Consider the following 56634-nt stretch of genomic DNA (forward strand, 5'->3'; position numbering starts at 1 on the left):
CATGGTGCGCATGCGTGAAGTGGGCGCGGAAGTCGAGCGGGCCGTGCAGCACAGTGCCCTCGGCCGGCGCCTGGAGCGCGAGGCGGTGATCGTAGCCGTCGTTGAGAATCGCGAGGCGAATGTGCGAGAGCGCGAGGTCGGGCACGTCGCGCGTGGCGTCGTGCCAGCGCAGCGTGCCGCCGCGCAGCACGATGGCCTGCTGGCGCATGAGCCAGGTCGTGAAGGTGGCGTTGCCCGTGTGTGCGGTGGGAACGGGCACGCCCGCCACGGTGAGCGTGCCGTCGTCCTCGCGCGCGATGTGCACGTCGGGCTGCTCGACCACGATGCTCGACAGCAACGGTTCGAGCAGCACGACCGAGCGCCACGACACCGAGGCCGTGGCATGCGGCACGTCGAGCGCGATGTTGCCGTGGCGGTCGCGAATCGTCAGATCAGTGACGTCGATGCCGGGCTGGAAGCCCGACCAGTGCGGAGCGAGCTTGCCGATGCGGAATTCGGCGTGAATCTTCGAGGAGACGAGTTGCTCGATGCGCGGACGGAAGTTGTCCACGTACGGCAGCACGACGTAGCGCAGCCCGAGCAGCAGGACCGAGACGAGGAAATACAGGACGAGCGCGAAGATCGCCAGCACGCGCAGTGTCTGGCGCAGTACCGGGTGATGATGGTGCGGACCCCCCGGCTCAGTAGCCTGGCTGGCATGTCCAGATTGGGGTAGGCCGGCGTGATCGTTTCGCTCGGACATGCTGCGGCGGGTGGGGTATGGTAGCGTTGCGTTCTAACGACGAAATGTATCACAGAGGGCCGCCAGAACGCCCATCCGGGGAAGCCGGGATGGCCGTACGGCGCGTGACACGCATGATTTTTTGCACTGCGGCGCAGGCTATGCCGGACGCATCGGCGAGACGAATCGCGAGAACCGGTAGGTGGTGCATGCGTGGCGCGGGGCGAACCCTCGCGGTCGAACCATCGATATCGGCATCGTCGCATCGACACCGTCATCAACCCAGGCGCGCGCAACGTAACAACGGCGAACAGCGAGCCTTCCCGGCAAGCAGCACTTCATGACCGACATCCCTCTTCTGAGTTCCAGCTATTCCCGCTATGCAGCACGTGCTTACGCCGCGCGCGCCGGCCTGGCCGAGCAGGTCGAGGCACTGGCCGCCGCGCCGCTCTCGCGCGAACGCATCGTCGCGCGGCTAGACGCGTTGAGTGAGCAACTGCTCGCGGCAGCAAACGCCGCACCTGGCGCAGCGCTCAATGACGAGCAGTTGAAGAAGGTCCTGCGCCAGTTGCGCGTGGAAGTGATCTGCGCGGTGATGGAGCGGGATCTCGGCGGCGTGGCTGACGTCGCTGAAGTAACCGGCAGCATGACCGATCTCGCCGAAGTCACGATCCAGCGTGCGCTCGCGTGCGTGAGCGCTGACCTCGAGACGCTCTTCGGCGAGCCGCGCGGCCCGGGCGGCGAGCGCCTCACGCTCGGCGTCGTGGGTATGGGCAAGTTGGGCGGCCGCGAGCTGAACGTTTCGTCTGACATCGACCTGATCTTCGTCTACGAGGACGACGGCGAAACCACGGGCGGCCAGCGTTCGCCCATCGCCACGCAGGACTTCTTCACGCGCGTGGGCAAGCGCCTGATCGCCGCGCTGAGCGATGTGACGGCCGATGGCTTCGTGTTTCGCGTGGACATGCGCCTGCGCCCGAACGGCGACTCCGGGCCGCTCGTGTGCAGCCTCGGCATGCTTGAAGAGTACTTCTACGTGCAGGGCCGCGAGTGGGAGCGCTATGCGTGGATCAAGGGGCGGCTCGTATCCGAAAGCGACAGCGACAGCGCGCTGCGTCTTGCACGCCAGCTCGATTCGCTCGTGAAGCCCTTTGTCTACCGGCGCTATCTGGACTTCGGCGTGATCAGCGCGATCCGCTCGCTGCACGTGCAGATTCGCCAGGAAGCGCAGCGGCGCGCCATGATGCGCCCCGACAAGGCCGACGACATCAAGCTCGGGCGCGGCGGGATTCGCGAGATCGAGTTCAGCGCCCAGGTGTTCCAGCTCATTCGTGGTGGCCAGGATGCGGGTTTTCGCGTGCGCCCGACGCTCGCCGTGCTCGGCTACGCCGCCGCGCGCGGACTGATCGCGCCCGACGTGTGTGGCGAGCTCACGCGCGCCTACAACTTTCTGCGCGACCTGGAGCATCGCCTGCAATACCGCGACGATGCGCAAACGCACGCCATGCCTGTCGATGCCGAGGAGCGCGCCGCGCTCGCGAAGTCGATGGGCTTTGCTGACTACGCCGCGCTGATGACGACGCTCGACGGCCACCGCGACAACGTCGAGCGCCAGTTCGTGCAGATCTTCTCCGACAAGATGGGCGGCGAGGGCGGCTGTGGCGCCTCCGAAGACGGCGCGGCGGCATGGGTCTGGAGCGGTGCGCTCATGGAAGAGGGCGCGGAAGACTCGTTGCTCGAACGTCTCACGGAACTGGGTATCGACGACCCGGCGCCGCTGCTCGCGCGGCTGCGAGGACTCTGGCAGTCGTCGCGCTACGCGGGGCTGCCCGAGAAGAGCCGCGAGCGCTTTGACAGCGTCGCGCAGCGCGCGCTCGAAGCCGCGCGCACGCTCGAGCCGCGCGAGCGCCGCAGCGACACGCTCGCGCGCATGTTCGACCTGCTCGAAGCCGTGATCCGGCGCGGCGCGTACCTCGCGCTGCTCTGCGAATATCCGGATGCGCTCAGCCGCGTGCTCAAGGTGCTGGGCGGCTCTCGCTGGGCGGCGGGCTATCTGATCCGCCATCCGCAACTGCTCGACGAACTGCTCGACGACGAGGCGGTTGCGTCGCCGTTCGACTGGCCCGAGTTCTCGCGTCTATTGCGCGCGCGCCTCGCGGCCGCCGCCGACGTCGAGCAGCAGATGGACCTGCTGCGCCACGCGCACCAGGCCGAGGTGTTCCGCATTCTGCTCAACGACCTGGCCGGGCGGCTCTCGGTGGAGCACGTGAGCGACCGGCTCTCGGAGCTCGCCGACGCCGTGCTCGACGTGACCATCGAGACCGTGTGGAAGCAGTTCGCCAAACGCCATCGCGAGGTGCCGCGCTTCGCGGCGATCGCCTACGGCAAGCTGGGCGGCAAAGAGCTGGGCTACGCGTCGGACCTCGACATCATCTTCCTGTACGAAGACGAGGACGAGCGCGCCTCGGAAATCTACGCGACCTTCGCGCGCCGCCTCATCACCTGGCTTACCACGGCCACCGGCGCGGGCACGCTGTTCGACGTCGATCTGCGCCTGCGGCCGAACGGCGAGTCGGGCCTGCTCGTGACCGACCTCGACGCGTTCCGCCGCTACCAGTTGCGCGAGGGCGACGCGGCGAACACGGCGTGGGTCTGGGAGCACCAGGCACTCACGCGTGCGCGCTTCTCGGCCGGGGACGCGGCGATCGGCAGCGCCTTCGAGGCGATTCGCGTGCAGGTGCTGACCACGCCGCGCGACGCCGCGCCGCTCGCCAAGGAAATCGTGGAGATGCGCCAGCGCGTCGAAGACGGCCACCCGAACCGCACCGAACTCTTCGACCTGAAGCACGACCGCGGCGGCATGGTGGACATCGAGTTTCTCGTGCAGTACTGGGTGCTGCTGCACGCGGCGCAGGACCCCGAACTGATCCGCAACACGGGCAATATCGCGCTGCTGCGCGAGGTGTCGCGCTTCGGGCTGATGAGCGAGGAGGAGGCCGAGACGATAGGTTCGGCGTACCGGCTCTATCGCAAGCTGCAGCACCAGTTGCGGCTCGACGGCATGGAGAAGGCGCGTGTCGATCTGGCGCGTGTGGAGCGCGAGCGCGAGTGTGTGCTGGCGTTGTGGAAGCGCGTGTTTGGGGAGCGCGGGGAGGTTTAGGGCGCGTGCGCCGGGCGTCGATGGCCGGCGTGGCCGATGCGCCTCAGACGTGAGGCGCAGTCTCGCTCACGCCGCCAACATTTCCTTCGCATGCCGTCTGGTCGTCGCGGTAATCTCCAGCCCGCCCAGCATGCGCGCGACTTCTTCCACCCGGCCGCCCTTGTCGAGCGGCGTAACGGCCGAGACCGTGCCGCCGTTGCCGTCGCCGGACTTCGCCACCTGAAAGTGGTGATCGCCGCGTGCAGCGACCTGCGGCAAGTGCGTGACGCACAGCACCTGGCGCGCGCGCCCGAGCTGGTGCAGCAAACGCCCCACCACTTCGGCCACGCCCCCGCCAATGCCCGTATCGACTTCGTCGAAGATGAGGGTGGGCGTGGGGCTCGCCGCGCTCGCGATCACGGCGAGCGCGAGGCTGATGCGCGCGAGTTCGCCGCCCGAGGCGATCTTCGCGAGCGGGCGCAGCGGCACGCCGGCGTGGCCTGCGACGCGGAATTCGATCTGCTCCAGACCATGCGCGCCGCCGATCGGCTCGCCAGTCGAGCTGTTGCCGAGCGCCACGAGCGCGACTTCGAAGCTGCCGCCCGCCATCGACAGTTCCTGCATGCCTTGCGTGACCGCCGCGCCGAGCGCCTTCGCCGCCTTCGCGCGCGCCTTCGAGAGCTGGCGCGCCTGCGCGAGATACGCTTCCTGCGCCTTCTGCTCGGCGGCGCGCAGGCCGTCGAGATCGGCCGCGGCGTCGAGCGCCGCGAGCTGCTGGCGGCGCGACGCGTGTTCCTCGGGCAGCGTCTCAGCCGGCAGACGGAACTTGCGCGCCGTCGAATGCAGTGCGTCGAGGCGCCGTTCCACCTGCGCGAGATGTTGCGGATCGAGATCGAGACGTTGCGCGTAATGCGAGAGCGAGTAGGCCGCTTCCTGGATCTGGATCGCGGCCGGTTCGAGCGCAGCGAGCGCGTCGTTGAGTTCGGCGTCGACTTCGGCGAGAGAGCGCAGCTTCGAGACGATCGAGTTCAACTGCGAGAGCATCGCCTCGTCGGATTCCGATAGCGCCGCGAGCGCGCTTTGCACGCCTTCGATCAGATTGGCCGAGTTCGAAAGCCGCACGTGCTCCGCGTTCACTTCTTCCCATTCGCCCGGCTGCGGCGCGAGCTTGTCGAGTTCGGTCAATTGCCACGCGAGGCGCTCGCGCTCGAGCTGCAACTCGCGGTCGCGCGACATGGCGCTCTGCAGGGCGAGACGCGCGTCGCGTGCCTCGCGCCAGGCGCGCGTGACGGCGGCGGCGAGATCCGTGAGGCCTGCGTGCGTGTCGAACAGTTCGCGCTGCGCGTCGGGGCGCATGAGCAGTTGGTGAGCATGCTGGCCGTGGATGTCCACGAGCATTTCGCCCAGCTCGCGCAGCTGCGCGAGCGTGGCGGGCGTCCCGTTGATGAAGGCGCGTGAGCGCCCCCCGCTGTCCACCACGCGGCGCATCATGACCGTGTGCTCGCCGTCGCCGTTCGTGAGCGCCTGCTCGTCGAGCCAGAGCGCCGCATGCGCGGGCACATCGAACTCGGCGGTGATGTCGGCGCGTGCCTCGCCGGTGCGCACGACGCTCGCGTCGGCGCGCGTGCCGAGCGTGAGGGCGAGGGCATCGATCAGGATCGATTTGCCCGCGCCCGTCTCGCCGGAAAACACGGTGAAGCCGCTATCAAATTCGAGGTCGAGCGCGGCGACGATCACGAAGTCGCGAATCGAGAGATGGCGAAGCATGGCGTCTGGTTCTGCTTTTTTGGGTTGGCATTGATTACCGAGGGACTGCTGGCTGCATGGCAGCGCGCGCGCTTCGCGCGAAGACGCGGGTTTAGTCCTCCGGATCGCCCTGCAGCGAGGGGTGCTCGTTCCAGTGCAGCTTCTTGCGCAGCGTGCGGTAATAGCTGTAGCCGACCGGGTGCAGGAAGGGCACGGTGTGGCGCGAGCGGCGCACCTCGATCACGTCGTTCAGTTCCAGCGCCGTGAACGACTGCATGTCGAAGTTCACGTTGACATCGCGGCCCGCCACGATCTGGATGCTCACCTTGCAGTCGTCGGGCAGCACGATCGGGCGGTTCGAGAGCGCGTGCGGCGCAATCGGCACGAGCACGATGCCTTGCAGCTGCGGATGCAGGATCGGCCCCTGCGACGAGAGCGCGTAGGCGGTCGAGCCCGTGGGCGTCGCGACGATCAAACCGTCGGAGCGCTGGTTGTACATGAAGCGGCCATCCACGTTCACGCGCAGTTCGGCCATGCCCGAAAAGCCGCTACGGTTCACGACCACGTCGTTGAACGCGAGCGCGTGGTAGATCGGGTCGCCGTCGCGCGTGATGCGCGACTCCAGCAGCGAGCGTTCCTCGCGCTCGAACGAGCCCGCGAGCAGTTGCGGCACGACCTCCTGCATCTCGGAGAACGCGATGTCGGTGATGAAGCCGAGCCGCCCGTGGTTGATGCCGATGAGCGGCGTGCGGTAGGGCGCGAGCTGGCGGCCGATACCGAGCATCGTGCCGTCGCCGCCGAGCACGACGGCCACGTCCGCGCGCGCGCCGATTTCGGCAGGCTGCAGCGCGGGATAGCCTTGCGCGCCGATTTCCTCTGCGGTCTGCGCTTCGAACACGACCTCGAAGCCGCGCTTCGAAATGGTCTGAGCGAGCGCCGTCAGCGGCTCGGCGATGCCTGGCGTATTGCTGCGCCCAACGAGCGCAACAGTCTTGAACTGGCTCTGGATCTTCTGGATCTGCATGCCCGCATTACACCATAGTCAGGTCACGAAAAGAACCTGGCGCAAGCCGGGCGCGGCCCGCCAGGCCTTGCGCGCCGCACCCTCCAGCCCGAAGCCGGTGACACGGCGATGACAACGCGCGATGTGCCGGGCGATGTGCTGTGCAACATGCCGGACGACGGCGGCCGATACAGGCTCGCCCCGCGCTGCGGGCGTGGCCGCCGGGCCCGGCCTGGCGCCGCACTCGCGGCCAACACGCCATTAGGCTAAAATTTTGAGTCATGCTAGATCCCCGCGCACAAACCCTCCTCAAGACGCTGATCGAGCGCTACATCGCCGAAGGTCAGCCGGTCGGCTCGCGCACGCTGTCGCGCTATTCCGGCCTGGAGCTGAGCCCGGCGACGATCCGCAACGTCATGTCGGACCTCGAGGAGCTGGGTCTCGTGTCCAGCCCGCATACCTCGGCCGGGCGCGTGCCCACGCCGCGCGGCTATCGCCTGTTCGTCGACACCATGCTCACCGTCGAGCCCAGCTCCGACGACGACGCGCTTACGCGGGCGGTAAAGACCACGCTGCGCCCCGGCGAGCCGCAGAAAGTGGTGGCGGCGGCGGCCAGCGTGCTCTCGAACCTCTCGCAGTTCGCGGGTGTGGTGCTGACGCCCCGGCGCAGCCACGTGTTCAAACAGATCGAATTCATGCGCCTGTCCGACAAGCGCATCCTGCTCATCATCGTGACGCCAGAAGGCGACGTGCAGAACCGCATCATGGCGACGCAGCGCGACTTCACGCCTTCCGAACTCATCGAAGCCTCGAATTACATCAACGCGCACTTCGCAGGCCTGTCGTTCGACGAGGTCCGCCGCCGCCTGCGCGAGGAAATCGACGCGCTGCGCGGCGACATGACGACGCTCATGCACGCGGCCGTGACCGCGAGCACCGAAGAGCCCGAAGGCGGCGACACCTTGCTCATTTCCGGCGAGCGCAACCTGCTCGAAGTGGCCGACCTTTCCTCGGACATGGCGCGCCTGCGCAAGCTCTTCGACGTGTTCGACCAGAAAACCAGCCTCCTGCAGCTGCTTGACGTCTCGAGTCACGCGCAGGGCGTCCAGATTTTCATTGGCGGCGAGTCGCAACTCGTGCCGATCGAGGAAATGAGCGTGGTGACGGCTCCCTACGAGGTGAACGGCAAGATCGTCGGTACGCTCGGCGTGATCGGACCGACGCGCATGGCGTACAACCGGGTGATCCCGATCGTCGACATCACGGCGCGCCTGCTTTCGCTCACACTCAGCCAGAACTGAGCGCCGCATCGGGCGCCGGGCACACCCGCCTTCCAGAAGATCATCCCTGAAAGGCATGCCGCGCGCCATTGGCCGAATGGCCAACGCAGGATGCGCCGGTGCGGCCCGAGTCCGGTTTGGCCCGCCAGGGGCGCCCGCTATAATGCTTGTTTCGTGCAACCGTTGCTGCGCACTCGCGCGGCGTCACTGATCGCCTATGCGTTTCGATCTGGAGCGGCCTTCGCAGTCCGCCGCGGCGCATCGCGTCGCCGTGCTGCTCATCAACCTGGGTACGCCGGACGCGCCCACGCCGCGCGCCGTGCGCCGCTATCTCGCGCAGTTTCTGTCCGATCCGCGCGTGGTCGAGATTCCGGCGCCGATCTGGCAGGTCATCCTGCGCGCGCTGATCCTGCCGTTTCGCGGCCGTTCGTCGGCCAAGAAGTACGCGGCGGTCTGGACGCCCGAGGGCTCGCCGCTGCGCGTGCACACGCAGAAGCAGACCGACGGCCTGCGCCATCTGTTGCAGATCAACGACTACACGGTCCTCGTCGACTACGCGATGCGGTACGGCACGCCCGATATCCCGGCGATGCTGAACCAGCTCAAGCTGGCGGGCGCGGAACGCATCCTGCTCATGCCGATGTACCCGCAGTACTCGGCGTCGACCACGGCCACGGCGTTCGACGCGGCTTTCGTCGCGCTGCGCCGCATGCGCAACCAGCCGGAAATCCGCACGGTTCGCGGCTATCACGACCATCCGGCGTATATCGCGGCGCTCGCGGCCCAGGTGCACCAGTACTGGCACGCGCACGGCAAGCCCAATTTCGCGGCGGGCGACCGGCTCGTGCTGAGTTTTCACGGCGTGCCGAGCCGGACGCTCGATCTGGGCGACCCGTACCACGACCAGTGCCAGCAAACGGCCGCGCTGCTCATGCACGCGCTGGAGCTGACGCCGGTCGAATGCCGGGTGACGTTCCAGTCGCGCTTTGGGCGGGCGCAGTGGCTCCAGCCGTACACGGCGCCCACGCTGCGCGAACTGGGCGCGGGCGGCGTGCGCCGTGCAGACGTGTTCTGCCCCGGTTTTACGGCGGATTGCCTTGAAACCATCGAGGAAATCGGCATGGAAGTGCGCGACGAATTCCTGCACGGCGGCGGTAAGGAGTTTCACCGCATTGCGTGCCTGAATGCCTCGCCGGCGTGGATCGCGGCGCTGGGCGAGATTGTTGCGCAGCACCTGCAGGGCTGGCCCGTGCAGGCCGCGGCGCCGGCTGGCGCAGTCGCCTGATCCAGCGAATTGAGCGTGAACTGAGCGGCGCATCCGGAAAGCTTCTGATGAACTACAAGATTTCGACTGAACCAGGCGCGCGCCTGCGCATCGATAAATGGTTATGGGCGGCGCGCTTCTTCAAGACGCGCTCGCTCGCCTCCGATGCGGTGGGCAAGGGGCGCGTGCGCATTGGCGGCGAGGTCGTGAAGGCGTCGAAGGACGTGCGCGTGGGCGACCTCGTCGAAATCGAGATCGAACACGTGGTGTGGGAAGTGCAGGTGCTGGGGATTTGCGAGTTGCGCGGACCCGCCAGCATCGCGCAGACGCTCTATGCGGAAACCGAAGCCGGGCGCGAGCGGCGCGCGGCGGAGCAGGACCGGCGCCGGCTCTTTCGCGAACCGGCTGCCGTGTTGCAGGGCAGGCCGACCAAGCGCGACCGCCGCACTATCGACAAATTTTCGCGTGAGGGTTGAAGAGCGCTTCCATCGTAGCGTGCACGCCCCCGTATTCCGTCGTGTTTTCGTTCACGGCGCCCGACATGCAGATGGTCGTAGTCCCGGCGATGAGTACCAGCGCGACCACCGATATGGCAAAGGTCAGTTTCACGGTACTCCCCTTGGGATCGCAGCAAAACAGCCAGTTTCGAGGCCCGGATAGCGTTTTTATGTGCGGCGATGCCGCTAAAAAAGGTGCTGTCCGTGGGCCCATTCGGTGCGGTGCCGGCCTCAGGGTAAACGCGCCATGAGCAGCACCTGTTCCTGAGTGTAGGTCAGGGATGTCCCTTACTCAATTTCATTTTTGCGGCGCTGCAGTAATGGTTGTTACGGGCGATTTCGCGGCTTGATTTTCTGTATAAAAAAGCCGCAAGAGCCTCTTGAAACAAGCGATCCGGCACCCATGTGCAGTCGCAATGTACGAAGCCTCTGTCGCGTTGGCGCAACGATGGTCGGCGCAGTAGAGCGGGTCGCGCAGTGGCGCCCGAAGCTTTGTTCCCTTTTTCACTATTCAACGACGTTCAGCGACATGGAAAACACGCAAGAGAACCCGACGAGCCAGAACCCCACGCCCGCGGACGAGGCGTCGCAGGCAGCCCAGCCCCAGGCGGCTGATGCAGCCGGGCAGGCAGCCCAAGGCGGCGTGGACCAGAACGCTGCGGCGCTTGCCGAGGCCGCACTGGCCGAAGCCCAGGCGAAGGTCGCCGAATTGCAGGACGCCTTCGTCCGCGCCAAGGCCGAGACCGAGAACGTGCGCCGCCGCGCGCAGGAAGATGTCGCCAAGGCACACAAGTTCGCGATCGAAAACTTCGCCGAGCATCTGCTGCCGGTGATGGACAGCCTCGAAGCCGCACTCGCCCATAACTCGGACGACCTCGCCAAGGTCAACGAAGGCGTCGAGCTCACGCTCAAGCAGCTGACCGGCGCGCTCGAAAAGGGCAAGGTCCTCGCCATCAACCCCGTGGGCGAGAAGTTCGACCCGCACCGTCACCAGGCCATCTCGATGGTGCCGTCCGAGCAGGACGCGAACACGGTGGTCAGCGTGCTGCAAAAGGGCTATGTGATCGCCGACCGCGTGCTGCGTCCGGCGCTCGTGACTGTTTCGGCACCGAAGTAAGAAAAACGTAAGCAGTGCGGCGGCCTGAAGGAACCAAAAGGAACCAAAAGGGCCCCGCGATTGAAAAAAATGATGGAACGCATAGCCCAAACCCCTTGAAATCGCCGTAACGGCACTTATTTGGGCAGCAGTTCCGTATTGAAGTGGACGCCAGCCGCGCACAAGGGAAAACGCGGCTCGAGCATGTAGTTACCTGCGCAGCGCGAAAGCGGCGTCCGCACAGCGACCAAATTCTGGAGATTTGACAAAAATGGGCAAAATCATTGGTATTGACCTCGGCACCACCAACTCGTGCGTGGCGCTGATGGAAGGCAATCAGGTCAAGGTGATCGAGAACTCGGAAGGCGCCCGTACGACGCCTTCGATCATCGCCTACATGGACGACAACGAAGTGCTGGTCGGTGCACCGGCCAAGCGCCAGTCGGTCACGAACCCGAAGAACACGCTGTACGCAGTCAAGCGCCTGATCGGCCGCCGCTTCGAAGAGAAGGAAGTGCAGAAGGACATCGGCCTGATGCCCTACAAGATCGTCAAGCACGACAACGGCGACGCATGGGTCGAAGCGCACGGCTCGAAGCTCGCGCCTTCGCAGGTTTCGGCTGAAGTGCTGCGCAAGATGAAGAAGACCGCTGAAGACTATCTCGGCGAGCCGGTCACCGAAGCCGTGATCACGGTTCCCGCGTACTTCAACGACAGCCAGCGTCAGGCCACCAAGGACGCAGGCCGCATCGCCGGTCTGGAAGTCAAGCGCATCATCAACGAGCCGACGGCAGCCGCACTCGCGTTCGGTCTGGACAAGGCCGAAAAGGGTGACCGCAAGATCGCCGTGTTCGACCTGGGCGGCGGCACGTTCGACATCTCGATCATCGAAATCGCTGATGTCGACGGCGAAATGCAGTTCGAAGTGCTCTCGACCAACGGCGACACGTTCCTCGGCGGCGAAGACTTCGACCAGCGCATCATCGATTACATCATCGGCGAGTTCAAGAAAGAGCAGGGCGTCGACCTCTCGAAGGACGTGCTCGCGCTCCAACGCCTGAAGGAAGCTGCGGAAAAGGCCAAGATCGAACTGTCGTCGGGCCAGCAGACCGACATCAACCTGCCGTACATCACGGCGGATGCGTCGGGTCCGAAGCACTTGAACCTGAAGTTCACGCGCGCCAAGCTGGAAGCGCTGGTCGAGGAACTGATCGAGCGCACCATCGAGCCGTGCCGCGTCGCGATCAAGGACGCAGGCGTGAAGGTTGGCGACATCGACGACGTGATTCTCGTCGGCGGCCAGACGCGTATGCCGAAGGTGCAGGAGAAGGTGAAGGAGTTCTTCGGCAAGGACCCGCGCCGTGACGTGAACCCGGACGAAGCCGTGGCCGTTGGCGCCGCGATTCAAGGCCAGGTTCTGTCGGGCGACCGCAAGGACGTGCTGCTCCTCGACGTGACCCCGCTCTCGCTCGGTATCGAGACGCTCGGCGGCGTGATGACGAAGATGATCAACAAGAACACCACGATCCCGACCAAGCACGCACAGGTCTACTCGACGGCGGACGACAGCCAGTCGGCCGTGACGATCAAGGTGTTCCAGGGCGAGCGCGAAATGGCAGCGGGCAACAAGCTGCTGGGCGAGTTCAACCTCGAAGGCATTCCGCCCGCACCGCGCGGCGTGCCGCAGATCGAAGTGACCTTCGACATCGACGCGAACGGCATTCTGCACGTGGGCGCGAAGGACAAGGCCACCGGCAAGGAAAACAAGATCACCATCAAGGCGAACTCGGGTCTGTCGGAAGCCGAAATCGAGAAGATGGTGAAGGACGCCGAAGCGAACGCGGAAGAAGATCACCGTCTGCGTGAGCTGGCCGACGCGCGCAACCAGGGCGACGCACTGGTGCACAGCACGAAGAAGGCCGTGGCCGAGTACGGCGACAAGATCGAAGCCAGCGAAAAGGAAACGATCGAAGCCGCACTGAAGGACCTCGAAGAAACGCTGAAGAGCTCGTCGGCCGACAAGGCGACGATCGAGGCGAAGGTCGAGGCGCTGTCGGCAGCGTCGCAGAAGCTCGGCGAAAAGATGTACGCCGACATGCAGGCGCAGCAGGCAGGCGCGGCGGGTGCAGCCGGCGCGGGTGCCGCAGGTGCCGGTGCTGCCGAGCAAGGCGCGCAGAACAACGCCGACGACGTGGTCGACGCCGAGTTCAAGGAAGTCAAGAAGGACTAAGTCGGTTCGTGTGGGTCATGACCGTTCTGTCTGATCAGCGAACGGTCGTGATCCGATGAAAGCGGCTACGAAAGCGGCCGCATCGGTTACGATGCGTGTCAGCATTGCAGCGCCTGGCGAGCCATCCGGCTCTCCGGGCACATTTGTTTTATGGAGGCCGTTCTCTTTCAGGGGCCGCCGCGGCGTGAGAAGCGCCCGTGCGGATGTTCAAAGGAACGGCAAACGGGTCACCAGATCCAGCATTCAAGAGGAGCCGGCGCGCGCCGTGAAGCGCGCGAGGCCGGCGTTGAACCGATATGGCGAAACGGGATTACTACGAGGTTCTGGGCGTCGCGAAGAACGCGAGCGACGACGAAATCAAGAAGGCGTATCGCAAGCTCGCGATGAAGTATCACCCCGACCGCAATCCGGACAACAAGGATGCGGAAGAGCATTTCAAGGAGGCCAAAGAGGCCTACGAAATGCTGTCGGACTCGCAAAAGCGCGCCGCTTACGACCAGTACGGCCACGCCGGCGTCGATCCGAACATGGGCGGCGCGGGCGCGCAGGGCTTCGGCGGTTTCGCGGACGCTTTCGGCGACATCTTCGGCGATATCTTCGGCCAGGCCGCGGGCGGCCGCGGTGGCCAGCGCAGCGGCCCGCAGGTGTATCGCGGCGCGGACCTGCGCTACAGCATGGAAATCACGCTGGAGCAGGCAGCGCACGGCTACGAGACGCAAATCCGCGTACCGGGCTGGAGCGGCTGTGAAGTCTGCCACGGCTCGGGTGCGAAGCCCGGCACGAAGCCCGAAACCTGCCCGACCTGCCATGGTTCGGGTTCGGTGCGCATGTCGCAAGGCTTCTTCAGTATCCAGCAGACCTGCCCGAAGTGCCACGGCACGGGCTCGTACATTCCTGAACCCTGCACGAACTGCCACGGCGCAGGCAAGGTGAAGGAAACCAAGACGCTGGAAGTGAAGATTCCGGCGGGTATCGACGACGGCATGCGCATCCGCTCGGCCGGCAACGGCGAGCCTGGCATCAACGGCGGGCCGTCGGGCGATCTGTACGTCGAGATCCACATCAAGCAGCACGCGGTGTTCGAGCGCGACGGCGACGACCTGCACTGCCAGATGCCGATTCCGTTCACCACGGCGGCGCTCGGCGGCGAGATCGAAGTGCCGACGCTCGCGGGCCGCGCATCGTTCACGGTGCCCGAAGGCACGCAGTCGGGCAAGACGTTCCGCCTGCGCGGCAAGGGCATCAAGGGCCTGCGTTCGAGCATCGCCGGCGATCTGTATGTGCACGTCCAGGTGGAAACGCCGGTCAAGCTCACCGATCACCAGCGCGAGATGCTGCAGCAGTTCGAAAAGTCGCTCGTGGAAGGCGGTTCGCGCCACAGCCCGCAAAGCAAGAGCTGGTTCGACCGCGTGAAGAGCTTCTTCGACTGATGCGCTTTTCCGGCGTCACCATGCAGCAGGTAAGTAGCAGGTAGTGATCGCAATGGCAGTCAATCCTGGCGGCGCGACCTTCGCGCTGCTCGACGACGGCGACTCGACGGCGGCTAGCCGCTCGAGCCGCCTCTATACGGGGTTCGTGCGCGAGCTTGCGTGCCAACGCGCGGCGGATCTCGACGCGGTGTGTGCGCAAGCGAATGCCGAACTGGGCAAGGGACTGCACGCCCTCGTGATCGGCGACTACGAGTTCGGGCGCACGCTCGAATTCGCCAAGCGCGACACGACCTCATCCATCGAAACGCAGCACGGCCACGCCGCGCTGCGTTTTTTATTGTTCGAACGCTGCGAAAAGCTCGCGCGCGAGGAAGCCGATGCGTGGCTCGCGGCGCAAGAGGGCGCTGAAGCGCCTGCGCCGGCAGGCGTGGCGGGCGTGACGATTGGCGTCGATCGCGAGCGCTTCGAGCAGGACATCGCCGCCGTGCAGGATGCCTTGCGCGCGGGCGACTCGTATCAGATCAACTACACCTACCGGCTCGGCTTCGAGGCGTACGGTTCGCCGCTTGCGCTTTACAGGCGCTTGCGCGAGCGTCAGCGCGTGCGTTACGGCGCGCTGATCGCGTTGCCGGGCGACCGCTGGGTGCTCTCGTGCTCGCCGGAGCTGTTCGTGGAGAAGCGCGGCAAAACGTTGCGCGCGAAACCGATGAAGGGCACGGCCGCGCGCAGCGCCGATGCGGAGCAGGACGCCGCCGCCGCGCGTTTTCTCGCGAACGACCCGAAGAACCGCGCCGAAAACGTGATGATCGTCGACTTGCTGCGCAACGACCTCTCGCGCGTCGCGCAAACCGGCTCGGTGCACGTCCCGGCGCTCTTCAGCGTGGAGCCCTACGCTTCCGTCTGGCAGATGACCTCGACCGTGGAAGCGACGCTGCGTGTAGGCACGACATTCGCCGGCGCCATGCGCGCGCTCTTTCCGTGCGGCTCGATCACGGGTGCGCCCAAGCACCGGACGATGGAGCTGATCGAAGCGCTCGAGCATGCGCCGCGCGGGCTTTACACGGGCACGATAGGCTGGCTCGAAGCGCCCTCGGCAGGCGAGGCTTGCGGCGACTTTTGCCTCTCGGTCGTGATCCGCACGTTGACGCTCGACGCGCCGTCCAGGGGCACGGGCGCCACGCGGCGCGGCGAAATGGGCGTCGGTGCGGGCATCGTGCTCGACAGCGTGGCCGCCGACGAATACGAGGAGTGCCGTTTGAAAGCCCGCTTTCTGACCGATGCGGACCCGGGCATCGAATGCTTCGAAACGATGTACGCGACGCGTGCTGGCGGCGTGCGCCACGCGGAGCGCCATCTGGCGCGGCTCGCCGCGAGTGCGGTGTGGCTCGGTTTCCCGTGCGACGTTCAAGCGTTGCGAACGCGCATCGACGAAACCTGCGCCACGTTTGCAGACGATAACGCGCCGTACCGTGTGCGCCTCGCGCTCGGCAAGAGCGGGGCGGCCACCCTCACTAGTGCGCCACTCGCTGCGCTTGCGCACGACACGGTGGGCGTGCTGCTCGCGCCGGATCACGGCTTTGCACCGGTCGAATCCGCCGACGCGCTGTTGCTGCGCAAGACCACGCGCCGCGCCGAATTCGATCGCGCATGGCGCGAGGCCGAAACTCAGGGCGGCTTCGACATGCTGTTCTTCAACGAGCGCGGCGAGCTGACCGAAGGTGGCCGCTCGAACGTCTTCGTGAAGCTCGACGGCAAGTGGTTCACGCCGCCGCTCGCCTCGGGCGTGCTGCCGGGCGTGATGCGCGGCGTGCTGCTCGACGACGAAGCGTTCGGTGCACAGGAGCGTGTGCTCACGCGCGACGACGTGCTCAACGCCGAAGCCTTGATGCTCACGAACGCGCTGCGCGGCGCGGTGCCGGCACGCTTGATTCGATGAAGCTGGCGTAGCACACCACAGGCGCAGCACAAAAACAAAGCGCGCTCCCAACGTAGCGCGCTTTTTTCATTCTGCGAAGCAAAGCCGCCGGATCAGAACACGTGCTCGGGTCCCGGGAACGTGCCTTCCTTCACGGCCTGCACATACGCGCGCACGGCCGATTCGATATCGGGCTGACCCGTCATGAAGTCCTTCACGAAGCGCGGCCGCTTGCCGGGGAAAATGCCGAGCATGTCGTGCAGCACGAGCACCTGGCCCGAGCAGTCCACGCCCGCGCCAATGCCGATGGTCGGAATGCGCAACTGCTTCGTGACTTCCGCGCCGAGCGCCGCGGGCACGGCCTCGATCACAACGAGTTGCGCGCCTGCGTCCTGCAGCGCCAGCGCGTCGCGAATCATCTGCGTGGCGGCCGCATCGCTCTTGCCCTGCACCTTGAAGCCGCCGAACGCATGCACCGATTGCGGCGTGAGGCCGATGTGCGCGCACACGGGCACGGCGCGCTCCACCAGCATCTTCACCGTGGGCGCGAGCCATTCGCCGCCCTCGATCTTCACCATCTGCGCGCCGGCGCGCATGAGCTTCACCGAGTTCGCAAACGCGTCTTCGGGCGTGCCGAAGGTGCCGAACGGCAGATCGGCGATGATCAGCGCCCTGGTTTGCGCGCGCGCCACGCAGGCCGTGTGATAGGCGATGTCGTCGATCGTGACGGGCAGCGTCGTGGTGTGCCCCTGGAGCACGTTGCCGAGCGAGTCGCCGATCAGCACCGTATCGACGCCCGCGCGGTCGCACAGCGCCGAGAAGCTCGCGTCATAGCACGTCAGCATCGCGATGCGTTCGCCTGCATCGCGCATGGCCTGGAGTTTGGGCACGGTGACCGCGCTGCGGCTCGTTTCCTGCAGGTAAGTCATGGGGAAATCCGTTGGGAAAGGGGAAAACGAAGAGGGGCTGCGCCGCTTGATTGCGCCGATGGGGCGCTTATAGCGACGTGCCCTTGACGAAGGATTCCTTGCGGCCGCGCATCGTCTCGATACGTTCGACGACGAGCGCGAGGTCCGCATCGGAATCGGGCAGATCCAGATGCTCCGCGCCGACGGTGAGCACCGGCGCATGATCGTAATGATAGAAAAAATCGTTGTAGCTGTCGCAGAGCGCTCGCAGGAAGGCGCTCGAGATAGGCAGCTCGCGCGGCAATGCGCGCTTCTGGATGCGCGCGTAGAGCGCCTCGGGGCTCGCCTGCAGATAGACGACGAGGTCGGGCGCGGGCGCCGATGACGTAAGACGCGAGGCGAGCGCGCGGTAGAGCGGCAGTTCGTCTTCGGCGAGTGTGAGACGTGCGAACAGATCGTTGCGTTCGGCAAGGAAATTCGTCACGAGCGGCACGCCGGTTTCGCGGCGTGCGGCGACTTCGCGCGAAAGCTGCTCGCGCTGCAAGGCAATATGCAACTGCGCCGCGAGCGCATGCGACGAGGGCGCGCTGTCGCGATACACGCGCTCCAGAAACGGATTCTCGGCGTTCGATTCGAACAGCGTCTGCATCGACCAGCGTTCGGCCAGACGCGTCGCGAGCGTCGTCTTGCCCGCGCCGATCGGCCCTTCGATCACGATGTACTGGAGCGCGGCTGGCCGCGTGGCGCGCGCGCTGACGACGGGCAGGGGTGTCGTGCTCATCGGCAGTTGCCGGAGCCGGAGGGCGGCGTGTCCGGTGCCGGTGCCGCGCCCATGCACTGGCACAATGGCTTGACCTTCTCGATGCGCTGGTCGGCCACGGCGGCGAGGAACGCGCTGGCGGGACCCAGGCCCGGAATCACGAGTTCGGGATCGATCTCGACGAGTGGCACGAGCGCGAACGCGCGGCCCGTCATGCGCGGATGCGGCACGACGAGATCGGTTTCGTCGATGGTGGCGTCGCCATAAAGCAGGATGTCGATGTCGAGCGTGCGGGGCGCGTTGCGAAAGGGGCGCTCCCGGCCGAAATGATGCTCCACGCGCTGGCACAGGCCGAGCAGCGCGTGAACGTCGAGACTCGTCTCGATCTTCACGACGCAGTTGTAATAGTCGTCGCCGCCCGCGTCGATGGGCGCGGTGCGGTACAGACTCGATTTGGCGACGACGGTGAGGGTGTGCTGTTGTGCGAGGCACACCACCGCGTCTTTGAGGGTCTGGCGCGCATCCCCCAGATTCGCGCCAATTCCCAGCCAGGCAACCGTCATGGCTTCACTTCCTGCGACTTTTGTTGCGGTTCGACACGTGTGCGCCGCGGCAAGCCGCGACGCCGCACAGCGTCAGTCCTCGTGCGGACCGGTGTGGCCGTCATAGTCCGCACTGCTGGCTTCATGCACGTCACCGGCTGTGCCGGCTTCCGATACAGCACCTTCGCCCGTTCTGCGGCTCTTCGCGCCGCCGCGACGGCGGCGTTTGCGCGGCGAGCGTTCCTTGCCGCCCTGCGCGAGAAGCGTCTCGCGCTCGGCGTTGTCGCCGGAAATGAAGTCCGTCCACCATTGGCCGACTTCAGCGTCCAGCTCGCCCGATTCGCAGCGCAGCAGGAGGAAATCATACCCCGCTCTAAATCTTTGGTGTTCCAGCAGCTTGATCGCGCCACGGCCACGTTTCTCGAGGCGCAGCTGCAGGCCCCAGATTTCGCGCATATCCGACGAAAAACGACGGTGAATCGCCAGCTTTTCCGTTTGCGCGTCGATGACGTCGTCCATCGCGCGATGCAGCGCCGGCACAGGCAATTCGCCTTCGGCCGTGTATTGCTGCCAGCGTTGCTGCACGTCGTGCCACAGCAGCGTCGCGAACAGGAAGCCCGGGGACACGGGCTTGCCTGCACGCACGCGCGCGTCGGTGTTCGACAGCGCGAGCGTGATGAAGCGCTCGCCTTGCGGCTGTTCGAGCACCACGTCGAGCAGCGGCAGCAGGCCGTGATGCAACCCTTCCTTGCGCAACCACTTGAGGCACTCGAGCGCGTGGCCCGAGAGCAGTAGCTTGAGCATTTCGTCGAAAAGACGCGCGGCCGGTACGTTGTTGATGAGGTCCGCGAGCTTCACGATGGGGTCGCGCGTGTGCTCTTCGATCTCGAAGCCGAGCTTCGCCGCGAAACGCACCACGCGCATCATGCGCACCGGATCTTCGCGATAACGCGTAGCCGGATCGCCGATCATGCGCAGCAGGCGCGCCCGCATGTCGGCCATGCCATTGTGGTAATCCAGCACGGTTTGCGTGGCCGGATCGTAGTACATCGCGTTGATCGTGAAGTCGCGGCGCGTGGCGTCTTCGTGCTGCTCGCCCCAGACGTTGTCGCGCAGCACGCGGCCGCTCGCATCGACGTGGTGCGTCTTGCGGTCGAGCTCGTCGCGGCGCATGCGCTTTGCGGGCGCCGGAGCGGGCGCTTCGGCGTCGGCCGGCGGCGCATCCACGAGCGCGCGGAACGTCGAGACCTCGATGATTTCCTGGCCGAACTGCACGTGCACGATCTGGAAGCGCCGCCCGATGATGCGTGCGCGGCGGAACAGCTTCTGCACCTGGTCGGGCGTGGCGTCGGTAGCGACGTCGAAGTCCTTGGGCGCCACGCCGAGCAGCAGGTCGCGCACGGCGCCGCCCACGATGAACGCCCGGAAGCCTGCTTGCTGCAGGCCTTCGGTCACGCGCACGGCGTTGCGCGAGATGAGCGCGGGATTGATGCCGTGGACGTCGGCGGAAAGGATGACGGGCGTGGCCGGGTCGGACGCGCCTTTGCCGCCGCGCGGCTTCGAGGTCTTCTGCGCGCTGGCCGGCTTGCGGCGCGCGCGGGTGCTGCCGGCGACGGCAGCCGCGCCTTCATGCGAGGCCGTGCCCGGATCGGCGGGGGCTTCGGTGTCTTGCGTCGCTTCGGCGTCGTCCTGGCCGAACAGCTTACGGATGAATTTCTTGATCACTGGGCTTGGAACAAATCGAGAATGCGCCAGCCCGCTTGTTGCGCGTGAGCGCGCAGGGTGTCGTCGGGGTTGGTGGCGATCGGGTCGGTGACTTTTTCGAGCAGCGGAATATCGTTGTGCGAGTCGCTATAGAAGTAGCTGTGCTCGAAGTCCGACCAGCGCTTGCCGAGCGAGGCGAGCCATTGCTCGACGCGCACGATCTTGCCTTCGCGGTAGCTCGGCGTGCCCGTCGGGCGGCCGGTGAAGGCGGATGCCGGATGGCCGTCCACGGTTTCGACTTCGCACGCGATCAGCTTGTCTACGCCGAACACCTCGGCGATGGGCGCCGTGATGAATTCGTTGGTCGCCGTGACCACGCAGCAGAGGTCGCCGGCTTCCTTGTGCTTTTTCACGAGCTCGACCGCGCTCGGCAGGATGGTCGGCTTGATCACTTCGTGCATGTACTGGTCGTGCCATTCCTTGAGTTGCGCGCGCGAATATTTCGCGAGCGGCGTGAGCATGGCGATGAGGTACGCATGGATGTCGAGCTTGCCGGCCTTGTAGTCGGCGTAGAAGCGGTCGTTTTGCTCCGCAAAACGCTCGCCGTCGACAATGCCGAGCTTCACCATGAAGCGGCCCCATTCGTGGTCGCTGTCGGTGGGGATCAGGGTGTGATCGAGGTCAAAAAGTGCAAGGTTAGCCATGGGCGCTCATTTTACTTGAAGCGGGAGACGCCGTTGCCGCCGCCGCCGGGCGGCGTCGGCGCGGCGGGGTCCGCGGGGGATTCGGGGCTTGCAGGCGCGTCGTTCTGGGCGGGCGCTTCGTTTTCTTGCGATTGTGGCTTATCCGAGGTATCCGGCGTATCGGGCGTTGACGGTGTCTGTGCCGGCGTCTCGGCTGGGTTCGCTTCCGGTGCGGCGGTGCCGGCGGGCGGATCGAGGTCGCCGCGCAACTCGCCGGTCATCTCGTTGCTCACGTCGGCTTCGACTTCGCCCTTGAGTTCAGTGCCCAGTTCCTTGTGGACGACGTGACGATATTTGGCCCCCAATTCGCCTTCGACGTTGTCGGTCGGCTTGTCGAAGGGCACGCTCGCCGGCGGGCGCGCCTGCAGGGCCGGCGCTTTCGGCGCCTCGTAGGGCTGGGCGTCGTCGGATTCGGCGGCGGGGGCTTCGGGCTCGCTGGAGAAGAGCGTCGGTGATGTGGACGCTTCGTCGCTTTCAGCGGGCGGCGTTTGGGCCGCCGCGTTGTCGCTGGGCTCGTCTTCGTCCGCGTTGCTCGCGTCGTCGGTTTCTGCCGGCTCTGCGCCGTCGGAAAGCTCCTCGTCCGTCGGCAAAGCGCTCGCTACGCTCACCAGATCGCCCACACCCTTCGCGAGCATCGCGCGCAACAGCGGCAGCGTCACCGCGCGCTTCTGTTCGAGCGAAAAGCGGTCGAGCGCGTCGAGCAAGCCCATGAGGCTCGGCATGTCGCGCCGGAAATGCGTGAGCAGGTAGGCGGGAACGTCGTCGGCGAGCGCAATGCCGCGCTCGCGCGCCGCGAGCTTGAGGATGGCCGCCTTGCCTTCGTCGGAGAGCGGCGCGAGGTGGAACACGAGGCCCCAGCCGAGGCGCGTGCGCAGGTCCTCGCGCACGGCGAGACCCATGGGCGGCGCGTTGCCCGTCGCGACGAGCGCGCAGGCGGGGTACGAACGCACCTCGTTGAACAGGTTGAAGAGCGCAATCTGCTGGGCGCCCGAGAGCGAATCGCAGTCGTCCACTGCGTAGATCGTCACGCGCGGATCGAACGTAAAGGCCGCCAGCGCGCTTTGCGGGCCCAGATAGCGCACGTGGCCCGGCGGCGCTTCGTCGGCGAGTGCGTGCAGCAGATGGCTGCGCCCATTGCCGGGCTCGCCCCAGACATAGAACGTGCGATCGGCGATCGGGCCTGCGATGAGCGCCGCATCCAGACCGCGCAGGCGCGCGACCAGCTCGGCGTTGGCGCCGATATGGAAGTTGTCGAAGGTCGATGGCGGCGGGGTGCCGAGATCGAGCGTTAACTGTCGCTGCACGGTGTGTCTGGACGGAATCGGTTCTAGTAAAGCGTGCTCTCGTGAGAACCGCGGAGATCACTGGGCCGCGGCCGCCGCAGCACGTTGCCGAGGGCGAGCGCGATCCCGGTCCAGATAACGGCCCGACGCTGGTACGGTGCGTAATACGGTGTGTTGTGCGGCAAAACTCGGTTTCCGGTTGTGGGGCGCAGGCGAGGCGCGTTCCAAATCTCGCTCCACCCGCGGCGGCGGGGCGCCGTCAATCGGTTAAAATCGCATTTTACCGACCTTCTGGCGCTTCCCCATGAATCAACCGAAATCCGGCCCCGCTAATCAGGCACAGTCGCAGGACCAAGGCCTCTCCTACGCCGACGCTGGCGTCGACATGGTCGCGGGCGACGCGCTCGTCGATCGCATCAAGCCGTTTGCGAAGAAGACCCTGCGCGAAGGCGTGATGGGCGGCATCGGCGGATTCGGCGCGCTTTTCGAAGTGCCGAAGAGGTACAAGGAGCCCGTGCTCGTTTCGGGCACCGACGGCGTGGGCACCAAGCTGCGCCTCGCGTTTCATCTGAACAAACACGACACGGTCGGCCAGGATCTCGTCGCGATGAGCGTGAACGACATCCTCGTGCAGGGCGCCGAGCCGCTGTTCTTCCTCGACTACTTCGCCTGCGGCAAGCTGGACGTCGACACGGCGGCCACGGTCGTGAAGGGCATCGCGCAAGGCTGCGAGCTGTCGGGCTGTGCGCTGATCGGCGGTGAAACGGCCGAAATGCCGGGCATGTACCCCGACGGCGAATACGATCTCGCCGGCTTCGCGGTGGGCGCGGTCGAAAAGAGCAAGATCATCGACGGCAGCACGATCGCCCCGGGCGACGTAGTGCTGGGCCTCGCTTCGAGCGGCATCCACTCGAACGGCTTCTCGCTCGTTCGCAAGATCATCGAGCGCGCGCAGCCGGACCTCGCCGCCGACTTCGACGGCCGTTCGCTCGCCGACGCTCTGATGGCGCCCACGCGCATCTACGTGAAGCCGCTGCTCAAGCTGATGGAAACCATCACGGTGAAGGGCATGGCGCACATCACCGGCGGCGGTCTCGTCGAAAACATTCCGCGCGTGCTGCGTGAAGGCCTCACGGCCGAACTGAACCACGCGGCATGGCCGCTGCCGCCGCTCTTCTCGTGGCTGCAAAAGCACGGCGGTGTTGCCGATGCGGAAATGCACCGCGTGTTCAACTGCGGTATCGGCATGGCCGTGGTCGTGGCGGCGGATCAAGCCGACGCCGCTGCCTCGCTGCTGGCCGCCGCGGGCGAGCAGGTGTGGAAGATCGGCGTGGTGCGCGAAAGCAAGGAAGGCGAAGCACAGACCGTGGTGGTCTAAGCCTCACGCGTTTCCGCCCAAAAAAATGCCCGCCATTCATGGCGGGCATTTTTGTTTTGAGCGCAGCGGTTTGCGTTACAGCACCGTGCGCACGTGCCAAAGCTCCGGAAACAGCACGACATCGAGCATCTTGCGCAGATACGGCGCGCCACTCGTGCCGCCCGTGCCCTGCTTGAAGCCGATGATGCGCTCGACCGTCGTCACGTGGCGGAAGCGCCATTGACGGAACGCGTCTTCGAGATCGACGAGCTCTTCGGCCATCTCGTACAAGTCCCAGTACTCCGAAGGATTGCGGTACACCTCCAGCCATGCCGCCTCGACCGTCGCGTCGTGTTCGGTCGGCAGGGTCCAGTCGCGGTTCAGGCGCTCGGGCGCGATCGCAAAGCCGCGCCGCGCGAGCAGGCGAATGACTTCGTCGTAGAACGAGGGTGCTTCGAGTGTCGCTTTCACCTGCTCGAAAATCTCGCCCCGATGCTCGTGCGGCTTGAGCATCTGCACGTTCTTGTTGCCGAGCAGGAACTCGATCTGCCGGTATTGATACGACTGGAAGCCTGACGACGCGCCCAGATACGGACGCATGGCCGTGTACTCGGAGGGCGTGAGCGTCGAGAGGACGTTCCACGCCTGCACGAGCTGCTCCATGATGCGCGAGACGCGCGCGAGCTGCTTGAAAGCGGGTGGCAGGGCGTCGCGGTGCACGTTGGCGAGCGCCGCGCGCAACTCGTAGAGCGCGAGCTTCATCCATAGCTCGCTCGTCTGATGCTGCACGATGAACAGCATCTCGTTGTGGTCGGGCGAGAGCGGATGCTGCGCGTTGAGCACGGCATCGAGCGCGAGGTAGTCGCCGTAGCTCATCGACTTCGAGAAGTCGAGCTGCGCGTCGTGCCAGCCTTCGCCTTCGCCTTGTGCCTCAGGCGCTTGCGCAGCGGGAGCGGGCACGGCGGCGCCGTGTCCGAACGGGCAGCCGCCACGTGCTGCGCCGTGGGTCTCACTCGTGGTTTCGCCCGCGTCGGGCATACCCGGGATTTGCATGTGATCGTTCATCTGCCGCTCCTCAGGTCACCGCGCCGCGCTCGGCGAATTCGGGCTTGCGCCAGGACTCGGTGGCGAGCACGTCGCGCAACGTCTCCACCGCGTCCCACACATCGACGTAACGCAGATACAGCGGCGTGAAGCCGAAGCGCAGCACGCGCGGCTCGCGGTAGTCGCCGATCACGCCGCGCGCGATCAACGCCTGCATCACCTCATAGCCGTGCGGATGCTCGAAGCTCACGTGCGAGCCGCGCTCCGCATGCGCGCGCGGCGTGACGAGCGTGAGGCCGTATTCCTTGCAGCGCGTCTCGACCAGTTCGATGAAAAGGTCGGTGAGCGCGAGCGACTTGCGGCGGATCGCCTGCATGTCGGTTTGCAGGAACACGTCGAGACCGCATTCGACGAGCGCCATCGACACGATCGGCTGCGTGCCGCAGAGATAGCGGCCGATGCCGTTGTCCGGACGATAGACCGGGTTCATCTCGAACGGCGACTTGTGGCCCCACCAGCCCGAGAGCGGCTGCGAGAACGCATCCTGATGGCGCTTGGGCACCCAAACGAAACCGGGCGAACCGGGGCCGCCGTTCAGGTACTTGTACGTGCAGCCCACGGCGTAGTCGGCGTTCGCACCGTTCAGGTCCACGGGCACGGCGCCCGCCGAATGCGCGAGATCCCACAGCGCGAGCGCGCCTTGCGCGTGAATATGCTCGGTGAGCGCGCGCATGTCGTGCATCTCGCCCGTGCGGTAGTTCACGTGGGTGATCATCGCGACGGCCACGTCTTCGCGGATCGCGGCGCGCAGCTCGGAAGGATCGTCGACGAGGCGCAGTTCATAGCCGCGGTCGAGCTGCTCGATGAGGCCTTGTGCGATGTACAGGTCGCTCGGGAAGTTCGAGCGCTCGGAAACGATCACGCGACGCTTCGGGTCACGGGCGTTCTGCACGCGCAGTGCGGCGGAGAGTGCCTTGAAGAGGTTGATCGAGATGGTGTCGGTGACGACGACTTCGTCGTCGGCCGCGCCGATCAGCTTCGCGAGCTTGTTGCCCAGGCGCTTGGGCATGGCGAACCAGCCCGCCGTGTTCCAGCTGCGGATGAGGCCTTCGCCCCATTCGCCGCCGATCACGGCCTGCGCGCGCGCGGCCGATGCCGAGGGCGGCACGCCGAGCGAGTTGCCGTCGAGATAGATGGTGCCGGCCGCGAGCGTGAATTGCTCGCGCAGGGCGGCGAGCGGATCGGCGCGATCGGCTGCCAGGGCTTCGTTGCGGTCGTTCATGTCTACGTTTCTGTGTTTGGCTAATGGAGGGGATTCAGTTGGCGGCGGAAGGCAACTCGCGCAGCACGGCGCGTACGGGGCTGGCGTCGAGCGTCGCGAACTTCAGCGGTAGTGCAATGAGTTCGTAGTCGCCGGGCGCCACATCGTCGAGCACGACGCCTTCGAGGATCGCCATGCCATGTGTGCGGATGCGGTGATGCGCGTCCATCGTTTTCGATTCCTGCGGATCGAGCGAGGGCGTGTCGATGCCGATGAGACGCACGCCGTGCGCGGCGAGCAGATCGATCGTCTCCGGCGCGACGGCGCAAAACTTGCTGTCCCAGTGGTCCTGCGGTGCGTGCGCGTAGGTGCGCAGCAGCACGCGCGGCGGGATGCCGGGCAACGCGCCTTCCACATGTTCGGGCAGCACGAGCGGCGCGGCGCCCACGCAATGAATGACGCGGCACGCGCCGATATACGTGTCGAGCGGCACCTCGCCGATCGGCGCGCCGTCGGCGTCGTAGTGCAGCGGGGCGTCGGTGTGCGCGCCGGTGTGTGGCGACAGCGTCACGCGCGCGACGTTGACCGGCGAGCCCGCCTCCATGCGCCACACGCGCTCGACGCCAACCGGCGTATCGCCGGGCCAGACGGGCGTTTCGGGGTGAATCGGCGGGGAAATGTCTTTGATTTGTCTCATCTCAAAGTTGTTTCGTCTCCTGATGCTTCGAATGATAGGCAACCCCGCGCGAAATGTGCTTGCGAAAAAAACGCCGCAAACTTCGGTTGTTGGCACATAATTTGTCTTAAGACGGGAATGGAGACCAAATATGAACGCAATCTCGCTTGATGCTACCGATTGCCGTATTCTCGCCGTGCTGCAGAACGAGGGGCGGATCAGTAATCTCGATCTGGCGGAGCGTATTTCGCTTTCGCCATCGGCGTGCCTGCGCCGCTTGCGGCTGCTCGAGGAGCAAGGGGTGGTGGAGCGCTACCGCGCAAGTCTGAACCGGGAGATTCTCGGTTTCGAGATGGAGGCGTTCGTGCAAGTGTCGATGCGCAACGACCAGGAGAGCTGGCACGAGCGCTTCGTCACGGCGCTGCGCGACTGGCCGGAGGTGGTGGGGGCGTATGTGGTGACGGGCGAGACGCACTACCTGCTGCGCGTGCTCGCGCACAACCTCAAGCACTACTCGGACTTCGTGCTCAACAAGCTGTACAAGGCGCCGGGCGTGATGGACATCCGCTCGAACATCGTACTCACGACGCTCAAGGTGGAAGTGGGCGTGCCCGTGGACCTGATCGCGCAGCGCGAGCCGAAGAGCGCGCCGGCATAAACGGGAACAGCGGAGAACGGCAGGGCGCGCGCCCCGCCGTATCAGAGCGACTGGAGCTGGTGGAACGCGCCGCCGTGGAAGACGAGCGGCGAAGCGTCCGTGCCGTCCTCGCGCACGCCGCAGCGCTCCACTTCTCCGACGAAAATCACGTGGTCGCCTTCGTCGTAGCGGCTGCGGTTGTGGCACTCGAACCACGCGATCGCGCCGTCCAGCACGGGCATGCCGGTGTCGCCGGCCGCGTGCGAGACGCCCTCGAAACGGTCTCCCTTCACGGTCGCAAAGCGCTTGCACAGGTCGAGCTGCGACGCGGCGAGCACATTGATCACATAATGGCTGTTCGAGCGGAACACGGGCATGGACGCCGAGCGCGTGGCGAGGCTCCACAGCACGAGCGGCGGATTGAGCGAGACCGAGTTGAACGAGCTGGCCGTGATGCCGATGAGCGTGCCGTCGGGCGCACGCGTCGTGATTACGGTCACGCCGGTGGCGAACTGGCCAAGCGCGCGGCGGAATGCGCCGTCGTCGAAGTTGGGCGGGCTGGCGCGGCGGGTCATCGGTGCAGGCCTTCACGGGCCGCGCGCGCGGCGGCGGGAGCGGAAATCGGGATCAACGTCATGTGGAAATTCGGCGAATTGTCACAATTTTAGCGGAAGCGGCGGATGGCGGGTCGTGCGAGGCACCGCGCAGTGGTGTCAGCAGTGAGGTCCGTGATGGCGTCCGCAGTCACGATCTAAGGAGCGAATAGCATGAGTCAGACAGTCGAAACGGCCACCCTGGGCGGCGGATGCTTCTGGTGCCTGGAGGCGGTGTATCTGCGCGTGGAGGGTGTGAGTGCGGTGGAGTCGGGCTACGCGGGCGGCCACGTGGCGAACCCGAGCTACGAGCAGGTCTGCGACGGCGACACCGGCCACGCTGAGGTCGTCAAGGTGGACTTCGATCCGGCGAAGATCACGTATCGCGAGATTCTCGACATCTTTTTCGCGATTCACGATCCGACGCAGCTGAACCGCCAGGGCAACGACGTGGGCACGCAGTACCGCTCGGCGATCTTCACGCACTCCGAGGCGCAGCGCGAGACGGCCGAGCAGGCGATTCGCGAGCTGGCCGCTGAAGGCGTGTACGACGGCAAGATCGTCACCCAGGTGCTGCCGCTCGACGGCAACTATTTCCCCGCCGAGGCGTATCACCAGAACTACTTCGCGCAGCACCCGAACCAGGGCTATTGCTCGTTCGTGGTGGCACCGAAGGTCGCGAAATTCCGCCAGAAGTTCGCGCATCGGCTCAAGGCTGAATAAGCCTCAAAAGGCGCGCGGCGGTTTCGTTGCCGCTTCGCGCCTCAGTCTTCCTTTTCCGCTTCTTCCTGCGCGCCGGGCGGCGTTTCGTCCGGCGTCGCGTCGCCCGCGGCGTCCAGCGCCATTTCCCCGCGCAAGCGTTCCATCTCGTCTGCAATCGCCCGCGCGAGCTTCGCGCACGTGAGCGGCGCCGATCCCTCCGCCTTGTTATTCGTCGTGATCAGCACGGGCTGGCCCGCCATTGCGTAGCGTGCGGCCAGTTCCGCGAGCGTGACGCGCGTATGCGGGTCTTCGTCCACCAGCTTGTCGAACGGCTCGTAGCGCGCCTTCGCCTGCTCGTACTTGAAGCCGCTGTGCAGGCTCCAGCGCACGATCAGCGGGCCGGCCGGGGCTTCGCCGTCCATCAGCGCGAGCGCGGCGGCCTGGCGCAGCGGGTCCGGCATTCGGGCGTGCAGGCCTACGCAGTAGCGCACGCCCGCGGCGCGCAGCGTGCGCACGAAGCGCGGTGTGAGCAGGATCGCGTCGCGGATCTCGATGGCGTAGCAGGGGGCGTCGCCGGCTGCGGCGGGATCGGTCGATTGGGGCAGCGGCGGCAATGCGGCGAGGAAAGCGGTCAGCCGCTCGACGAACGCCGCCGGGTCGGCCAGCAGCTGATCGGGCAGCGGCGGGAACTGGAACACGAGCGCGCCTGCCTTGCCGCCAAGGCCCGCGAGGCACGGCTCGACGAATTCGCGCGTTGCCAGCTCCGCGTTGAGAAAGCACGGGTTCGCGGAAACGGGCTCGCCACGCTCGCCGCGCACACTCGCGTCGGTGACGAGCGCCGGCGCCTTCACGATGAAGCGGAAGTGGTCCGGCACCTGCTGCGCGTAGCGCAGGTAATCGGTGACGGTGAGCGGCGCGTAGAACGAGCGGTCGATGCTCACCGAGCGCAGCAGCGGATGCGCGCCGTAGGCCGAGAGGCCGTCGCGGGCAAGCTTCGACTGGCTGTAGTCCTCGCCGTAGACAATGCCGCGCCAGCCCGGAAACGACCACGACGAGGTGCCAAGGCGCACGCTTGCGGGCAGTGCGGCGGCGACGTCGAGCGTGTCTTGCGTGGCCACGGCGGGCAGCACGCCGCGTCCGCGGCGTTTCGGGGCGTTCGCGCCGGGCGCGGGTTTTGGCGGTTTTGCACGCGGCTCGCTGTCTTCGCGCGCTTCGATTTCCGCGTCGTCGTCGCGCGTGGCGCGGGCAGGGCGCTGGGCGGCGGGCTTCGTGGCGGGTTTTGTCGCGGGCGCGCTCGCCGGCGCCGCGAAGCCGAACAAGTCAGGCTGCGGCTCGGCGCGGGCTTCGCTTTTCGGCGCGTTGCGGCGCGCAGCCGCGCGGGCGGCCTCGCGCGCGGCCGGTTGGGCCGCGTCGGTGCCGGAGTCGTTGGCCGACCCGAGCGTGCTGTCGCCAAAGAGGTCGTGGCCGTCGTCGCGTTCGTTCATGCAGTGGCGTCGCGCAGTGGCGTCGTGATGGCGGTCGTGGGGCGAAGCCGCCTGAGTCGAGCGCAACTGCGGGAACAGTTGATTCGCGGGCGGCGCGGCGAACCGCGCCGCCGTCTGCGTCAGAGCGGCTTCTCGTACATATACCGGCGCGACCACGGCAGCGTGCTCGCGCTGCGGCCGGCCTTGCGGCAGACGATCTGGAAGATCGACACGTCATCGTGCTCGAACGCGTACGCGCAACCCGCCAGATAAACGCGCCAGATGCGGAACTTCTCGTCGTCGACGAGCCGTTTCGCCTCCTCGGCGCGCGCCTCGAAATTCTCCGCCCACAAATCGAGCGTGTGCGCATAGTGACGGCGCAGGCTTTCCACGTCAACCGCCTCGAGGCCGCCGCGCTGCGCCGCTTCTAGCGCGAGGCCGATGTGCGGCAGCTCGCCGTCGGGGAACACGTAGCGGTCGATGAACTCGCCGCCGCCCAGCGCCGTTTCGCCCGATTCGGCGTCCGACGAGGTGATGCCGTGGTTCATGGCGACGCCGTCGTCGGCGAGCAGGTCGTGGACCTTGCGGAAATAGCCCGGCAGATTCTTGCGCCCGACGTGCTCGAACATCCCCACGCTCGTGATGCGGTCGAACTGGCCTTGTATGTCGCGATAGTCCTGCAGGCGGATTTCGATGCGGTCTTCGAGGCCCGCCGCCTTCACACGCGCCGTGGCGAGATCGAACTGGTTCTGCGAGAGCGTTACGCCCACGCAGCGCGCGCCGAACTTCTGCGCCGCGCGCAGCACGAGCGCGCCCCATCCGCAGCCGATATCGAGCAGCTTATGACCTTCCTTCACCTGGATCTTGGTGAGGATATGGTCGATTTTCTTGAGCTGGGCGGTAGCGAGGTCTTCGTCGCCGTTTTCGAAGTACGCGCACGAGTAGACCATGTTCTCGTCGAGCCAGAGCTTGTAGAACTCGTTCGAGACGTCGTAGTGGTACTGGATGGCCTGCTTGTCCGTGGACTTCGAGTGCGTGAAATAGCGGCGCACGCGGGCGAGCTTGCTGGCGCTCGTGACGGTGCTGCGCGCGAGCGAATAGCTGATGTTGATGATGTCGGCGAGCTTGCCTTCGATGTCGATCTTGCCCTTCACGTAGGCCTCGCCGAGATTGTCGAGGCTCGGCGTGAGAAGAAGCGGCAGCGCCGACGCGCTGTTGACCTTGAGCGTGACCCGAGGCGCGGCGAAGTGGCCGAAGTCGTATTGCTGCCCGCTCCAGAGCACGAGGCGGGCGGGCAGGTCGGCCTTGCTGCGCACTTCTTCTGCCCACTGTGCGAGTTTTTTCTCCCAGAACATGCGTTTCTCTCCATGTCAGATGAACGATTGAAGCCCAATGACAAAAGCGAATTGCGATGCAGGTTTTTTGGCAACAGCGTTACGGCAACAGCGAAATACTGAACGACATGCAACGAAAGCGGTGAGACGAAAATCCGGTTGGCGCGGCGCAAGTGCGGTAAGGGCGTTACGCCGCGCGCATGCGCTCAGGGCGCGAGACGCTCGATGCGCCAGGCCGCGCCCGCGCTGTCACGCGTGTAGCGGATGCGGTCGTGCAGGCGCGACGGGCGACCCTGCCAGAACTCGATGGCCTCCGGCACGAGCCGGTAGCCGCCCCAGTGCGGCGGGCGCGGCGGCGTTTCGCCGTACTGCGCGGCGATTTCGCGCTCGCGCGCTTCGAGCGTCTCGCGGTTCGCGATCACCGTGCTTTGCTCCGAGGCCCAGGCGCCAATGCGCGAGCCGAGCGGGCGCGAGTTGAAGTAGGCGTCGCTTTCCTCGGCGCTCGTGAGTTCGACCTTGCCCTCGATGCGGACCTGGCGCTCCAGCTCGATCCAGTGAAAGAGCAGCGCCGCATGCGGATTCGCGCTCAGTTCGCGGCCCTTGCGGCTCTCGTAGTTCGTGAAGAACACGAAACCGCGCTCGTCCACGCCCTTGATGAGCAGGATGCGCGCGGCGGGGCGGCCTTGTGCGTCGACCGTGGCGACCGTCATGGCGTTGGGCTCGGGCAGCTTCGCGTCGAGCGCCTGGGCGAACCAGGTCTGGAACTGGCGGATCGGATCGGGATCGACGTCGGCGGCGTCGAGCGAGCCGAGCGAGTAGGTCTTGCGGAGATCGGCGAGGGATGTCATCTTTTATGCAGACGCTTCAATGCGGACAAGTATATCGAAGAGGCAGGAAGCAGGGGCGCCCGGCTAGGGGCGCCCGGCCTCGTTCGGCGGGATCAGGCAAAATACGGGTCTTGCCAGGACCGCGACAGCAGCGTGCGACCGGTCCGCTTACGATTGCTACCGTCATGTCCAGTACCCCGATTTCCCCTGCCGCCGGCTCCGTCGATCTTACCCCGAGCCCTGCCGACGATGTTGCCGACCGCGCCCGCCGATTCGGCGGAATCGCGCGGCTTTATGGCGCACCCGCGCTCGACGCGTTCGAGCGCGCCCACGTTGCCGTGATCGGCATTGGCGGCGTGGGCTCGTGGGCCGCCGAGGCGCTCGCGCGCAGCGCGATCGGCAAGCTCACGCTGATCGACCTAGACAACGTGGCCGAGAGCAACACCAACCGCCAGATCCACGCGCTCGACGGCAACTACGGCAAGCCCAAGGTCGAGGCCATGGCCGAGCGCATCAAGCTCATCGACCCGGCGTGCGACGTGCGTCTCGTCGAGGATTTCGTCGAGCCGTCGAACTTTGATGCGTTGCTGGGCGGCGGCTTCGACTACGTGATCGACGCCATCGACAGCGTGCGCACCAAGACCGCGCTGATCGCCTGGTGCGTGGAGCATCGCGTGCCGCTCATCACGGTGGGTGGCGCGGGTGGGCAGCTCGACCCCACGCGGATTCGCATCGACGACCTCGCGCTCACGATCCAGGACCCGCTGCTCTCCAAGGTGCGCGGCCAGTTGCGCAAGCAGCACGGTTTTCCGCGCGGGCCAAAGGCGAAGTTCAAGGTAAGCGCGGTGTATTCGGACGAGCCGCTCATCTATCCCGAGGCGGCTGTGTGCGATATCGACGCCGAGGCGGAGCACGTCACGACGTCGCCGGGGCACCACGGTCCGGTGGGGCTGAACTGCGCGGGCTTTGGTTCGAGCGTGTGTGTGACGGCGAGCTTTGGTTTCGCGGCGGCTTCGTATGTGCTGCGCGCGTTGGCGCATCAAGCCAGCGGGCGTTGAAGGCGAGCGCCAGGAACGCAAGAAAGCGTGCCTGATAGGCACGCTTTCTTATCGAGGTGGAAAGCGAACGAACCGCGCGCGTCGGTCGCCTTATTCGACCGCTTCCGCTTCGTGCAGGCGCGGGAGCAGGCGATCGAACTCGCGGCGCACGAGACCGTAGCACTCGCATGCGCGCGCTTCGAGGCGCGTGCGGTCGAGTACGCGGATCTTGCCGCGGCTGTGATGGATCAGACCTTCGTCATGCAGCTTGCCGGCTGCTTCCGTGACGCCTTCGCGGCGCACGCCGAGCATGTCGGCGATCAGTTGCTGCGTCACGCTCAGATCGTTGGAATCCACGCGATCCACTTCGATCAGCAGCCACCGGCACAGCTGCTTGCTCAGCGAGTGGTGGCGGTTGCAGGCGGCCGTCTGCGCGATCTGCGTGAGCAGTGCGTGCATGTAAAGCAGCGTAACGCGACGCAGGAGGTCCGAGCGCGCAAACTGCTGCTTGAGCGCCTGTGCGCTGATGCGGTACGCGAAGCCCGAACTTTGCACCTGCACGCGGTTCGGCATCGTTTCGCCACCGGTCAGCACCGGCACGCCGGTCATGCCTTCCCGGCCCACCGCTGCAATTTCGACGGAACTGCCGTCTTCCATTGTCGTGAGCATCGAGATGACGGCGGTCGTCGGAAAGTACACGTGATGAATACGCTGGCCGCAATCGCAGAGCAGCTGTTCAGTGCGCAGTTGAACGAGTTCAAGATGCGGCGCCAACGCCTGCCACTCGTTTGACGGAAGTGCGCCAAGCAGATGATTGCCGTGCAAATCGGATTGAAGGGTCAACATGATCGGTCCTCGCGTAAAGCGGCGTGTGCCGCCTCCTGTTTTTTCTGTTTCCGGCTGCCGAATTTATTGTTATCGCCGTTACCCGTTCGGCTATACGTTCGTTGCGCCGGCCCCATAAGCCCCATCAGCGTTTTGCGATCTCGTTTGTCGGCATCCACGCCTGTGTGGCGAACTCTACTTAGCAGGGGTTGTGCCAGCAGCCGCGAAAGTGAGGAAGCTTGCGGCCTGGCGCTGCGCCAGCTATTTCCGGGGCGACGCAAAGTCGCATTATTGTTTCAGTTTTGTACAGCGCCAGCGCGGCGCCGTTTGCGAAATCGCTAGAGTTTGATGTTGCCAACGCCTTGATTTATATAGCTACTTTCGCTCCTCAGACGGATGCGCGGAAATGAATCCTCGCTGAAACATCGTTGGACCATCGCCTTGTACGCGTTGTGCGCCTGCCTTTGCTGCGCCGCGGTTTTGATTCGTTTCTGTTGGGGGGCTACCGACACTGTCGCAAAAACGTTCGGATGTGAAACATCACCTTGCGCGGCCATCTTCGCGCTTCGTGCGCTGCCGCACATAACGATGACTGCGCGACGACCACGCCTGCGCCACAAAGAAAAAATTCATGGCGCGCCGTGCGATGAATGTGGCTGCGCGTACAGATTCGCGCGATACGTATTGTTCAAATGTCACCCGTACGCCAATCAATAACGAGACTCGGTGCATGACTTCGGGGGGAGTGACGCGAATGAACAACGATGTGACATCTGCCGGCCTGATAGCCGCGATCAGCGAAGGTGACGCCGAACTCGTCGTTCAGCCCGTCGTGCTGGCGGGTGGTTCAGGCACGCGGTTATGGCCGCTTTCGCGCGAACACTGTCCCAAGCAACTGATCGATCTGCTCGATGGCGAGTCGCTGCTCGAGGCGACTGTACGGCGCCTCGATGGCGTTTTCCTGCACGCCGGCGCCTCGCTGCCTGAAGCGCACGCAGCGGTTCGCAAGGCTGCGCCCTTTGTCGTGAGCAGCGAGGACTTGCGCCATCTGACCGCCGACCGTCTTGGCCGCAGCGGCATGGCCGCCCGCTTCGTGCTCGAACCGCTCGCGCGCAACACGGCGCCCGCGCTGACGGCGGTGGCGCTTGCCGCCAGCCGCGACGGCGATCCGGTGCTCGTTGCCATGCCCGCCGACCATTTGATCGCCGATGGCGCTGCGTTTGCTGCCGCGCTCGAAGAAGCCGTGACGCACGCGGCGCGCGGTGCCATCGTCACACTCGGCGTGCCGCCGCAACGCGCCGAAACGGGCTACGGCTACATCGGCGCGGGTTTGCCGCTTGGCAGCAGCGGCGCGCGCAGCATCGAGCATTTTGTGGAGAAGCCGGATGCCGAGCGCGCTGCAAGCTATGTTGCTTCGGGGAACTATCTTTGGAACAGTGGGATTTTCGTTGTGCGCGCATCGGTCTGGCTCTCGGCGATCGCGCACAGCCGGCCGCTCATCGCGGCGCAGTGCGCGGCGGCCTTCGAAAATGCCTCCGTCGACGCTGACGGCACCGTCCACTTGAACCGCGACGCACTCGCCGCCTGTCCGTCCGATTCGATCGACTACGCGGTGATGGAGTCGGTTGGCGTGAATGCGCGACTCGCGGGCGTGGTTGTGCCGCTTCGTTCGGGCTGGTCGGACGTCGGGGCGTGGGATGCCCTGTGGCAGGTCTCGGAGAAGGACGAGAATGGCAACGTCGCGCGCGGGCGCGTGCTGTTCGAGGATGCGACGGATACCTTCGTGCATTCGGACGGCCGGCTCGTTGCCTGCGTGGGCGTGCGGGGCATGGTGGTGGTCGAGACAGCGGACGCCGTGCTCGTCGTCGCGAAGGACCGCGTTCAGGACGTCAAGGCGGTGGTTACCAGGCTCAAGGCGCAGCACAGTGAGGTGGCGCGGCAGCACCGGCGCGTGGAGCGCCCGTGGGGCTGGTACGACTCGGTCGATCAAGGCGAGCGCTTTCAGGTCAAGCGCATCGTTGTAAAGCCAGGTGGCCGGCTTTCGTTGCAGATGCATCACCACCGCGCGGAGCACTGGACCGTGGTGCGCGGAACGGCGCGCGTGACGCGTGGTGAGGAGGTGCTCCTGCTTTCCGAAAACGAATCGACCTATATCCCGCTAGGCATGACGCACCGGCTGGAGAATCCGGGCAAGACGGCGCTCGAGATCATCGAGGTGCAGTCGGGCTGTTATCTCGGCGAGGACGACATCGTGCGCTTCGACGACCAGTACGGTCGGGTTCAGCAAGCGTAGCTAACTGAACGCAAGGCGAGGACGCACGCGGCGTCCTCGGCCGCTCGATATCAATTCAGCGTCGCGCTCAGCTTGCGCCGCCACTCGCTCACGAGCTGCGGTTGATGCGCCGCGAGATCGAACACGGAAAGCATGGTCTTGCGGCCCACGTCGTCGCGGAAGGCGCGGTCGCGCTTCACTATCTCCAGCAGATGCTCGAGCGCGCCCGCGTACTTGCGGCGCGCGATCAGCGCGTTCGCCAGATCGAAGCGCGCTTCGAGGTCGCCGGGGTTGGCGGCGACCTGGGCTTCGAGCGCGTCGGTGGGTGGTAGGTCTGCGGCGGCGTCGAGCGCGTCGAGGCGCGTCTTGAGCGCATTGAAGCGCGCGTCGATGCCCTGCGTGGTCTTGGGCGAAAGCAGCTCGACTTCCTTTTGCGCGTCGTCGGCGCGGTTGTCGGCGAGCAGCATCTCGATCAGGTCCATGCGCACTTCGTCGTTGCCCGGATCGAACGCGAGCGCGGCCTGCAGCGCTTCATAGGCTTCGTCGCGGCGGCCCTCGGCCAGCGCTTCCTGTGCGGCGCGGCGCGCGGCGTCGGCGCCGTCGGGGATCAGGCCGTCGAGGAACTGACGCAGCTGGCCTTCGGGCAGCACGCCCACGAACTGATCGACCGCCTGGCGGTCCGCGAACGCCACGACGTGCGGAATGCTGCGCACGCCGAAGTGCGCGGCGAGCTCCTGGTTCTCGTCGACGTTCACCTTCACGAGCTTCCATTTGCCCGCGTATTCGGCCTCGAGCTTTTCGAGCATCGGGCCAAGGCTCTTGCAAGGGCCGCACCAGGGCGCCCAGAAGTCGACCAGCACCGGCGCTAGCGCCGACGCTTCGATCACGTCTTTTTCAAAAGTGGCGAGAGTGGTGTCCATTGCGTCCTCGTTGAGAAATGCGTTATGCCGCTAGTTGGGGACGAAACGCCCGCATTTCAATCATCCTCCGAAAGCGACGAGCCTTAGCGCGGCTTCTTTTCCGGCAGCGGGATCCATTCCGTTTCGCCGGGGACATGCCCCATTTCCTGGCGCGTCCAGGCCTCCTTCGCCGCTTCGATCTTTTCCCGCGAGCTTGCCACGAAGTTCCATTCGATGAAGCGCTCGCCTTCGAGCTTTTCCCCGCCGAGCAGCATCACACGCGCCCCGTTCGTGCTCGAAAGCGTGGCGGTTTCGCCCGGCACGAGCACGGCCATCGTGTACTGCTCGAGTGGCGTGCCGTCGATCGCGAGGTCGCCTTCCACGAGATAGACGCCGCGCTCTTCGTGCTCCGCGTCGAGCGCGAATGCGCCGCCCGGCGCGAAATCTGCGGCGACGTAGAGCGTGCCCGAGAAGGTCTCCACAGGCGAGGTCGCGCCGAACGCCGTGCCGGCGATCACGCGCATCGTGACGCCGTTGCGCTCGATCTCGGGCAGCGTCGCGGCAGCGTGATGGAAGAACGACGGCTCCGTGTCCTCGTGATCGAACGGCAGCGCCACCCAGGTCTGGATGCCGTGCATGACGAGGCCGGTGGCGCGCTCCTCGTCGGGCGTGCGCTCGGAGTGGACGATGCCGCGTCCGGCCGTCATCCAGTTCACGTCGCCGGGCACGATCTTCTGGCTCGAACCGATGCTGTCGCGATGCATGAGCGCGCCGTCGAAGAGATAGGTGACCGTGGCGAGCCCGATATGCGGGTGCGGACGCACATCCACGCCCGAGCCCGGCGCGAGCGTGGCGGGGCCCATGTGGTCGAAGAAGATGAACGGGCCGACGAGGCGTGCGGCGAGCGCCGGCAGCACGCGCCGCACATAGAGATTGCCGATGTCGCGTTGATGAGGCTTGAGAACCGCTTTGATCGATGAGGACATGATGCTTCCTGGATGGGTCGTACGGCACGCGCTGTGGGCCACGCTGTGGGCCAGCTAGTGGGCGAAATCGGCGCGCAGGCAAGCCGCGCACGAGACTGGCACTCATTCTAACGCCGGCTTTCCCGGCGTGCGGCTAACGGAACGGCCCGGCGCTGGCGGCACGGCGCGCCGCGGCGCGAGGCGGTAAGATCGCCGCTTCGAAGAACAGGCATGACGCAAAAGAGGAGAAAGGGGATGTCGCCGAAGGATCTGTTGCTCGCGCTGGTGGTGGTGCTCGCGTGGGGCGTGAATTTCGTCGTGATCAAGGTGGGGCTGCACGGCGTGCCGCCGCTCCTGCTCGGCGCGCTGCGCTTCATGCTGGCGGCGTTCCCCGCGGTGCTGTTCGTGAAGCGCCCGCAATTGCCGCTGCGCTGGCTGCTGGCCTACGGCGCGACCATCTCGCTCGGCCAGTTCGCGTTTCTCTTCACGGCAATGTACGTAGGCATGCCCGCGGGCCTCGCTTCGGTCGTGCTGCAGGCGCAGGCGTTCTTCACGCTCGGCTTTGCGGCGGTGTTTCTGCGTGAGCGCTTTCACGCGCAGAACGTAGTCGGCTTGTTGATCGCCGCGGGCGGTCTCGCGCTGATCGGCGTGCAGTCGATGGGCGGTGGCGCGCAGGGCATGACCATCGCCGGCTTCGTGCTCACGCTCTGCGCGGCCTGCATGTGGGCGCTCGGCAATATCGTCACGAAGAAGGTGGGCAAGGTCGATCTCGTCGGCCTCGTGGTGTGGGCGAGCCTCGTGCCGCCGCTGCCGTTTCTGCTGCTCTCGTACTGGATGGAAGGTCCGCAGCGCATCGTGGCCGCGCTCTCGGGCATTGGCATGACGTCGGTGGGCGCGATCGTCTATCTCGCGTTCGTCGCGACGCTCATCGGCTATAGCCTCTGGAGCCGCCTGCTCTCGAAGTATCCCGCAAGCCAGGTGGCGCCGTTCTCGCTGCTCGTGCCGATCGTCGGACTCGCCTCGGCGTCACTGCTGCTCGGCGAGCAGTTGACCTCAGCCGAGATCGGCGGCGCCGTGCTCGTGATGGGCGGCCTTGCCGTCAATGTGTTCGGCGGCTGGGTCAAGCAGCGGCTTGGGGCCGCGCGCTCGTAACGATCCCGCTCCCAATGAAAAACGCCGCGCGAGCCCGAAGGCTTGCGCGGCGCTTTTGAAGCCGCCGGATGCTTCGCGCGGCACTCAGGTCATACGGCTCTTCGCAAGCGGCGGATTGGCCGCGAAATAGCGCCTGATGCCCTTGAGAATCGCGTTCGCCATCTTGTCGCGATAGGCGTCGTCGTTGAGCTTGGTCTCTTCTTCGGGATTGCTGATGAAGGCCGTCTCCACGAGGATCGACGGAATGTCGGGTGCCTTGAGCACCGCGAAGCCCGCCTGCTCGACCGAGCCCTTGTGCAGCTTGTTGATCTCGCCGACCTCATTGAGCACGAAGCCGCCGTAGCGCAGCGAGTCGCGGATCTGCGCCGTCGTCGACATGTCGAAGAGCGCGCGGTTCACGGCCGCGTCGGCCGTCTGCACGCTGATGCCGCCGATCTGGTCCGACGAGTTCTCCTTGTTCGCCATCCAGCGCGCCGCGGCGCTCGTCGCGCCGTGCTCGGAAAGCGCGAACACCGACGAGCCGCGCGCTTCGGGCGTGGTGAACGCATCGGCGTGAATCGAGACGAACAGGTCCGCGCCCACGCGGCGCGCCTTCTGCACGCGCACGTTCAGCGGCACGAAGAAGTCGGCGTCGCGCGTCATCATCGCGCGCATGTTGGGCTGGGCGTCGATCTTCGCGCGCAGCTTCTTCGCGATGTCGAGCGCGACGTGCTTCTCGTAGGTGCCTGCGCTGCCGATTGCGCCCGGGTCCTCGCCGCCGTGGCCCGGATCGATCGCGACCGTCAACAGGCGCGTGGTGCCGCCCCTGGTGGTTTTCGGCGTGGTGAAGCCGTAGTTGTCGTCGGCGCTGGCGTTGGCGCTGTCGTCGTCGTTGTTGCGCTGGGCGACGACGGGCGGCCTCGGCGCGGCAGGCTTCGGCGGACGCGGCGCAACCACGGGGGGCGCCGGACGCGGCGGGCTCGGCGCGGCGCCCGCGTCGTTCTGCGCGTAGCGCTCGAAGAACGCGTCGCTGTTGTCGTGCGCGGGCGGCGTGTTCGGACCCGCGAGCGTGGGCGGCGTGGAAGGCGGCGCGCTGTCCTTCATCGCTTCGTGCGCGTCGAGCTGCTGCTGCTTGCGCTCGGTTTGCGCCAGCAGGTCCATGAGCGGGTCGGGCGCGACCGCCGGATAGAGGTCGAACACGAGCCGGTACTTGTACGAGCCGATAGGGGCAAGCGTGAACACCTGGGGCTTCACGCCGCCCTTGAGGTCGAACACCATGCGCACCACGTGCGGCTGGTACTGGCCCACGCGCACGGCCTGGATCTGCGGATCGTTCGGCGTGATCTTCGAGACGAGGTTCTTGAGCGCGTCGTCGAGATCGAGTCCGGTGAGATCGACGACGAGACGATCGGGGCCCTGCAGCAGTTGCTGCGTATTTTGCAGCGGCTGGTCCGATTCGATGGTGACGCGGGTGTAGTCGCGCGCGGGCCACACCCGCACGCCGACGACCGAAGTGGCCCACGCGAGGCGCGGCACGGCAAGACCGAGCACGAGCGTGGAGGCGCCCGCCTTCAGAATCTGCCGGCGACGCCAGTTGTGCGTGGCGGTGGCGGCCGATTCGATCGAGCGGAACGGTTTGATTAACATCTTTCTAGACATGCCTTTCCTGATGCGCTGTATGCGTATGCGGTGAGCACGCGGCCTTCGCCGCTTGCATCCGGCTCGAGCGAGAACACGAGATCGGGTACGCCCAGCAGGCCGCCCGCGCGTTGCGGCCATTCGACGAGGCACACCGCATCTTGCGCGAAATATTCGCGAAAGCCCGAGTCGGCCCATTCGGCCGGATCGCTGAAACGGTACAGATCGAAGTGATAAAGCTGGAGTTCCCCACAGGGCGTTGCGACCGTGTACGGTTCGACGAGCGTGTAGGTGGGGCTGCGCACGCGGCCCGTATGGCCGAGCGCGCGCAACGTGGCGCGCACGAGCGAGGTCTTGCCCGCGCCGAGGTCGCCGTGCAACTGCACATGCAGGCCGTGAAAGGGCGGTGCGCCGTGATTCTGCGCGCTGTTTTGTGCAACTTTTGCGCGCAGCGAATCGAGCGCGTGCGCAAAGCGTGCGCCGAAGGCGTCGGTGGCGTCGGCGCCGGCGAGATCGAAACGGCGCTCGAGGAGAACGTCGGCGGATGGATCAAGCGAAAACGGCGCGTGGTCGTGACCGGGCGTGTCGGGCATTCTCGTAAAATGACGTAATGAACCCCACGCAATCCCCTTCCAACTCCGCGCAGGATGCGCGCGCGTCTTCGGAGGCGCTCGACCCAACGTCCGCTCAGGCGGGTGCTCGAGCGCATGCTCAAGCTAACGCGCCGCAAGATTCGTCTGCGCAGGCCGTCGAGCAGGCCACGCTGCTCGATGAGGCGGCGCTCGCCGCGCTCGCGGCGCGCATCCGGACGTGGGGGCGCGAGCTGGGGTTCGGTGCGATCGGTATCAGTGACACCGACCTTTCCCATGCCGAGGCGGGCCTCGCCGCGTGGCTCGAAGCAGGCTGCCACGGCGAGATGGATTATATGGCCAAACATGGGATGAAACGCGCGCGGCCCGCCGAGCTTGTGGCCGGCACGCGACGCGTGATTACCGCACGCATGGCCTATTTGCCCATCGATACGCTCGCGCCGAATGCAGTGGGAAAGACGCACGAAAGTGCTTCGCAAGGCGGCCCGGATCTCGGCGAGAGCGCTGGCACCGACGTTGGCACGGACGTTGCCCACGAGAGCATTCACGCCGACTGGCGTCTGCGCGAGCATGCGCGGCTCGCCGACCCGCATGCCGCCGTCGTGTCGATCTACGCGCGCGGCCGGGACTATCACAAGGTCTTGCGTGCGCGGCTGCAGCAGCTTGCCGAGCGCATCGAGGCCGAGATCGGCCAGTTCGGTTTTCGCGTGTTCACCGACTCCGCGCCGGTGCTCGAAGTCGAGCTTGCGCAGAAGGCGGGCGTGGGCTGGCGCGGCAAGCACACGCTGCTCCTGCAGCGCGACGCGGGCTCGCTCTTCTTTCTCGGCGAGATCTACGTGGACGTGCCGCTGCCGACCGATGCCGACGAGCCGGCCAGTGCCGCGCCCGAAACGCCCGGCGCGCATTGCGGCAGCTGTACGCGCTGCATCGACGCGTGCCCGACGGGTGCGATCACCGGCCCGTATCGCGTGGATGCGCGCCGCTGCATCTCCTATCTCACGATCGAGTTGAAGGGCAGTATTCCCCTGGAACTGCGCGAGCTGATCGGCAATCGTGTGTATGGCTGCGACGACTGCCAGCTCGTGTGCCCATGGAACAAGTTCGCGAAGGCCGCGCCTGTCGCGGATTTCGACGTGCGCCACGGGCTCGATCGCGCGAGCCTCGTCGACCTGTTCGGCTGGAGCGCGGCGCAGTTCGACGAGCGCATGCAGGGCAGCGCGATACGACGCATCGGCTATGAGAGCTGGTCGCGCAATATCGCGGTGGCGATGGGCAATGCGTTGCGTGCAAAGCGTGAAGGCGCGGATCGCGCCCGCGACGCCGCGCGCGCGGCGATCGTGAAGGCGTTGCGCGAGCGCGAGCACGACGAATCGGCGGTCGTGCGCGAGCACGTGCTTTGGGCACTCGAAGCGGCTTGATGCGGATGAAAACGGCAGAGGCTGGCATGGACCTGAAACTGAACGATGGCGCGCTGGAAATCGCGCGAACAACGCGGCACCATGGCGTGCAACGTTCGCGCACGAAGGAGACGACGATGTTCAACGCAGTGATCGACGCGCCATTCGGCAAGGTCGGCATCCGCACCGTCGGGGCAGCGCTGCGTGAGATCGTCTATCTGCCGGGACAGACGGCGAGCGTCGAGCCCGATTGTGAGCTTGCTTCTCGCGCGGCCGCTCAGATCGAGCAGTATTTCGAGGACGCCGACGCCGGCTTCGACCTGCCGCTCGCACCGCTCGGCACCGAATTCCAGCGGCGCGTGTGGGACGGCATCTGCGCAATCGAGGCCGGCGAAGTCCTCACCTACGGCGAACTCGCGAAGCGCATCGGCGGCGTCAGCCCGCGCGCCGTGGGCCAGGCGTGCGGCGACAATCCCTTTCCGCTCGTGATTCCGTGTCATCGCGTGGTGTCGGCGAGCGGCCTCGGCGGCTTCGCGCATCACGGCGGCGAAGGCTTCTTTCGCGACGTGAAGCGCTGGCTGCTCGCCCACGAATGCACGTCGAACCGATTTCAACTGCGCTGACACGATGACGATGACGACGAATCCGCCGCCGCTTGCCGTAAGCGATGCCGCCGACGAAGCCGAGCAGGCGCTCGACCCCGCCGCCGCCGAAGCGCTTGCGTCGAGCCTCACGGCCATCGACACGTTCTGCGACGCCATGTGGCTCGAGCACGGCCTCTCGCGCAACACGCTCGACGCCTACCGGCGCGATTTGCGCCTCTTCGCGCAATGGCTCGCGCACGAGCGCTCCAATGGGCTCGACACGACCCACGAGGACGATTTGCTCGCCTACAGCGCGCGCCGCAAGGACGATAAATCCACCTCGGCAAACCGGCGCCTTTCGGTGTTTCGCCGCTACTACGGCTGGGCGCTACGCGAGCAGCGCGTGCATTCGGACCCGACCGTGCGCATCCGCTCGGCAAAGCAGGCGCCGCGTTTTCCGTCGACGTTGAGCGAGGCGCAGGTCGAGGCGCTGCTCGGCGCGCCCGATGTCGAGACGCCGCTCGGCCTTCGCGATCGCACGATGCTCGAGCTGATGTATGCGAGCGGCCTGCGCGTGACCGAACTCGTCACGCTCAAGACCGTCGAGGTGGGCCTGAACGAAGGCGTCGTGCGGGTGCTCGGCAAGGGCTCGAAAGAGCGGCTCATTCCGTTTGGCGAGGAGGCGCACGCGTGGATCGAGCGCTACCTGCGCGAGTCGCGGCCGGCGCTGCTCGGTGCACGCACGGCCGACGCGCTCTTCGTGACCGCGCGCGCCGAAGGCATGACGCGCCAGCAGTTCTGGCACATCATCAAGCGCCACGCGGCGGCGGCCGGTGTGCACGCGCCGCTCTCGCCGCACACGATGCGCCACGCGTTTGCCACGCACCTGCTCAATCACGGCGCGGACTTGCGGGTCGTGCAGCTTCTGCTCGGCCATAGCGATATTTCCACCACGCAGATCTATACGCACGTCGCGCGCGAGCGGCTGCGCCTGTTGCACGAGAAGCATCATCCGCGCGGGTGAGGTTGAAGCGGTTGTTGCGGACCGTGCGATTACAATGCGCCGATGAGCAAAACGAAACACGTGTCCGAAACGCCCGCCACGCAGATGCTGCGACGCGCGGGCGTCGCGTTCGGCGAGCATCCCTACGAGTATGTCGAGCATGGCGGCACGGAAGAATCCGCGCGCCAGCTCGGCGTGGACGAGCATCGCGTCGTCAAGACGCTCGTGATGGAGGACGAGCACGCGAAGCCGCTCATCGTCCTCATGCATGGCGACCGCAAAGTGTCGACCAAGAATCTCGCGCGGCAGATCGGCGCGAAGCGCATCGAGCCGTGCAAGCCCGAAGTCGCGAACCGTCATTCGGGGTACCTCGTGGGCGGCACGTCGCCCTTCGGCACGAAGAAAGCCATGCCCGTGTACGTCGAATCGACCATACTCGAACTCGACGAGATCTGGCTCAACGGGGGCCGTCGCGGCTATCTCGTGAGCCTTGCCCCCGCGGTGCTCACGACGCTCCTGAACGCGAAGCCGGTGCAGTGCGCGAGCGTCGAATAACGGTCAAATAAGGCGCGCCGCCCGCTGAGCGGACTTTCCGGCCAGTTCCCGTTGCTTCCCTGATTTACCCTGGTTTGTGCGCGGTTGTGCCGACTGGGCGGGCAGGGCGCGCCCGCGCTTCGGTAGAATGAGCGCCGTCGCGCGCTGCCGGGCGGCGACGACCGTCGTTACCGCCTGGCGCGCATCGTTCCACTTCCTCCGGGTTTCGTGCATGTACAACCTGTTCGTCGCCGTTCTCGCCTATCTGATCGGCTCGGTTTCGTTCGCCGTGATCGTGAGCGCCTTCATGGGCCTCGACGATCCGCGCTCCTACGGCTCCGGCAATCCCGGCGCGACCAACGTGCTGCGCAGCGGCAACAAGAAGGCCGCGATCCTCACGCTGATCGGCGACGCGTTCAAGGGCTGGCTGGCCGTCTGGCTCGTCGCGCACTTCGGCCCGCGTTACGGGCTGGGCGACGCCGCCGTCGCGCTCGCCGCGATCGCCGTCTTCCTCGGCCACCTGTATCCGGTGTTCTTCCGCTTCAAGGGCGGCAAGGGCGTTGCCACCGCGGCAGGCGTCCTGCTCGCCGTGAATCCGATTCTCGGTGTCGCCACGCTCGCCACCTGGCTCATCGTCGCGTTCTTCACGCGCTACTCGTCGCTCGCGGCGCTGGCGGCCGCCGTGTTCGCGCCGCTCTACTACGTGTTCATGTTCGGCCCGCGCATCGTCGCGCTCGCGATCCTCGCCATGAGCGTGCTGCTGTTCTGGCGGCATCGCGCGAACATCTCCAAGCTGATCGCGGGCAAGGAAAGCCGTATCGGCGAGAAGAAGGCTGCCGGCGCCGGCAAGTAGGCCGGCTTGACAAGCCAGGTTGTTGCAATCGATTTGTCTGATAATCTCGCTTATCGTCTGTCATCTTTCGTTAAGTAAGCGATTCATGGGGGCATCTTCTGCGGTTGCACCCTCAAGAACACCGTGTGGCTTGCCGTAATCCCTGATAGTTCCAGATCAGGCTTTTGCGGCTTCCCTCCTTCAATCCACACGGCATTCCCCCATGTTTTCCACCATCCGCGCGCGCATCGTCGCGCTATGCGTTGTCATTGTCGTGAGCGCACTTGCCGCGAATACGGCGCTCAATTATGTCGTCGCCGACTCGCACAACAAGGCGTCGATCGACAGCACGCTCACGGCGCTCGAAGAGAGCCACGCCGAAGACATTGCCGACTGGGTCGCGACGCACGAGCGGATGATCGATTCGCTGCAGGACGCCGTGCTCGGGACAGATCCCGTGCCGGCGCTCAAGCAGATCGCGACAGCGGGCGGTTTCACGAACGTCTACGTGGGTTATGCCGACCGCACGGCGAAATTCTCCGACGCCACCGGCATTCCGCCCGACTACGACCCGACCGGGCGCCCCTGGTACAAGCAAGCTGTTGCGGCGGGCAAGGCGGTCGTCACGCCGCCCTATGTGGACGTGGGCACGGGCAAGCTCGTAGTGGCGTTTGCGGAGCCGGTGATTCGCGACGGCGCCGTGAAGGGCGTCATCTCCGGCGACGTGGCGATGGACAGTGTGATCGCCAACGTGCGTTCGATTCATCCGACGCCTGCGAGCTTCGGCATGCTCGTCGACGCGAGCGGCGCGATCGTCGCGCACCCCGACTCGCAGCTCACGCTCAAACCCGTCGCGGAACTCGCGCCCGAACTCGCCGGCGATCGCCTGAACGCATTGTTCTCGGCGAGCGAGCCGTTGAAGGTGGACGTGAAGGGCGACATCAAGCTCATGCGTGCGCAAACGATTCCGGGCACCGACTGGCGCGTGGTCGTCGCTTTCGACCGCGCCGATGCGACGGCGGCCATGCGCTCGTTGCTCACGGCGTCGCTCATCGCGCTCGTGGTGATCGCGGTGGCGGCTGCGGCGATCGTGGCTGCCGCCACCGCCGTGTCGTTTCAGCGCCTGTCGCGCGTGCGCGATGCGATGGACGCGATCAGCGCCGGCGAGGGCGATCTCACGAAACGCCTGCCCGCCGTGGGCAACGACGAAGTCGCGCAGATCGCGCGTTCGTTCAACGCGTTCATGGACAAGCTGCGCGACGTGATGCGCCACATCCGCGATACGAGCGAGTCGGTGCGTACCGCGAGCGACGAGATCGCGGCGGGCAACGTCGACCTCTCGGGCCGCACGGAGTCTGCGGCGGCGAGCCTCGAAGAGACGGCGGCTTCCATGGAGGAGATCACGGCGACGGTCGCGCAATCGGCGAACGCGGCGCAGCAGGCGGACGTGACAGCGGCCACGGCTTCGCAGGCGGCTTCGCGCGGCGGCTCGGTGATCGGCGACGTCGTGCATACGATGAGCGACATCGAGAAAGCCTCGGTGAAGATCGCGGACATCATCGGCGTGATCGACGGCATTGCTTTTCAGACCAACATCCTCGCGCTGAACGCGGCAGTCGAAGCGGCGCGGGCGGGAGAGGAGGGCCGCGGTTTCGCCGTGGTGGCGGGCGAGGTGCGCAGTCTCGCGCAGCGCAGCGCGCAGGCCGCGCGCGAGATCAAGGCGCTGATCGAATCGACGGTTTCCAGCGTGAGCACGGGCTCGCAGCTCGTACAGCGCGCGGGGGCGACGATGGATGAGATCGTGGCGAATGTCTCGAACGTGACGACCATCATCGCCGAGGTCACCAACGCTGCCGGTGAGCAGACGCGTGGCATCCAGGAAGTGAATCGGGCGGTTAGCCAGCTCGACGAGATGGTTCAGCAGAACGCGGCGCTCGTCGAGCAGTCGACGGCGGCCGCGGCGGCGCTGCGCGGCCAGGCCGCTAACCTCGCGGACGCGGTCGGACAGTTCAGGCTCGATTGAGGCGCTGGCATTGGTGAAACGAGAAGACGGCGTTGCGGCGCCGTTTTTCTCATCTTGACATGCAACCATATGGTTGCATAATTGAGACATGAACGACGACGCCGTATTCCGCGCGCTGGCGGACGCGAGCCGCCGTCTACTGCTTGACCGGCTCCACGCGAAAAACGGCCAGACGCTCACCGATTTATGCGAGGGGCTGACCATCTCGCGCCAGGCGGTCACGAAGCATCTCGCGGTGCTGGAAGAGGCGAATCTCGTCGCGACGCAGCGGCATGGGCGCGAGAAACGGCATTTCATCAATCCGGTGCCCATCGGCGAGATTGCCGCGCGCTGGATCGGCAAGTTCGAGCACGAGCGCGTGGGCGCGCTCGTCGACCTCAAGCGATCACTCGAAGGAGACAGCCATGAGTAGCGACAAGCACACGCAAGGCAGTGCCGCCGGCGACTCGACATTCGTCTATGTCACGTTCATCCGCACGACGCCGGAAGCGTTGTGGACGGCGCTCACGAGCCGCGAATTCACCGAGCGCTACTGGTTCGGCATGCATCACGAGTGCGACTGGCAAACGGGCTCGCCCTGGTCGCTGCGCTTCGCCGACGGCCGCATCGCGGATTCGGGCGCGGTCGTCGAATCCGATCCCCCGCGCCGGCTCGTGCTGCGCTGGCGCAACATGTTCCTCGCTGAACTCCATGCCGAGGGCGATTCGCTCTGCACGATCGACATCGAGCCCGTGGAGCATGCGGTCAAGCTCACGATTACGCACCACATGGCGCGGCCGGGATCGATCTTCATCGAGAAGGTGTCGGGCGGCTGGCCGCGCATCCTCTCGAATCTCAAGACACTGCTGGAAACCGGCGAGGTGCTCATGCCGCTCGTGGTGACGGCGGACTGAGCGCGAGAAAAGCAGGGCGTGTGAAATGAAACGGGGCGGCCTGAGCCGCCCCGCAATGCGCTGGACTTACCGCTTTAGTCGCGGAAGTTGTTGAAGTCGAGCGGCGTGTCGGTCACGTCCTTGCGCAGCATGGCGATCACGCTTTGCAGGTCGTCGCGCTTGGCACCCGTCACGCGCACGGCGTCGCCCTGGATGCTTGCCTGGACCTTGATCTTGCTGTCCTTCACGAGCCTCACGATCTTCTTTGCGAGGTCGCCCGACACACCCTTCTTCACGGTGATGACCTGCTTGACCTTGTCGCCGCCGATCTTCTCGATCTTGCCGTAGTCGAGGAAGCGCACGTCGACATTGCGCTTGGCCATTTTCGACACGAGCACGTCTTTCACCTGGCCGAGCTTGAAGTCGTCGTCGGCGAACGCGGTCAGCTCGCGCTCCTTTTGCTCGACGCGCGAATCCGAGCCCTTGAAGTCGAAGCGCGTAGAGATCTCCTTGTTGGATTGCTCCACGGCGTTCTTTACTTCGATCATGTTGGCTTCGCTGACGACGTCAAACGATGGCATTGCTTTCTCCAAAAAGTACGAGGTGCGCAAACGGCGATGCAAAAGCTATGCAAGCCAGGTGCCCACGGGTCGCAGCCGTATTTCACGGCCCACTGCTTCATTTTCAGGCAGCGGTTCGCGCACTCGCTATAATCACGGACCGACGCCATTCTACCGGCGCCGTTGCGTTTGCCCAAGGCGGCTTGCCGTCGCCCGGCGGCGAGTCCACGGTGCGCAGGTGCCTCCCGGCGGCCTTTCCGGCCATTTTTCGTCTGCTGTCCATGTTCCGTTCTTCCTCGATGCCCGTCACCCAAACGCCCGTCACAACGTGGTTCGCCGCCGGCTTTGCGCTGCGCGCGCACAACACGTTCGGCTTCGACGTGCGCGCGCGCTACGCGTGCCGGGTCGAAAGCGAGGCCGATCTCGCCGCTGCCGTGCGCGATCCGCGCGCCCAGGGCTTGCGCACGCTCGTGCTGGGCGGCGGCAGCAATGTCGTGCTCACGCGCGACTTCGACGGTCTCGTGCTGCTCATGGCGTTGGCCGGCAAGCGCGTTGCCCACGAAGACAGCCAGGCCTGGTACGTGGAAGCGGCTGCGGGCGAGAACTGGCACGATTTTGTGTCCTGGACGCTCGAAGCGGGCATGCCGGGCCTCGAGAATCTGGCGCTGATTCCGGGCACGGTGGGCGCAGCACCCATTCAGAACATCGGCGCCTACGGGCTCGAGATGGCCGAGCGCTGCGTGTCCGTGCGGGCCGTCGAGATGTCGACGGGCAAAGCCGTGGAGTTCGACGCGGCCGCCTGCCGCTTCGGCTATCGCGACAGCTTCTTCAAGCGCGAAGGGCGCGATCGCTTCGTCATTACCGCGGTCACGTTCCGCCTGCCGAAGGTGTGGCAGCCCAACGCGGGCTATGCCGATCTCGCGCGCGAGCTGGCGCAGCACAACGCCGGCGAGGCGCCGCATGCGCGCGCCGTGTTCAACGCCGTGGTCGCGGTGCGGCGCGCGAAGCTGCCTGATCCGCTCGAACTCGGCAATGCGGGCAGTTTCTTCAAGAATCCCGTGATCGAAGCGCAGCAGTTCGATACGCTCGTCGTGCGCGAGCCGCAGATCGTCTCGTATCAGCAGGCAGACGGGCGCGTGAAGCTCGCGGCCGGCTGGATGATCGACCGGTGCGGCTGGAAGGGCCGCGCGCTGCGCGCAGCGGCCGTGCATGAGCGTCAGGCGCTCGTGCTCGTCAATCGCGGCGGTGCGACCGGCGCGGACATTCTCGAACTCGCAGAAGCGATCCAGCGCGACGTGCGCGCGCGCTTCGGCGTGGAGCTGGAGCAGGAACCCGTCAGCCTCTAAGGCCGCTCAGGCGCCGCCCGGCGCCTGCATCACCCTCAAGCCACCTTGTCCTGGGCCGCGAACACCGGCCCCTGCACGAAGCGCACGTCGTATTGCTGCAACTGCTCGAACTGCGCCGCATCGGTCACGCGGTTGAAAATGAGCGGAATGCGCAGCCGCGCCGCATAGCTCACGAGCGGCTTCACCATCGAATCGCGCAGCGCTGACGCCGCATCCATCTTCACGAAGTCGGGCCGAGGCACGTCCGACACCGAAAGAATCTGCCCGGCATTGGGCAGATTGCCCGCCACCTTGAACCCGTACCGCTGATAGCTCTTCGTGAGATAGCCGAGGAACGTGCGGTGCGCGACCGCCGCCGCCGGCAGCTCGATCACGATGCGCCCGGGGTTCAGCCCGAACGACACCAGCACGTTCGAGAAATGCCTTCCATGGTCGTACTTCACGCTCTTCAGGAGCCGCTCGTGCACGCGCAGGAAGAGCAGCCCGTGCTGCTGGCCGCCCAGAAAATTGATGGCGTGCAGCGCGCGCACCATGCGGTCGACCGCGACGAGGTCGGGATCGTCGAGCGTGTCGCTGAATGCGTCGCAAGGTGCGAGCTGGCCGTTCTGCTCGCGAAGCGTGACCGCCTGATAGCCGAGTTCGTCGCCAAAACGCGAGGCCATCGCGAGATCCGCGGTGAGCGACTGCGCTCCGCTGTGCACGCTGATGTCGTAAATCGGCTCGTAGGCGCTCAATAGCTCCATGCCGCGCCGCCGCGCCACGGCCTCTTTGGCGTGCGCGCCAGTACCCATCGCCAGGTGCTCGCCGAGAAACGGATGGTCGGCGGCGCGGGCAACGAGCTCGGGAATGGTGGGAGCGATCATGTCGATGTAGCGGGGAGCAGATGAAAAGCGCGAGCCCCACACGGGGTCGCATGACCCGATGGTAGCAGCCCGCAGCCGCGCCGGATGGACTGTTTGGTCATAACGTTATCGACCGTTCGCCCACATTCTGGAGCTCCCCGACTAGCTGTCAGGGTATACGCCTAATTTCACTAATCGTAATTGGTTTTACCATCCGTAAATCGCGTGACGCCATGTCACGGCCCGAGAACGTGGAGAGACAGCAATGAACGCACCTTTGCGGCACCCAACCGAAGTCCAGCACGGCTACATGAGCGGCTTCGCCAACGAATTCGCGACCGAGGCACTGGCGGGCGCGCTGCCCGAAGGCCAGAACTCGCCGCAGCGCTGCGCCTATGGCCTGTACGCCGAGCAGCTCTCGGGCACCGCATTCACCGCGCCGCGCTCGCACAACCGCCGCACGTGGTTCTACCGGATCCGTCCGGGCGCCGTGCATCAGCCGTTTGCGCCGGTCACGTCGCGCCTCGATGTGAATGGCGCGCCGCGCCTCGTCGCCGATTTCGGCGACGTGCCGCCCACGCCGCCCAACCAGCTGCGCTGGGACGCGCTGCCGATGCCCACGGAGCCCACCGATTTCATCGACGGCTGGGTGACGATGTCGGGCAACGGCTCGGCGGCCTCGATGAGCGGCTGCGCGATCCACCTGTACGCGGCGAACCGGCCGATGGTGGACCGCTACTTCTACAACACCGACGGCGAGCTGCTGATCGTCCCGCAGCAAGGGCGGCTTGCCATCCGCACGGAGATGGGCCGGCTCGACGTCGAGCCCTTCGAGATCGTCGTGATCCCGCGAGGCGTGCGCTTCACGGTGGATTTGCCCGATGGCGAAGCACGCGGCTATATCTGCGAGAACTTCGGCGCGCTCCTGCGTTTGCCGGATCTCGGCGTGATCGGCTCGAATGGCCTTGCGAATCCGCGCGACTTCCTCACGCCCGTCGCCGCGTATGAAGACCGCGAAGGCGATTTCGAACTCGTCACCAAGCTCAACGGCCAGCTCTGGCGCGCCGACATTGGCCACTCGCCGCTCGACGTGGTGGCGTGGCACGGCAACTACGCGCCCTACAAGTACGACTTGCGCCGCTTCAACACCATCGGCTCGATCAGCTACGACCATCCCGATCCTTCGATCTTCCTCGTGCTGCACGCGCCTACCGACACGCCGGGGGTCGACGCGATCGACTTCGTGATTTTCCCGCCGCGCTGGCTCGCGGCCGAGAACACGTTCCGCCCGCCCTGGTATCACCGCAACGTGGCGAGCGAGTTCATGGGCCTCGTGCACGGCGTGTACGACGCCAAGGCCGAAGGCTTCGTGCCGGGCGGCGCGAGCCTGCACAACTGCATGTCGGGCCACGGGCCCGACGCCGAGACCTTCGAGAAGGCATCGAACTCCGACACGACCAAACCGCACAAGGTCGGCGACACGATGGCGTTCATGTTCGAGACCCGCACGCTGATCCGGCCGACGCGCTACGCGCTCGAAACGAGCCAGCTGCAGGCGCATTACTACGAGTGCTGGCAAGGCCTCACGAAACACTTCAATCCGGAGCAGCAATGAACAGCACCATGACGGACGAACTCAAGGCGACGCTCGACGCGAAGCGCAAGAGCTGGGTCGAGAGCGCGAACGACGCGCAGTGCGATTTCCCGATTCAGAATCTGCCGTTCGGCGTGTTCAGCGATGCTGGCAATGCACAAGCGCGCGTGGGCGTCGCGATCGGCGACCTCGTGGCCGACCTGGCGGTGCTGCACGAAGCCGGGCTGCTGCGTCTGCCCGCGAACGCGCAGCAAGATGTCTTTGCGCGCGCCGCACTGAACGACTTCATCGCGCTTGGCCGCGAGACGTGGCGCAGCGTGCGCGTGCAGCTTTCATCGCTGCTCGCGCGCGAAACGGCAACGCTGCGCGACGACGCGGCGTTGCGCCAGCGCGCCTTCGTGAAGCTCGCCGACGCGAAACTGCATCTGCCCGTGCAGATTCCCGGCTATACCGACTTCTACTCGTCGAAGGAACATGCGACAAACGTCGGCTCGATGTTCCGCGATCCGAAGAATGCGCTGCTGCCGAACTGGTCCGAGATGCCGATCGGCTATAACGGCCGTGCGTCGTCGGTGGTGGTGAGCGGCACGCCGGTGCGCCGCCCGAACGGGCAGTTGAAGCTGCCCGATCAGGAGCGTCCGTTGTTCGGCGCGTGCCGCAAGCTCGATATCGAGCTGGAAACGGGCTTCATCGTCGGGCGCGGCAATGCGCTCGGCGAGCCGATCGCGTGCGAAGACGCCGAGGACCACATCTTCGGGATGGTGCTGCTCAACGACTGGAGCGCACGCGACATCCAGCAATGGGAGTACGTGCCGCTCGGGCCGTTCAACGCGAAGACCTTCGCTTCGACGATTTCGCCGTGGGTCGTCACGCTCGACGCGCTGGAGCCGTTCCGCGTCGCGCAGCCGGTGCAGGAACCGCAGCCACTCGAATACCTGCGTCACGAGGGCGACCACGCGTTCGACATTTCGCTCGAAGTGCTGATGCAGCCCGAAGGCGCGGCCGAGGCGACGACCATCGCGCGCACGAATTTCCGCCACATGTACTGGACGATGGCGCAGCAGCTCGCGCATCACACCGTGGCGGGGTGCAACACGCGTGTGGGCGACCTGATGGGTTCGGGCACGATCTCGGGCCCGACGCCGGACTCGTTCGGCAGCCTGCTCGAACTCACGTGGAACGCGAAGAATCCGCTCGAACTGAAGAGCGGCGGCACGCGTGGGTTCATCGAAGACGGCGACGAACTCACGCTCGCGGGCTGGTGCAAGGGCGATGGCTATCGCGTGGGGTTTGGTGCCTGCGTCGGCAAGATCCTCCCCGCGCTGAAGTAATTACGCCTCTACGCGACAAGCAAAACGGCCGATGCGCTTTGAAGGCGCATCGGCCGTTTTTCGTTCGTGCTCGCGTTACACGCGCGCTTGCGCCAAACCGCGCGAACGCTCCCACCGCAATGCACCGAGAAACACCAGCGCCCCCGCGAACAGCACCCACAGCATCGCGTCGTGGCCCGCGTGCTCCATCAGTGCGCCGGTGACGATCGGGCCGCCGAAGCTCGCCGCGCTCCATGCAGCGCTCACGAGCGCACTCGCGGAAACGAGCGCGACGCCCTGGAAACGTTCGCCGCACGCCACGATAGCGAGCGTATAAATGGAGCCCGCCGCCGCGCCCAGCACGAAGAGGAGCGGCCAGCGCAGCCAGGGTGTATCGACGACGAACGGCAGCAGCGGCAGCAGCACCGCGACGATCACCCCCATGAGCGCATGTACGCGCTCGCGGCCGAGCCGGTCGGCAAGCCAGCCGATGGGGAATTGCATGGTCGTGTCGCCGAGCAGCACGACCGAGGCGAACAGCACGGCCGCCTCGGTGTCGATGCCGTGACCCATCGCGAAGAGCGGCAAGAGCGACAGCGCGAGCGTATCGAACAGCGCGAAAAACCCGGTGGCGACGATGAGCGCGGGCATCTTTGGCATGACGTGGCGCCAGCTTCCGTGCGGCTCGTGCATGTCGGTTTGCTGTGGATTCGAGCGGATCGCCGCGAGCATCGGCAGCGCGATGAGAAAGATCGCGCCGCAGATCGCGAAGCGCCACGCCGTATAGCCCGCGATCTGGCTCACGAGCACCGGACCCGACATCTGGAACAGCGTGAACGTGGTTGCGTAGATGCCCACCACGCGGCCGCGGTTCGAGTCGTCGGCGAGTTCGTTGACCCACGCTTCGCCGATCGTGAAGAGCAGCATCAGCGCCGCGCCGCAGAGCATGCGCAGGAGCGCCCAGAGCCACAGGTTGTCGCTTGCCTGCATCAGCGCGGTCGCGACGGCGACGGTCAGCACCGAGCCGACGATCACCTGGCGCGAGCCGAAGCGTGTTGAGATCCATGCCGTGAACGGCACGACGGCGAGGCCCCCCAGCGCCTGGGCGGCCGTGAGCAAGCCGACGATGGCGGTGCCGTAGCCGGCGTCGGTGAGGGCGAGGGCGGTGAGCGGAAGCGTCGCGCCGGAGCCGAGGCCAACCACGGCCACGCTCAGGATCAGCGCGAGAAAGTCGCGGGTTAGGACGGTTTTCATCGGGCGAGATGCTACTACGTGCGCACGAAAATCGCGGTGCAGGCGTGCCTCAGCGCAATTCAGTGCAACTCAGCGCCCGCCCGTGCCCGCATCGGGAAAAGCGTCACGCGCAGGAAGTCGGCCCGGAAACCGCGACGCGGCGGCGCGCGCGCCGGTCGATCTGCGCCGAAACCAGCGTGAGCGCGAGCGCCGCGAAAGCGGTGACGACGCCGACCCAAGGTAGCGCCGTGAGCGGCGCGCCCGCGCTGATCGCCACGCCCCCAATCCACGCCCCGCCCGCATTGCCGAGATTGAACGCGCCCTGGTTGAGCGTAGAGGCGAGGTTGGGCGCATCGCTCGCGCGGTTGACGATCAGGATCTGCAACGGCGGCACGATCGCGAACGCGAGAATGCCCCACACGAAGATCGTCGCCATGGCTGCGATCTGGTCGTGCATCGTCAGCGAGAACGCGGCGAGCACGACGGCAATCATGGCGAGGAACGTGAGCAGCGAGCGCATGAGTTTCCAGTCGGCGAGCTTGCCGCCCAGCGTGCTGCCCACCGTGAGCCCGAGGCCGAACAGCAGCAGCACGAACGTGACTTCATGCGGCGAGAAACCGGTCACGTCTTCGAGAATCGGCGTGATGTAGGTGAACACCGCGAAGAGGCTGGCCGAGGCCAGCACGCTCATGCCGAGCACCATGAGCACCTGCGGGTTCTTCAGCACGCCGAACTCATGCACGAGGCTCGCCTTCTGCATTTCGATCTTCGCGGGCAGGCATACCTGCAGCGCCGCCGCCGCGAGGATGCCGATGGCCGTCACGGCCCAGAACGTCGTGCGCCAACCGGCGATCTGACCGAGCGCCGTGCCGAGCGGCACGCCCAGCACGTTGGCGAGCGTCAAGCCCGTGAACATCAGCGCGATGGCCTGGGCGCGGCGGTTCGGCGCGACGAGGCCGGCCGCGACCACCGAGCCGATGCCGAAGAACGCG

49 protein-coding genes and 1 pseudogene (2 of these 50 only partly in view) are annotated in these 56634 nt (G+C 66.0%); 25 read left to right on the forward strand and 25 right to left on the reverse strand.

What is annotated here, in order from left to right:
• A protein-coding gene (locus E1N52_RS10380) for a YhdP family phospholipid transporter (RefSeq protein WP_133182491.1) crosses the window boundary here: on the reverse strand, nt 1-742 show its beginning. Its footprint begins 3734 nt before the window's first position; 742 of the gene's 4476 nt are visible here — the first part of the coding sequence; its start codon is at nt 740-742; the stop codon falls past the left edge of the window.
• 319 nt (nt 743-1061) lie between these two features.
• Between E1N52_RS10380 and glnE the strand changes: the two genes are divergently transcribed.
• Nucleotides 1062-3881 carry a bifunctional [glutamate--ammonia ligase]-adenylyl-L-tyrosine phosphorylase/[glutamate--ammonia-ligase] adenylyltransferase gene (glnE, locus tag E1N52_RS10385; RefSeq protein ID WP_133182493.1) on the forward strand — a complete coding sequence of 940 codons (2820 nt, stop codon included), beginning with the start codon at nt 1062-1064 and terminating at the stop codon, nt 3879-3881.
• 66 nt (nt 3882-3947) lie between these two features.
• Here the strand turns inward: glnE and recN are convergent, their stop codons facing one another.
• Nucleotides 3948-5627, reverse strand: a complete 1680-nt coding sequence (gene recN / locus E1N52_RS10390; RefSeq protein ID WP_133182504.1) for a DNA repair protein RecN — start codon at nt 5625-5627, stop codon at nt 3948-3950.
• A 91-nt stretch (nt 5628-5718) separates the two neighbouring features.
• Nucleotides 5719-6630: an NAD kinase gene (locus E1N52_RS10395; protein WP_028202022.1), complete on the reverse strand. Its 912-nt coding sequence runs from the start codon at nt 6628-6630 to the stop codon at nt 5719-5721.
• 260 nt (nt 6631-6890) lie between these two features.
• On the opposite strand from E1N52_RS10395, the gene hrcA reads away from it, so the two are divergent.
• The 7 genes from hrcA (at nt 6891) to pabB (ending at nt 16342) form a co-directional block, all read left to right on the forward strand.
• Nucleotides 6891-7910, forward strand: coding sequence for a heat-inducible transcriptional repressor HrcA (gene hrcA / locus E1N52_RS10400; RefSeq protein WP_133182506.1), 1020 nt, complete (start codon nt 6891-6893; stop codon nt 7908-7910).
• A gap of 196 nt (nt 7911-8106) precedes the next feature.
• Nucleotides 8107-9174 (forward strand): ferrochelatase, encoded by a 1068-nt coding sequence (hemH, locus tag E1N52_RS10405; RefSeq protein WP_133182508.1) that lies wholly within the window; start codon nt 8107-8109, stop codon nt 9172-9174.
• 47 nt (nt 9175-9221) lie between these two features.
• Nucleotides 9222-9629: an RNA-binding S4 domain-containing protein gene (locus E1N52_RS10410; protein ID WP_133182510.1), complete on the forward strand. Its 408-nt coding sequence runs from the start codon at nt 9222-9224 to the stop codon at nt 9627-9629.
• Between the two features lie 550 nt (nt 9630-10179).
• Nucleotides 10180-10767 (forward strand): nucleotide exchange factor GrpE, encoded by a 588-nt coding sequence (gene grpE, locus E1N52_RS10415; RefSeq protein WP_133182511.1) that lies wholly within the window; start codon nt 10180-10182, stop codon nt 10765-10767.
• Nucleotides 10768-11017: 250 nt separating this feature from the next.
• Complete coding sequence (gene dnaK, locus E1N52_RS10420) at nt 11018-12976, forward strand: molecular chaperone DnaK (RefSeq protein WP_133182513.1); 1959 nt, start codon at nt 11018-11020, stop codon at nt 12974-12976.
• Nucleotides 12977-13272: 296 nt separating this feature from the next.
• Nucleotides 13273-14406 (forward strand): molecular chaperone DnaJ, encoded by a 1134-nt coding sequence (gene dnaJ / locus E1N52_RS10425; RefSeq protein ID WP_133182515.1) that lies wholly within the window; start codon nt 13273-13275, stop codon nt 14404-14406.
• Nucleotides 14407-14458: 52 nt separating this feature from the next.
• The gene (gene pabB, locus E1N52_RS10430; RefSeq protein WP_133182517.1) at nt 14459-16342 is read left to right on the forward strand and encodes an aminodeoxychorismate synthase component I; all 1884 of its coding nucleotides are present in this window, start codon (nt 14459-14461) and stop codon (nt 16340-16342) included.
• A 92-nt stretch (nt 16343-16434) separates the two neighbouring features.
• Here the strand turns inward: pabB and panB are convergent, their stop codons facing one another.
• The 6 genes and pseudogenes from panB to hda all read right to left on the reverse strand — a co-directional run.
• Nucleotides 16435-17250, reverse strand: a complete 816-nt coding sequence (gene panB / locus E1N52_RS10435; RefSeq protein ID WP_133182519.1) for a 3-methyl-2-oxobutanoate hydroxymethyltransferase — start codon at nt 17248-17250, stop codon at nt 16435-16437.
• A gap of 67 nt (nt 17251-17317) precedes the next feature.
• Nucleotides 17318-18010 (reverse strand): deoxynucleoside kinase, encoded by a 693-nt coding sequence (locus E1N52_RS10440; protein ID WP_133182521.1) that lies wholly within the window; start codon nt 18008-18010, stop codon nt 17318-17320.
• Nucleotides 18007-18552, reverse strand: a complete 546-nt coding sequence (gene folK, locus E1N52_RS10445; protein ID WP_133182523.1) for a 2-amino-4-hydroxy-6-hydroxymethyldihydropteridine diphosphokinase — start codon at nt 18550-18552, stop codon at nt 18007-18009. The genes E1N52_RS10440 and folK overlap by 4 nt, the downstream gene beginning before the upstream one ends.
• A 72-nt stretch (nt 18553-18624) precedes the next feature.
• The gene (gene pcnB, locus E1N52_RS10450) at nt 18625-20256 is read right to left on the reverse strand and encodes a polynucleotide adenylyltransferase PcnB (RefSeq protein WP_133182525.1); all 1632 of its coding nucleotides are present in this window, start codon (nt 20254-20256) and stop codon (nt 18625-18627) included.
• Entirely contained in the window at nt 20253-20939 is a 687-nt protein-coding gene (locus tag E1N52_RS10455) for a histidinol-phosphatase (protein WP_133182526.1), read from the reverse strand. Before E1N52_RS10455 ends, pcnB begins: the two co-directional genes overlap by 4 nt.
• A gap of 641 nt (nt 20940-21580) precedes the next feature.
• Nucleotides 21581-22282 (reverse strand): annotated as a pseudogene (gene hda, locus E1N52_RS10460) (DnaA regulatory inactivator Hda); the annotation flags it as partial.
• 283 nt (nt 22283-22565) lie between these two features.
• Between hda and purM the strand changes: the two are divergent.
• Nucleotides 22566-23639, forward strand: a complete 1074-nt coding sequence (gene purM, locus E1N52_RS10465) for a phosphoribosylformylglycinamidine cyclo-ligase (RefSeq protein WP_133182528.1) — start codon at nt 22566-22568, stop codon at nt 23637-23639.
• 75 nt (nt 23640-23714) lie between these two features.
• Here the strand turns inward: purM and kynA are convergent, their stop codons facing one another.
• From kynA to kynB, 3 genes are read right to left on the reverse strand one after another with little or no spacing between them, the layout of a single operon-like run.
• Nucleotides 23715-24683, reverse strand: coding sequence for a tryptophan 2,3-dioxygenase (gene kynA / locus E1N52_RS10470; protein ID WP_133182530.1), 969 nt, complete (start codon nt 24681-24683; stop codon nt 23715-23717).
• 10 nt (nt 24684-24693) lie between these two features.
• Nucleotides 24694-25944 carry a kynureninase gene (kynU, locus tag E1N52_RS10475; protein WP_133182532.1) on the reverse strand — a complete coding sequence of 417 codons (1251 nt, stop codon included), beginning with the start codon at nt 25942-25944 and terminating at the stop codon, nt 24694-24696.
• A gap of 34 nt (nt 25945-25978) precedes the next feature.
• The gene (gene kynB / locus E1N52_RS10480) at nt 25979-26620 is read right to left on the reverse strand and encodes an arylformamidase (RefSeq protein WP_133182534.1); all 642 of its coding nucleotides are present in this window, start codon (nt 26618-26620) and stop codon (nt 25979-25981) included.
• 130 nt (nt 26621-26750) lie between these two features.
• On the opposite strand from kynB, the gene E1N52_RS10485 reads away from it, so the two are divergent.
• On the forward strand, nt 26751-27257 hold the full coding sequence (locus tag E1N52_RS10485) for an Lrp/AsnC family transcriptional regulator (protein WP_028202039.1): 507 nt from the start codon (nt 26751-26753) through the stop codon (nt 27255-27257).
• A gap of 41 nt (nt 27258-27298) precedes the next feature.
• On the opposite strand, the gene E1N52_RS10490 is transcribed toward E1N52_RS10485, so the two are convergent.
• The gene (locus E1N52_RS10490) at nt 27299-27811 is read right to left on the reverse strand and encodes a flavin reductase family protein (RefSeq protein ID WP_069267771.1); all 513 of its coding nucleotides are present in this window, start codon (nt 27809-27811) and stop codon (nt 27299-27301) included.
• A 192-nt stretch (nt 27812-28003) separates the two neighbouring features.
• Between E1N52_RS10490 and msrA the strand changes: the two genes are divergently transcribed.
• Nucleotides 28004-28552, forward strand: a complete 549-nt coding sequence (gene msrA / locus E1N52_RS10495) for a peptide-methionine (S)-S-oxide reductase MsrA (RefSeq protein ID WP_133182536.1) — start codon at nt 28004-28006, stop codon at nt 28550-28552.
• A 41-nt stretch (nt 28553-28593) separates the two neighbouring features.
• Here msrA and E1N52_RS10500 read toward each other — a convergent pair whose 3' ends face one another.
• The 3 genes from E1N52_RS10500 to pdxH form a co-directional block, all read right to left on the reverse strand.
• Nucleotides 28594-30015 carry a DUF72 domain-containing protein gene (locus tag E1N52_RS10500; protein WP_133182538.1) on the reverse strand — a complete coding sequence of 474 codons (1422 nt, stop codon included), beginning with the start codon at nt 30013-30015 and terminating at the stop codon, nt 28594-28596.
• Nucleotides 30016-30134: 119 nt separating this feature from the next.
• Nucleotides 30135-31349 carry an SAM-dependent methyltransferase gene (locus tag E1N52_RS10505; protein ID WP_133182540.1) on the reverse strand — a complete coding sequence of 405 codons (1215 nt, stop codon included), beginning with the start codon at nt 31347-31349 and terminating at the stop codon, nt 30135-30137.
• A 185-nt stretch (nt 31350-31534) separates the two neighbouring features.
• Nucleotides 31535-32176 (reverse strand): pyridoxamine 5'-phosphate oxidase, encoded by a 642-nt coding sequence (gene pdxH / locus E1N52_RS10510; protein WP_133182542.1) that lies wholly within the window; start codon nt 32174-32176, stop codon nt 31535-31537.
• A 164-nt stretch (nt 32177-32340) separates the two neighbouring features.
• On the opposite strand from pdxH, the gene tcdA reads away from it, so the two are divergent.
• Nucleotides 32341-33213 carry a tRNA cyclic N6-threonylcarbamoyladenosine(37) synthase TcdA gene (gene tcdA, locus E1N52_RS10515; RefSeq protein WP_246089019.1) on the forward strand — a complete coding sequence of 291 codons (873 nt, stop codon included), beginning with the start codon at nt 32341-32343 and terminating at the stop codon, nt 33211-33213.
• Between the two features lie 90 nt (nt 33214-33303).
• Here the strand turns inward: tcdA and E1N52_RS10520 are convergent, their stop codons facing one another.
• Nucleotides 33304-34038, reverse strand: coding sequence for a Crp/Fnr family transcriptional regulator (locus tag E1N52_RS10520; RefSeq protein ID WP_133182543.1), 735 nt, complete (start codon nt 34036-34038; stop codon nt 33304-33306).
• A 733-nt stretch (nt 34039-34771) separates the two neighbouring features.
• Between E1N52_RS10520 and E1N52_RS10525 the strand changes: the two genes are divergently transcribed.
• Nucleotides 34772-36310, forward strand: coding sequence for a mannose-1-phosphate guanylyltransferase/mannose-6-phosphate isomerase (locus E1N52_RS10525; protein WP_133182545.1), 1539 nt, complete (start codon nt 34772-34774; stop codon nt 36308-36310).
• A gap of 50 nt (nt 36311-36360) precedes the next feature.
• Here E1N52_RS10525 and trxA read toward each other — a convergent pair whose 3' ends face one another.
• Both trxA and E1N52_RS10535 read right to left on the reverse strand, forming a co-directional pair.
• Entirely contained in the window at nt 36361-37209 is an 849-nt protein-coding gene (gene trxA / locus E1N52_RS10530; RefSeq protein WP_133182547.1) for a thioredoxin, read from the reverse strand.
• Between the two features lie 83 nt (nt 37210-37292).
• Nucleotides 37293-38174, reverse strand: a complete 882-nt coding sequence (locus tag E1N52_RS10535; RefSeq protein ID WP_133182549.1) for a pirin family protein — start codon at nt 38172-38174, stop codon at nt 37293-37295.
• 234 nt (nt 38175-38408) lie between these two features.
• Between E1N52_RS10535 and E1N52_RS10540 the strand changes: the two genes are divergently transcribed.
• On the forward strand, nt 38409-39305 hold the full coding sequence (locus tag E1N52_RS10540; protein ID WP_133182550.1) for an EamA family transporter: 897 nt from the start codon (nt 38409-38411) through the stop codon (nt 39303-39305).
• A gap of 84 nt (nt 39306-39389) precedes the next feature.
• Here E1N52_RS10540 and E1N52_RS10545 read toward each other — a convergent pair whose 3' ends face one another.
• The gene (locus E1N52_RS10545; RefSeq protein ID WP_133182552.1) at nt 39390-40943 is read right to left on the reverse strand and encodes an N-acetylmuramoyl-L-alanine amidase; all 1554 of its coding nucleotides are present in this window, start codon (nt 40941-40943) and stop codon (nt 39390-39392) included.
• The gene (gene tsaE, locus E1N52_RS10550) at nt 40925-41515 is read right to left on the reverse strand and encodes a tRNA (adenosine(37)-N6)-threonylcarbamoyltransferase complex ATPase subunit type 1 TsaE (protein ID WP_133182554.1); all 591 of its coding nucleotides are present in this window, start codon (nt 41513-41515) and stop codon (nt 40925-40927) included. The genes E1N52_RS10545 and tsaE overlap by 19 nt, the downstream gene beginning before the upstream one ends.
• Nucleotides 41516-41685: 170 nt before the next feature.
• Between tsaE and queG the strand changes: the two genes are divergently transcribed.
• The 8 genes from queG to E1N52_RS10590 all read left to right on the forward strand — a co-directional run bounded on the left by queG (nt 41686) and on the right by E1N52_RS10590 (nt 48778).
• Nucleotides 41686-42930 (forward strand): tRNA epoxyqueuosine(34) reductase QueG, encoded by a 1245-nt coding sequence (gene queG / locus E1N52_RS10555; protein WP_342777841.1) that lies wholly within the window; start codon nt 41686-41688, stop codon nt 42928-42930.
• A gap of 116 nt (nt 42931-43046) precedes the next feature.
• Nucleotides 43047-43532, forward strand: coding sequence for a methylated-DNA--[protein]-cysteine S-methyltransferase (locus E1N52_RS10560; protein ID WP_133182630.1), 486 nt, complete (start codon nt 43047-43049; stop codon nt 43530-43532).
• 10 nt (nt 43533-43542) lie between these two features.
• On the forward strand, nt 43543-44517 hold the full coding sequence (xerD, locus tag E1N52_RS10565) for a site-specific tyrosine recombinase XerD (RefSeq protein ID WP_133182632.1): 975 nt from the start codon (nt 43543-43545) through the stop codon (nt 44515-44517).
• Nucleotides 44518-44559: 42 nt separating this feature from the next.
• Nucleotides 44560-45051, forward strand: a complete 492-nt coding sequence (gene ybaK / locus E1N52_RS10570) for a Cys-tRNA(Pro) deacylase (protein ID WP_133182557.1) — start codon at nt 44560-44562, stop codon at nt 45049-45051.
• Between the two features lie 211 nt (nt 45052-45262).
• Nucleotides 45263-45883, forward strand: a complete 621-nt coding sequence (gene plsY, locus E1N52_RS10575; RefSeq protein ID WP_069267759.1) for a glycerol-3-phosphate 1-O-acyltransferase PlsY — start codon at nt 45263-45265, stop codon at nt 45881-45883.
• A gap of 202 nt (nt 45884-46085) precedes the next feature.
• Nucleotides 46086-47885, forward strand: coding sequence for a methyl-accepting chemotaxis protein (locus tag E1N52_RS10580; protein ID WP_133182559.1), 1800 nt, complete (start codon nt 46086-46088; stop codon nt 47883-47885).
• An 88-nt stretch (nt 47886-47973) separates the two neighbouring features.
• Nucleotides 47974-48297: an ArsR/SmtB family transcription factor gene (locus tag E1N52_RS10585; RefSeq protein WP_133182561.1), complete on the forward strand. Its 324-nt coding sequence runs from the start codon at nt 47974-47976 to the stop codon at nt 48295-48297.
• Entirely contained in the window at nt 48290-48778 is a 489-nt protein-coding gene (locus E1N52_RS10590; protein WP_133182563.1) for an SRPBCC family protein, read from the forward strand. Before E1N52_RS10585 ends, E1N52_RS10590 begins: the two co-directional genes overlap by 8 nt.
• A gap of 74 nt (nt 48779-48852) precedes the next feature.
• Here E1N52_RS10590 and E1N52_RS10595 read toward each other — a convergent pair whose 3' ends face one another.
• Nucleotides 48853-49338: a YajQ family cyclic di-GMP-binding protein gene (locus tag E1N52_RS10595; protein ID WP_028209548.1), complete on the reverse strand. Its 486-nt coding sequence runs from the start codon at nt 49336-49338 to the stop codon at nt 48853-48855.
• Between the two features lie 278 nt (nt 49339-49616).
• Between E1N52_RS10595 and murB the strand changes: the two genes are divergently transcribed.
• Nucleotides 49617-50663, forward strand: coding sequence for a UDP-N-acetylmuramate dehydrogenase (gene murB, locus E1N52_RS10600; protein ID WP_133182634.1), 1047 nt, complete (start codon nt 49617-49619; stop codon nt 50661-50663).
• A gap of 35 nt (nt 50664-50698) precedes the next feature.
• Here the strand turns inward: murB and E1N52_RS10605 are convergent, their stop codons facing one another.
• Nucleotides 50699-51526, reverse strand: coding sequence for an EAL domain-containing protein (locus tag E1N52_RS10605; protein ID WP_133182565.1), 828 nt, complete (start codon nt 51524-51526; stop codon nt 50699-50701).
• 244 nt (nt 51527-51770) lie between these two features.
• On the opposite strand from E1N52_RS10605, the gene hmgA reads away from it, so the two are divergent.
• Together hmgA and fahA are read left to right on the forward strand one after the other, a co-directional pair.
• A complete protein-coding gene (hmgA, locus tag E1N52_RS10610; protein WP_133182567.1) occupies nt 51771-53120 on the forward strand; it encodes a homogentisate 1,2-dioxygenase in 1350 nt (449 codons plus the stop codon).
• On the forward strand, nt 53117-54430 hold the full coding sequence (gene fahA / locus E1N52_RS10615) for a fumarylacetoacetase (protein WP_165979357.1): 1314 nt from the start codon (nt 53117-53119) through the stop codon (nt 54428-54430). Before hmgA ends, fahA begins: the two co-directional genes overlap by 4 nt.
• Nucleotides 54431-54505: 75 nt before the next feature.
• Here the strand turns inward: fahA and E1N52_RS10620 are convergent, their stop codons facing one another.
• Nucleotides 54506-55663, reverse strand: coding sequence for an MFS transporter (locus E1N52_RS10620; RefSeq protein WP_133182570.1), 1158 nt, complete (start codon nt 55661-55663; stop codon nt 54506-54508).
• A 103-nt stretch (nt 55664-55766) separates the two neighbouring features.
• Nucleotides 55767-56634, reverse strand: the 3' portion of a protein-coding gene (locus tag E1N52_RS10625) for an MFS transporter (RefSeq protein ID WP_133182572.1). The gene runs 317 nt beyond the window's last position; 868 of the gene's 1185 nt are visible here — the last part of the coding sequence; its start codon lies off the right edge, out of view; its stop codon occupies nt 55767-55769.

The organism is Paraburkholderia guartelaensis (genome assembly GCF_004353905.1).
GTDB lineage: Bacteria > Pseudomonadota > Gammaproteobacteria > Burkholderiales > Burkholderiaceae > Paraburkholderia > Paraburkholderia guartelaensis.

What these genes read in the sequence shown, in the direction of transcription:
- E1N52_RS10455 (WP_133182526.1), bottom strand. Translation starts at nt 20,939, where the DNA reads ATGGCTAACCTTGCACTTTTTGACCTCGATCACACCCTGATCCCCACC.
- recN (WP_133182504.1), bottom strand. Translation starts at nt 5,627, where the DNA reads ATGCTTCGCCATCTCTCGATTCGCGACTTCGTGATCGTCGCCGCGCTC.
- trxA (WP_133182547.1), bottom strand. Translation starts at nt 37,209, where the DNA reads ATGGACACCACTCTCGCCACTTTTGAAAAAGACGTGATCGAAGCGTCG.
- E1N52_RS10525 (WP_133182545.1), top strand. Translation starts at nt 34,772, where the DNA reads ATGAACAACGATGTGACATCTGCCGGCCTGATAGCCGCGATCAGCGAA.
- msrA (WP_133182536.1), top strand. Translation starts at nt 28,004, where the DNA reads ATGAGTCAGACAGTCGAAACGGCCACCCTGGGCGGCGGATGCTTCTGG.
- hmgA (WP_133182567.1), top strand. Translation starts at nt 51,771, where the DNA reads ATGAACGCACCTTTGCGGCACCCAACCGAAGTCCAGCACGGCTACATG.
- kynB (WP_133182534.1), bottom strand. Translation starts at nt 26,620, where the DNA reads ATGAGACAAATCAAAGACATTTCCCCGCCGATTCACCCCGAAACGCCC.
- E1N52_RS10505 (WP_133182540.1), bottom strand. Translation starts at nt 31,349, where the DNA reads ATGTTCTGGGAGAAAAAACTCGCACAGTGGGCAGAAGAAGTGCGCAGC.
- glnE (WP_133182493.1), top strand. Translation starts at nt 1,062, where the DNA reads ATGACCGACATCCCTCTTCTGAGTTCCAGCTATTCCCGCTATGCAGCA.
- kynA (WP_133182530.1), bottom strand. Translation starts at nt 24,683, where the DNA reads ATGAACGATCACATGCAAATCCCGGGTATGCCCGACGCGGGCGAAACC.
- E1N52_RS10485 (WP_028202039.1), top strand. Translation starts at nt 26,751, where the DNA reads ATGAACGCAATCTCGCTTGATGCTACCGATTGCCGTATTCTCGCCGTG.
- pdxH (WP_133182542.1), bottom strand. Translation starts at nt 32,176, where the DNA reads ATGACATCCCTCGCCGATCTCCGCAAGACCTACTCGCTCGGCTCGCTC.
- E1N52_RS10545 (WP_133182552.1), bottom strand. Translation starts at nt 40,943, where the DNA reads ATGTCTAGAAAGATGTTAATCAAACCGTTCCGCTCGATCGAATCGGCC.
- E1N52_RS10620 (WP_133182570.1), bottom strand. Translation starts at nt 55,663, where the DNA reads ATGAAAACCGTCCTAACCCGCGACTTTCTCGCGCTGATCCTGAGCGTG.
- E1N52_RS10520 (WP_133182543.1), bottom strand. Translation starts at nt 34,038, where the DNA reads ATGTTGACCCTTCAATCCGATTTGCACGGCAATCATCTGCTTGGCGCA.
- grpE (WP_133182511.1), top strand. Translation starts at nt 10,180, where the DNA reads ATGGAAAACACGCAAGAGAACCCGACGAGCCAGAACCCCACGCCCGCG.
- xerD (WP_133182632.1), top strand. Translation starts at nt 43,543, where the DNA reads ATGACGACGAATCCGCCGCCGCTTGCCGTAAGCGATGCCGCCGACGAA.
- E1N52_RS10410 (WP_133182510.1), top strand. Translation starts at nt 9,222, where the DNA reads ATGAACTACAAGATTTCGACTGAACCAGGCGCGCGCCTGCGCATCGAT.
- tcdA (WP_246089019.1), top strand. Translation starts at nt 32,341, where the DNA reads ATGTCCAGTACCCCGATTTCCCCTGCCGCCGGCTCCGTCGATCTTACC.
- E1N52_RS10395 (WP_028202022.1), bottom strand. Translation starts at nt 6,630, where the DNA reads ATGCAGATCCAGAAGATCCAGAGCCAGTTCAAGACTGTTGCGCTCGTT.
- E1N52_RS10605 (WP_133182565.1), bottom strand. Translation starts at nt 51,526, where the DNA reads ATGATCGCTCCCACCATTCCCGAGCTCGTTGCCCGCGCCGCCGACCAT.
- dnaJ (WP_133182515.1), top strand. Translation starts at nt 13,273, where the DNA reads ATGGCGAAACGGGATTACTACGAGGTTCTGGGCGTCGCGAAGAACGCG.
- tsaE (WP_133182554.1), bottom strand. Translation starts at nt 41,515, where the DNA reads ATGCCCGACACGCCCGGTCACGACCACGCGCCGTTTTCGCTTGATCCA.
- kynU (WP_133182532.1), bottom strand. Translation starts at nt 25,944, where the DNA reads ATGAACGACCGCAACGAAGCCCTGGCAGCCGATCGCGCCGATCCGCTC.
- E1N52_RS10590 (WP_133182563.1), top strand. Translation starts at nt 48,290, where the DNA reads ATGAGTAGCGACAAGCACACGCAAGGCAGTGCCGCCGGCGACTCGACA.
- E1N52_RS10500 (WP_133182538.1), bottom strand. Translation starts at nt 30,015, where the DNA reads ATGAACGAACGCGACGACGGCCACGACCTCTTTGGCGACAGCACGCTC.
- panB (WP_133182519.1), bottom strand. Translation starts at nt 17,250, where the DNA reads ATGACTTACCTGCAGGAAACGAGCCGCAGCGCGGTCACCGTGCCCAAA.
- E1N52_RS10540 (WP_133182550.1), top strand. Translation starts at nt 38,409, where the DNA reads ATGTCGCCGAAGGATCTGTTGCTCGCGCTGGTGGTGGTGCTCGCGTGG.
- fahA (WP_165979357.1), top strand. Translation starts at nt 53,117, where the DNA reads ATGAACAGCACCATGACGGACGAACTCAAGGCGACGCTCGACGCGAAG.
- E1N52_RS10560 (WP_133182630.1), top strand. Translation starts at nt 43,047, where the DNA reads ATGTTCAACGCAGTGATCGACGCGCCATTCGGCAAGGTCGGCATCCGC.
- E1N52_RS10490 (WP_069267771.1), bottom strand. Translation starts at nt 27,811, where the DNA reads ATGACCCGCCGCGCCAGCCCGCCCAACTTCGACGACGGCGCATTCCGC.
- folK (WP_133182523.1), bottom strand. Translation starts at nt 18,552, where the DNA reads ATGACGGTTGCCTGGCTGGGAATTGGCGCGAATCTGGGGGATGCGCGC.
- murB (WP_133182634.1), top strand. Translation starts at nt 49,617, where the DNA reads ATGCCCGTCACCCAAACGCCCGTCACAACGTGGTTCGCCGCCGGCTTT.
- E1N52_RS10585 (WP_133182561.1), top strand. Translation starts at nt 47,974, where the DNA reads ATGAACGACGACGCCGTATTCCGCGCGCTGGCGGACGCGAGCCGCCGT.
- hemH (WP_133182508.1), top strand. Translation starts at nt 8,107, where the DNA reads ATGCGTTTCGATCTGGAGCGGCCTTCGCAGTCCGCCGCGGCGCATCGC.
- hrcA (WP_133182506.1), top strand. Translation starts at nt 6,891, where the DNA reads ATGCTAGATCCCCGCGCACAAACCCTCCTCAAGACGCTGATCGAGCGC.
- pabB (WP_133182517.1), top strand. Translation starts at nt 14,459, where the DNA reads ATGGCAGTCAATCCTGGCGGCGCGACCTTCGCGCTGCTCGACGACGGC.
- E1N52_RS10535 (WP_133182549.1), bottom strand. Translation starts at nt 38,174, where the DNA reads ATGTCCTCATCGATCAAAGCGGTTCTCAAGCCTCATCAACGCGACATC.
- E1N52_RS10440 (WP_133182521.1), bottom strand. Translation starts at nt 18,010, where the DNA reads ATGAGCACGACACCCCTGCCCGTCGTCAGCGCGCGCGCCACGCGGCCA.
- dnaK (WP_133182513.1), top strand. Translation starts at nt 11,018, where the DNA reads ATGGGCAAAATCATTGGTATTGACCTCGGCACCACCAACTCGTGCGTG.
- E1N52_RS10595 (WP_028209548.1), bottom strand. Translation starts at nt 49,338, where the DNA reads ATGCCATCGTTTGACGTCGTCAGCGAAGCCAACATGATCGAAGTAAAG.
- plsY (WP_069267759.1), top strand. Translation starts at nt 45,263, where the DNA reads ATGTACAACCTGTTCGTCGCCGTTCTCGCCTATCTGATCGGCTCGGTT.
- purM (WP_133182528.1), top strand. Translation starts at nt 22,566, where the DNA reads ATGAATCAACCGAAATCCGGCCCCGCTAATCAGGCACAGTCGCAGGAC.
- ybaK (WP_133182557.1), top strand. Translation starts at nt 44,560, where the DNA reads ATGAGCAAAACGAAACACGTGTCCGAAACGCCCGCCACGCAGATGCTG.
- E1N52_RS10580 (WP_133182559.1), top strand. Translation starts at nt 46,086, where the DNA reads ATGTTTTCCACCATCCGCGCGCGCATCGTCGCGCTATGCGTTGTCATT.